This window comes from Actinosynnema sp. NPDC059797 (genome assembly GCF_042732085.1).
Lineage (GTDB): Bacteria > Actinomycetota > Actinomycetes > Mycobacteriales > Pseudonocardiaceae > Actinosynnema.
In genome coordinates this window covers 1-57671 of record NZ_JBHWIE010000020.1, presented here as the reverse complement: position 1 = coordinate 57671, position 57671 = coordinate 1, and the positions used below count along the sequence as shown (strand labels likewise).

Annotated in this window: 46 protein-coding genes and 2 pseudogenes; 22 read left to right on the top strand and 26 right to left on the bottom strand. The window is 73.5% G+C overall.

Annotated features, from left to right (window positions below):
• Positions 1-72 precede the first annotated feature (72 nt).
• Positions 73-1053: pseudogene (meaB, locus tag ACFV4N_RS09100) on the bottom strand (methylmalonyl Co-A mutase-associated GTPase MeaB); the annotation flags it as partial.
• Here meaB and ACFV4N_RS09095 point away from each other — a divergent pair.
• A complete protein-coding gene (locus ACFV4N_RS09095; RefSeq protein ID WP_499671943.1) occupies positions 977-1285 on the top strand; it encodes a pentapeptide repeat-containing protein in 309 nt (102 codons plus the stop codon). The pseudogene meaB and the gene ACFV4N_RS09095 overlap by 77 nt on opposite strands.
• On the opposite strand, the pseudogene scpA reads toward ACFV4N_RS09095, so the two are convergent.
• Together scpA and ACFV4N_RS09085 are read right to left on the bottom strand one after the other, a co-directional pair.
• A pseudogene (scpA, locus tag ACFV4N_RS09090) lies at positions 1262-3418 on the bottom strand (methylmalonyl-CoA mutase); the annotation flags it as partial. The gene ACFV4N_RS09095 and the pseudogene scpA sit on opposite strands and share 24 nt — an antisense overlap.
• On the bottom strand, positions 3415-5430 hold the full coding sequence (locus tag ACFV4N_RS09085; RefSeq protein WP_499671952.1) for a methylmalonyl-CoA mutase family protein: 2016 nt from the start codon (positions 5428-5430) through the stop codon (positions 3415-3417). The gene ACFV4N_RS09085 and the pseudogene scpA, both read right to left, overlap by 4 nt.
• A gap of 159 nt (positions 5431-5589) precedes the next feature.
• On the opposite strand from ACFV4N_RS09085, the gene ACFV4N_RS09080 reads away from it, so the two are divergent.
• The 3 genes from ACFV4N_RS09080 to ACFV4N_RS09070 all read left to right on the top strand — a co-directional run bounded on the left by ACFV4N_RS09080 (position 5590) and on the right by ACFV4N_RS09070 (position 9829).
• On the top strand, positions 5590-7272 hold the full coding sequence (locus ACFV4N_RS09080; RefSeq protein WP_499671942.1) for a serine/threonine-protein kinase: 1683 nt from the start codon (positions 5590-5592) through the stop codon (positions 7270-7272).
• Positions 7273-7400: 128 nt separating this feature from the next.
• On the top strand, positions 7401-8213 hold the full coding sequence (locus tag ACFV4N_RS09075) for a purine-nucleoside phosphorylase (protein WP_499671941.1): 813 nt from the start codon (positions 7401-7403) through the stop codon (positions 8211-8213).
• Positions 8210-9829: a phospho-sugar mutase gene (locus ACFV4N_RS09070; RefSeq protein WP_499671940.1), complete on the top strand. Its 1620-nt coding sequence runs from the start codon at positions 8210-8212 to the stop codon at positions 9827-9829. The genes ACFV4N_RS09075 and ACFV4N_RS09070 overlap by 4 nt, the downstream gene beginning before the upstream one ends.
• On the opposite strand, the gene ACFV4N_RS09065 is transcribed toward ACFV4N_RS09070, so the two are convergent.
• Positions 9816-10148, bottom strand: a complete 333-nt coding sequence (locus tag ACFV4N_RS09065) for a hypothetical protein (RefSeq protein WP_499671939.1) — start codon at positions 10146-10148, stop codon at positions 9816-9818. The genes ACFV4N_RS09070 and ACFV4N_RS09065 overlap by 14 nt on opposite strands.
• A gap of 266 nt (positions 10149-10414) precedes the next feature.
• Here ACFV4N_RS09065 and ACFV4N_RS09060 point away from each other — a divergent pair, with 266 nt between their 5' ends.
• The gene (locus ACFV4N_RS09060; protein ID WP_499671938.1) at positions 10415-10864 is read left to right on the top strand and encodes a flavodoxin family protein; all 450 of its coding nucleotides are present in this window, start codon (positions 10415-10417) and stop codon (positions 10862-10864) included.
• Between the two features lie 85 nt (positions 10865-10949).
• On the opposite strand, the gene ACFV4N_RS09055 is transcribed toward ACFV4N_RS09060, so the two are convergent.
• From ACFV4N_RS09055 to ACFV4N_RS09035, 5 genes are all read right to left on the bottom strand, one after another.
• A complete protein-coding gene (locus tag ACFV4N_RS09055; protein ID WP_499671951.1) occupies positions 10950-11870 on the bottom strand; it encodes an aldo/keto reductase in 921 nt (306 codons plus the stop codon).
• Between the two features lie 159 nt (positions 11871-12029).
• Complete coding sequence (locus ACFV4N_RS09050; RefSeq protein WP_499671950.1) at positions 12030-12938, bottom strand: aldo/keto reductase; 909 nt, start codon at positions 12936-12938, stop codon at positions 12030-12032.
• A 44-nt stretch (positions 12939-12982) separates the two neighbouring features.
• Positions 12983-13381 (bottom strand): MerR family transcriptional regulator, encoded by a 399-nt coding sequence (locus ACFV4N_RS09045; protein ID WP_499671937.1) that lies wholly within the window; start codon positions 13379-13381, stop codon positions 12983-12985.
• A 960-nt stretch (positions 13382-14341) separates the two neighbouring features.
• The gene (locus ACFV4N_RS09040; RefSeq protein ID WP_499671936.1) at positions 14342-14731 is read right to left on the bottom strand and encodes a type II toxin-antitoxin system death-on-curing family toxin; all 390 of its coding nucleotides are present in this window, start codon (positions 14729-14731) and stop codon (positions 14342-14344) included.
• A 364-nt stretch (positions 14732-15095) separates the two neighbouring features.
• Positions 15096-15302 (bottom strand): type II toxin-antitoxin system VapB family antitoxin, encoded by a 207-nt coding sequence (locus ACFV4N_RS09035; RefSeq protein WP_015105038.1) that lies wholly within the window; start codon positions 15300-15302, stop codon positions 15096-15098.
• A gap of 75 nt (positions 15303-15377) precedes the next feature.
• On the opposite strand from ACFV4N_RS09035, the gene ACFV4N_RS09030 reads away from it, so the two are divergent.
• Complete coding sequence (locus ACFV4N_RS09030) at positions 15378-15986, top strand: TetR/AcrR family transcriptional regulator (RefSeq protein ID WP_499671935.1); 609 nt, start codon at positions 15378-15380, stop codon at positions 15984-15986.
• Between the two features lie 117 nt (positions 15987-16103).
• Here ACFV4N_RS09030 and ACFV4N_RS09025 read toward each other — a convergent pair whose 3' ends face one another.
• The gene (locus ACFV4N_RS09025; RefSeq protein WP_499671934.1) at positions 16104-17411 is read right to left on the bottom strand and encodes a glycoside hydrolase family 18 protein; all 1308 of its coding nucleotides are present in this window, start codon (positions 17409-17411) and stop codon (positions 16104-16106) included.
• 195 nt (positions 17412-17606) lie between these two features.
• Here ACFV4N_RS09025 and ACFV4N_RS09020 point away from each other — a divergent pair, with 195 nt between their 5' ends.
• Positions 17607-18446 (top strand): NAD(P)H-binding protein, encoded by an 840-nt coding sequence (locus tag ACFV4N_RS09020; protein ID WP_499671933.1) that lies wholly within the window; start codon positions 17607-17609, stop codon positions 18444-18446.
• 212 nt (positions 18447-18658) lie between these two features.
• On the opposite strand, the gene upp is transcribed toward ACFV4N_RS09020, so the two are convergent.
• On the bottom strand, positions 18659-19282 hold the full coding sequence (gene upp, locus ACFV4N_RS09015) for a uracil phosphoribosyltransferase (RefSeq protein ID WP_499671932.1): 624 nt from the start codon (positions 19280-19282) through the stop codon (positions 18659-18661).
• 11 nt (positions 19283-19293) lie between these two features.
• Here upp and ACFV4N_RS09010 point away from each other — a divergent pair, with 11 nt between their 5' ends.
• The 6 genes from ACFV4N_RS09010 (at position 19294) to ACFV4N_RS08985 (ending at position 29445) form a co-directional block, all read left to right on the top strand.
• The gene (locus ACFV4N_RS09010) at positions 19294-24429 is read left to right on the top strand and encodes a trypsin-like peptidase domain-containing protein (protein ID WP_499671931.1); all 5136 of its coding nucleotides are present in this window, start codon (positions 19294-19296) and stop codon (positions 24427-24429) included.
• Positions 24430-24431: 2 nt separating this feature from the next.
• Positions 24432-25415, top strand: coding sequence for a Gfo/Idh/MocA family protein (locus ACFV4N_RS09005; RefSeq protein ID WP_499671930.1), 984 nt, complete (start codon positions 24432-24434; stop codon positions 25413-25415).
• A 59-nt stretch (positions 25416-25474) separates the two neighbouring features.
• Positions 25475-26125: a DUF1707 SHOCT-like domain-containing protein gene (locus tag ACFV4N_RS09000; protein WP_499671929.1), complete on the top strand. Its 651-nt coding sequence runs from the start codon at positions 25475-25477 to the stop codon at positions 26123-26125.
• Positions 26126-26193: 68 nt separating this feature from the next.
• Positions 26194-27159: a deoxyribose-phosphate aldolase gene (gene deoC / locus ACFV4N_RS08995; RefSeq protein WP_499671928.1), complete on the top strand. Its 966-nt coding sequence runs from the start codon at positions 26194-26196 to the stop codon at positions 27157-27159.
• Positions 27156-28589, top strand: a complete 1434-nt coding sequence (locus ACFV4N_RS08990; RefSeq protein ID WP_499671949.1) for an aldehyde dehydrogenase family protein — start codon at positions 27156-27158, stop codon at positions 28587-28589. Before deoC ends, ACFV4N_RS08990 begins: the two co-directional genes overlap by 4 nt.
• Positions 28582-29445, top strand: coding sequence for an aldehyde dehydrogenase family protein (locus ACFV4N_RS08985; RefSeq protein ID WP_499671927.1), 864 nt, complete (start codon positions 28582-28584; stop codon positions 29443-29445). The genes ACFV4N_RS08990 and ACFV4N_RS08985 overlap by 8 nt, the downstream gene beginning before the upstream one ends.
• Before the next feature lie 82 nt (positions 29446-29527).
• Here ACFV4N_RS08985 and ACFV4N_RS08980 read toward each other — a convergent pair whose 3' ends face one another.
• From ACFV4N_RS08980 to ACFV4N_RS08945, 8 genes are all read right to left on the bottom strand, one after another.
• On the bottom strand, positions 29528-30094 hold the full coding sequence (locus ACFV4N_RS08980; protein ID WP_499671926.1) for a hypothetical protein: 567 nt from the start codon (positions 30092-30094) through the stop codon (positions 29528-29530).
• Positions 30091-31425: a hypothetical protein gene (locus ACFV4N_RS08975; protein ID WP_499671925.1), complete on the bottom strand. Its 1335-nt coding sequence runs from the start codon at positions 31423-31425 to the stop codon at positions 30091-30093. The genes ACFV4N_RS08980 and ACFV4N_RS08975 overlap by 4 nt, the downstream gene beginning before the upstream one ends.
• The gene (locus ACFV4N_RS08970) at positions 31422-32207 is read right to left on the bottom strand and encodes an ABC transporter ATP-binding protein (RefSeq protein ID WP_499671948.1); all 786 of its coding nucleotides are present in this window, start codon (positions 32205-32207) and stop codon (positions 31422-31424) included. Before ACFV4N_RS08970 ends, ACFV4N_RS08975 begins: the two co-directional genes overlap by 4 nt.
• 14 nt (positions 32208-32221) lie before the next feature.
• Positions 32222-32992 carry an anti-sigma factor family protein gene (locus tag ACFV4N_RS08965; RefSeq protein WP_499671924.1) on the bottom strand — a complete coding sequence of 257 codons (771 nt, stop codon included), beginning with the start codon at positions 32990-32992 and terminating at the stop codon, positions 32222-32224.
• Positions 32989-33510, bottom strand: a complete 522-nt coding sequence (locus ACFV4N_RS08960; RefSeq protein WP_499671923.1) for an RNA polymerase sigma factor — start codon at positions 33508-33510, stop codon at positions 32989-32991. Before ACFV4N_RS08960 ends, ACFV4N_RS08965 begins: the two co-directional genes overlap by 4 nt.
• A 59-nt stretch (positions 33511-33569) precedes the next feature.
• Complete coding sequence (locus ACFV4N_RS08955; RefSeq protein ID WP_499671922.1) at positions 33570-33914, bottom strand: SRPBCC family protein; 345 nt, start codon at positions 33912-33914, stop codon at positions 33570-33572.
• A complete protein-coding gene (locus ACFV4N_RS08950) occupies positions 33911-35299 on the bottom strand; it encodes a collagen-binding domain-containing protein (protein ID WP_499671921.1) in 1389 nt (462 codons plus the stop codon). The genes ACFV4N_RS08955 and ACFV4N_RS08950 overlap by 4 nt, the downstream gene beginning before the upstream one ends.
• An 88-nt stretch (positions 35300-35387) precedes the next feature.
• Positions 35388-35954 carry an SMI1/KNR4 family protein gene (locus ACFV4N_RS08945; RefSeq protein WP_499671920.1) on the bottom strand — a complete coding sequence of 189 codons (567 nt, stop codon included), beginning with the start codon at positions 35952-35954 and terminating at the stop codon, positions 35388-35390.
• A 130-nt stretch (positions 35955-36084) separates the two neighbouring features.
• On the opposite strand from ACFV4N_RS08945, the gene ACFV4N_RS08940 reads away from it, so the two are divergent.
• From ACFV4N_RS08940 to ACFV4N_RS08920, 5 genes are all read left to right on the top strand, one after another.
• A complete protein-coding gene (locus ACFV4N_RS08940; RefSeq protein ID WP_499671919.1) occupies positions 36085-36408 on the top strand; it encodes a type VII secretion target in 324 nt (107 codons plus the stop codon).
• 1 nt (position 36409) lies between these two features.
• Complete coding sequence (locus tag ACFV4N_RS08935) at positions 36410-37576, top strand: bifunctional WXG100 family type VII secretion target/C40 family peptidase (RefSeq protein WP_499671918.1); 1167 nt, start codon at positions 36410-36412, stop codon at positions 37574-37576.
• A gap of 4 nt (positions 37577-37580) precedes the next feature.
• Positions 37581-37955 carry a YbaB/EbfC family nucleoid-associated protein gene (locus ACFV4N_RS08930; protein ID WP_499671917.1) on the top strand — a complete coding sequence of 125 codons (375 nt, stop codon included), beginning with the start codon at positions 37581-37583 and terminating at the stop codon, positions 37953-37955.
• Positions 37952-38443, top strand: a complete 492-nt coding sequence (locus ACFV4N_RS08925) for a hypothetical protein (protein ID WP_499671916.1) — start codon at positions 37952-37954, stop codon at positions 38441-38443. Before ACFV4N_RS08930 ends, ACFV4N_RS08925 begins: the two co-directional genes overlap by 4 nt.
• A gap of 65 nt (positions 38444-38508) precedes the next feature.
• On the top strand, positions 38509-39720 hold the full coding sequence (locus ACFV4N_RS08920; protein ID WP_499671915.1) for a SatS C-terminal domain-containing protein: 1212 nt from the start codon (positions 38509-38511) through the stop codon (positions 39718-39720).
• Positions 39721-39760: 40 nt separating this feature from the next.
• Here the strand turns inward: ACFV4N_RS08920 and ACFV4N_RS08915 are convergent, their stop codons facing one another.
• On the bottom strand, positions 39761-40825 hold the full coding sequence (locus ACFV4N_RS08915; protein ID WP_499671914.1) for an adenosine deaminase: 1065 nt from the start codon (positions 40823-40825) through the stop codon (positions 39761-39763).
• 402 nt (positions 40826-41227) lie between these two features.
• Here ACFV4N_RS08915 and ACFV4N_RS08910 point away from each other — a divergent pair, with 402 nt between their 5' ends.
• Positions 41228-42418, top strand: a complete 1191-nt coding sequence (locus ACFV4N_RS08910) for a hypothetical protein (protein WP_499671947.1) — start codon at positions 41228-41230, stop codon at positions 42416-42418.
• 497 nt (positions 42419-42915) lie between these two features.
• Here the strand turns inward: ACFV4N_RS08910 and ACFV4N_RS08905 are convergent, their stop codons facing one another.
• From ACFV4N_RS08905 to ACFV4N_RS08880, 6 genes are all read right to left on the bottom strand, one after another.
• Positions 42916-44250 carry a thymidine phosphorylase gene (locus ACFV4N_RS08905; protein ID WP_499671913.1) on the bottom strand — a complete coding sequence of 445 codons (1335 nt, stop codon included), beginning with the start codon at positions 44248-44250 and terminating at the stop codon, positions 42916-42918.
• On the bottom strand, positions 44247-44645 hold the full coding sequence (locus ACFV4N_RS08900; protein ID WP_499671912.1) for a cytidine deaminase: 399 nt from the start codon (positions 44643-44645) through the stop codon (positions 44247-44249). Before ACFV4N_RS08900 ends, ACFV4N_RS08905 begins: the two co-directional genes overlap by 4 nt.
• Positions 44638-45888: an ABC transporter permease gene (locus ACFV4N_RS08895; protein ID WP_499671911.1), complete on the bottom strand. Its 1251-nt coding sequence runs from the start codon at positions 45886-45888 to the stop codon at positions 44638-44640. The genes ACFV4N_RS08900 and ACFV4N_RS08895 overlap by 8 nt, the downstream gene beginning before the upstream one ends.
• Positions 45889-45899: 11 nt before the next feature.
• Entirely contained in the window at positions 45900-46970 is a 1071-nt protein-coding gene (locus ACFV4N_RS08890; RefSeq protein ID WP_499671910.1) for an ABC transporter permease, read from the bottom strand.
• Positions 46970-48544, bottom strand: a complete 1575-nt coding sequence (locus tag ACFV4N_RS08885; protein WP_499671909.1) for an ABC transporter ATP-binding protein — start codon at positions 48542-48544, stop codon at positions 46970-46972. The genes ACFV4N_RS08890 and ACFV4N_RS08885 overlap by 1 nt, the downstream gene beginning before the upstream one ends.
• Before the next feature lie 100 nt (positions 48545-48644).
• Complete coding sequence (locus ACFV4N_RS08880) at positions 48645-49778, bottom strand: BMP family lipoprotein (protein WP_499671908.1); 1134 nt, start codon at positions 49776-49778, stop codon at positions 48645-48647.
• Between the two features lie 417 nt (positions 49779-50195).
• On the opposite strand from ACFV4N_RS08880, the gene ACFV4N_RS08875 reads away from it, so the two are divergent.
• The 3 genes from ACFV4N_RS08875 to ACFV4N_RS08865 all read left to right on the top strand — a co-directional run.
• Positions 50196-50699 (top strand): YbaB/EbfC family nucleoid-associated protein, encoded by a 504-nt coding sequence (locus ACFV4N_RS08875; RefSeq protein WP_499671907.1) that lies wholly within the window; start codon positions 50196-50198, stop codon positions 50697-50699.
• 18 nt (positions 50700-50717) lie between these two features.
• Complete coding sequence (locus tag ACFV4N_RS08870; protein ID WP_499671906.1) at positions 50718-52376, top strand: hypothetical protein; 1659 nt, start codon at positions 50718-50720, stop codon at positions 52374-52376.
• 107 nt (positions 52377-52483) lie between these two features.
• The coding region (locus tag ACFV4N_RS08865; protein WP_499671905.1) for a glycosyltransferase at positions 52484-57671 on the top strand (5188 nt) is incomplete at its 3' end.

The following is a 57671-nucleotide window of genomic DNA, read 5'->3' as shown; positions in this document are numbered from 1 at the left end:
AGCGGCGCCGGAAGCCGCCCCAGCGGTCCCTGCCGCCCCAGCACTCCCGAGCACACCGGCGCCCCCGGCAGCACCACCGAACGCGGCCAGGATCCGCTCGGCGGCCAGCGTCGCGGTCAGTTCGCCGTCCCGCACCTGCCGCTCGACCTCGGGCACCACGGCCCGCACCGCGGGCGCCGAGCGCAGCCCGCTCAGCAACTGGTCGTTGACCATCGCCCAGGTCCACTCGACCTGCTGGCGCCGCCGCCGCGCGTCCAGCTCGCCCGCCGCGTCCAGCGCCTCGCGGTGCTTGCGGACCTGCTCCCACACGGCGTCCAGCCCGGCCCCGGTCAACCCGCTGCACGTCAGCACGGGCGGGTGCCACACCGCGTCCGGCGGGCGCAGCAGCCGCAGCGCGCCGGCCAGCTCGCGGGCGGCCTTGCGGGCGTCCAGCTCGTGCGGGCCGTCGGCCTTGTTCACCGCGATGACGTCGGCCAGCTCCAGCACGCCCTTCTTGATGCCCTGGAGCTGGTCGCCGGTGCGCGCCAGGGTCAGGAACAGCGAGCAGTCGGTCATGTTCGCCACCGCGACCTCGGACTGCCCCACGCCGACGGTCTCGACCAGCACCACGTCGTGACCGGCGGCTTCGACCAGCACGATCGTCTCGCGGGTGGCCCTGGCCACGCCGCCGAGCGTGCCGGAGGTCGGCGACGGCCTGATGAACGCCGCCGGGTCCACCGCCAGCCGGCCCATCCGGGTCTTGTCGCCGAGGATCGAGCCGCCGGTGCGGGTGGACGACGGGTCGACGGCCAGCACCGCCACCCGGTGGCCGGCCTCGGTGAGCATCGAGCCGAACGCGTCGATGAACGTCGACTTGCCCACGCCGGGCACCCCGGTGATGCCGACGCGGTGCGCGCCTCCGGACCTGGGGAGCAACTCGACCAACAGCTCCTGGGCGGCGGCCCGGTGGTCCGGTCGGGTGGACTCGACGAGCGTGATGGCCCGCGCCAGGGTGGCGCGGTCGCCGGCGAGCACGCCCTCGGCGTACGCGCCGACGTCGACCGGCCTAGCCATGCCCCGGCTGCCCCTGCTCCCCCGGCTGCCCGCCGTCCGCCTGACCGGCACCCACTTGGCTCGCACCCACTTGGCCCGCACCCGCCTGACCGGCGCCCGCCTGACCGGCGCCCGCCTGGCCCGCACCCGCCTGGTCCGCACCCGCCTGCCCGAGCTGCCCGTCACCCGGCTGCCCGAGCTGCCCGTGCCCGAGCTGCCCGTGCCCGAGCTGTTCGGCGAGCTTCCGCAGTAGGTCGCCCGCCGCGTCCGCGATCACCGTGCCGGGCGGGAAGATCGCCGCCGCGCCCGCCTCGCGCAGCGCGTCGAAGTCCTGGGGCGGGATCACCCCGCCGACCACGATCATGATGTCGTCGCGACCCGCCTCGGCGAGGGCGGCGCGCAGCGCGGGCACCAGCGTCAGGTGCCCGGCGGCCAGCGACGACACCCCGACGATGTGCACGTCGGCCTCCACGGCCTGGCGGGCGACCTCGTCCGGGGTCTGGAACAGCGGGCCGACGTCCACGTCGAAGCCGAGGTCGGCGAACGCGGTGGCGATCACCTTCTGGCCCCGGTCGTGCCCGTCCTGGCCCATCTTGGCGACCAGGATGCGCGGGCGACGGCCCTCCTCCTCCGCGAAGCCCTCGACGAGCTCGCGGGTGGCGTCCACGTTGGACACGGACCCCGCCTCCTGCCGGTAGACACCCGTGATGGTGCGGATCTGCGCGGAGTGCCTGCCCCACACCTTGCCCAGCGCCTCGGAGATCTCGCCGACGGTCGCCTTGGCGCGGGCCGCGTCGACGGCCAGCTCCAGCAGGTTCCCCTCGCCGCCCGCGGCGCCGGTCAGCGCGTCCAGGGCCCGGTCGACGGCGGACTGGTCGCGCTCGGCCCGCAGCCGCTCCAGCTTCGCGAGCTGCTGGGCCCGCACGCCCGCGTTGTCGACCTTGAGCACCTCGATCCGCTCGTCGACCGCGACCTGGTACTTGTTCACGCCGATCACCGGCTGCCGCCCGGAGTCGATGCGCGCCTGCGTGCGCGCGGCGGCCTCCTCGATGCGCAGCTTCGGGATGCCCGCGTCGATGGCCCGCGCCATGCCGCCCGCCGACTCGACCTCGGCGATGTGCGCCCACGCGCGGTGCGCCAGGTCGTGGGTGAGCCGCTCGACGAACGCGCTGCCGCCCCACGGGTCGATCACGCGCGTGGTGCCGGACTCCTGCTGGAGCAGCAGCTGGGTGTTGCGGGCGATGCGCGCGGAGAAGTCCGTGGGCAGCGCCAGCGCCTCGTCCAGCGCGTTGGTGTGCAGCGACTGGGTGTGGCCCTGGGTCGCGGCCATCGCCTCGACGCACGTGCGGGCGACGTTGTTGAACACGTCCTGCGCGGTCAGCGACCAGCCGGAGGTCTGGCAGTGCGTGCGCAGCGACAGCGACTTGGGGTTCTTCGCGCCGAAGTCCTTGACCAGCTTCGCCCACAGCAGCCGGGCGGCGCGCATCTTGGCCACTTCCATGAAGAAGTTCATGCCGATCGCCCAGAAGAACGACAGGCGCGGCGCGAACGCGTCCACGTCCAGGCCCGCGTCCCGGCCGGCGCGCAGGTACTCCACGCCGTCGGCCAGCGTGTACGCCAGCTCCAGGTCGGCGGTCGCGCCCGCCTCCTGCATGTGGTAGCCGGAGATCGAGATCGAGTTGAACTTCGGCATCCGCCGCGAGGTGAACGCGAAGATGTCGGAGATGATCCGCATCGACGGCTGCGGCGGGTAGATGTAGGTGTTGCGGACCATGAACTCCTTGAGGATGTCGTTCTGGATGGTCCCCGCGAGCTGCTCCGGCTTCACCCCCTGCTCCTCGGCCGCGACCACGTAGAGCGCCAGGACCGGCAGCACCGCGCCGTTCATGGTCATCGACACGCTCATCCGGTCCAGCGGGATGCCGTCGAACAGCTGGCGCATGTCGTAGATCGAGTCGATCGCCACGCCCGCCATGCCGACGTCGCCCGCCACGCGCGGGTGGTCGGAGTCGTAGCCGCGGTGCGTGGCCAGGTCGAACGCCACCGACAGGCCCTTCTGGCCCGCCGCCAGGTTGCGCCGGTAGAAGGCGTTGGACTCCTCGGCGGTGGAGAACCCGGCGTACTGCCGGATGGTCCACGGCTGGTTGACGTACATCGTCGGGTACGGGCCGCGCAGGAACGGCGCGATGCCCGGGTAGGTGGCCAGGAAGTCCAGGCCGTCCGTGTCCGCGTCGCCGTAGACGGGCTTGACCCCGATGCCCTCGGGCGTCTCCCGCACCAGCGCGTCCGCGCCCTTGCCGGTCGCCTCCTGGAGCGCGGCGTGCCACCGGTCGGCGCCGGCCGGGACGGGCTCGCCCAGCTCGACGTCGGCGAAGTTCGGGATCATCGCGGCACCCCCAGGAAGTCGAACGTGCGCTCCAGGACGTCCAGCGCGCGGCAGCCGGTGAACACGTACTCGTCGATCCGCGCGTCCGACTTCCGCCCCGCCAGCAGGACGCGTTCGGCGCCGGCCTCGCGCAGGGCCTCCGCGACGGGCACGGCCAGTTCGGCGTAGCTCTGCTCGCTGCCGCACAGGCACGCGATCCGGGCGCCGCTGGCGCGGAACCGCTCGACCACGTCCTCGGCGGTCCGGGCGGGACCCGCGTCGGGCGTCTCGATGCCGCCCGCCTGGAAGAGGTTCGCGGCGAACGAGGCGCGCGCGGTGTGCGCGGAGACCGGGCCGAGCGTGGCCAGGAACACCTTCGGCCGCTCGGGGCTCGCGTCGGCGGCGTCGCGCAGCGCCTCCCAGTCCTGGGCGTACCTGATGCGGGGCAGCGGCCGGGCCGCCGGAATTGTCGTACCCCCCTGGGAGAATGAATTCAGGGGACCCCCTGCGGGGGACTCCTGCGCAGCGTTTTCCGCGGGGGAGTTCTGCGCGGCGTTCTTCTCGGAGGACCCCTGCTGGGCGTGTTCCACCGGGGAGTCCTGCGCACCGCTTTCCGCCGAGGAGCCCTGCGCGGCGTTCTCCGCCGAGGAGCCCTGCGCGGCGTTCTCCGCCGGGGACGTCCGCGCGGCGTGGCCGCCGGCCGGCTCGTCGGGCGCGGGCCGCCGGACCACGGGCTGCTCGGCCAGGTTCGGGAACTCGCTGACGCCGGTGATGGCGTCGGTGCGGTCGGCCAGGTTCGCCCGCCGCTTCTCCCAGGTGGCCGCGATCCTGTCGGCGACCAGGTCGAACGCCTCCGGCAGGCCGCCCGCGGCCTCGATCTCCCGGAACCAGGACCACGCGGCGCGCGCCAGCTCGTCGGTGAGGTTCTCCACGTACCAGGAGCCGCCCGCCGGGTCGATCACGCCCGCCAGCTTCGACTCCTCCAGCAGCAGCGACTGGGTGTTGCGGGCGATGCGGCGGGAGAAGTCGTCGGGCAGGCCGATGGCGGAGTCGAACGGCAGCACGGTCACCGCGTCGGCGCCGCCCAGGCCCGCGCCGAAGCAGGCCACGGTGGTGCGCAGCATGTTCACCCACGGGTCGCGGCGGGTCATCATGGCGGGCGAGGTGACCGCGTGCTGGAGCTGCGGCGCGGGCTCGCCGACGACCTCGGTGACCCGGGCCCACAGGCGCCGGGCGGCGCGGAACTTGGCGATGGTGAGGAACTGGTCGGCGGTGGCCGCGTACCGGAACTCCAGCAGCCGCACGGCCTCGGCGGCGCTCAGGCCCGCCCCGGTCAGCTGCCGCAGGTAGGCCACGCCGGCCGCGAGCGAGGCGCCCAGCTCCTCGGCGTCGCTGCCGCCGGCCTCGTGGAACGGCAGGCCGTCCACCACGACCAGGCGCAGCCCGGGGAACCGGCGCGCCATCGGCAGCAGGTCGACGAGGGCGTCGAAGTCGGCGGGCTGCCCGGTGCGCGCCCGCACGCCCAGGGGGTCCGCGCCGACGTTGCCGCGCACCTCGCTCGCCAGCACCGGCCGCTGGTCCCACAGGCGCAGCACCGCGCGCCCGGCGGCGTGGAAGTCCGCGCCCGCGTCGACGACCACGGGCGCCAGGTCCAGGTAGACGTCGGCGAGCAGGTCGTCGTAGGAGGCCGGGTCGAGGCCCTTCAGCCACAGCGACGTGACGCCGTTCTCCAGGTCGGCCATGACCGCCTCGCGGTCCGCGACCCGGTGCTGCTGGCGCACGTCCCAGCCGTCCACCGCGCCCTGCGGCCGACCGGCCCGGGTGAACGGCGGCAGGCCGGGGAACCCGGCGGCCGGGGCGTGGTCGTCGGCGGTGTAGAGCGGCCGCACGTCGATGCCGTCGTAGGTGGTGGTGATGAGGGACCCGAAGTCCGCGCCCGACTTGTCCAGCACGCTTCGGACCAGGCCCAGCCATTGCTCGCGGTCGGGCGCGGGGAACTCCGCGGCCAGCGCCAACTCGCCTGACGGCTCCATCATGCTCCGCAGTGTTACTCAACAGTAGGGTCACGGCTATGTGAGGTGCACCGCCGTGAACGATGCAGATGGCAGTCTTTCACGCTGATGGACGATGGTGCAGTGGAGACCACGGGCGACGGGGGTAACTCAGGGGTTACCCCAGACGATCTCGACGGGGTGACCCCAGAGACCCCTGGTGGTACCCCAGAAGGTGACTCGGGTGGTGGACGGCTCATCGCCGGCCGCTACCGGCTCGAACGCGTGCTGGGGCGCGGTTCGATGGGCACGGTGTGGGCCGCGCACGACGAGGTGCTGCGCCGGGACGTGGCGGTCAAGGAGATCCTGCTGCCGCCCGGCGCGCCCGACGGCGAGGCGACGCTGCTGCGCGAGCGCACCCTGCGGGAGGCTCGCTCGGCGGCGGCGCTCGCGCACCCGAACCTGGTGACGCTGCACGACGTGGCGCAGGTCGACGGCGACCCGTACGTGGTGATGGAGCTGGTGCCGTCCTCGTCGCTGGCCGAGGTCGTGCGGCAGCGCGGGCCGCTGACCGACCAGCAGGGCGCGGTGGTGGCGGACGCGGTGGCCGCGGCGCTGGAGGCGGCCCACCGGGCGGGGATCACGCACCGGGACGTGAAGCCGGGCAACGTGCTGGTCGCCGACGACGGCCGGGTGAAGCTGACCGACTTCGGCATCGCCCGCAACGTCGCCGAGGCCACCCTGACCAGCCGCGGGATCATGCTGGGCACGCCCGCGTTCATCGCGCCCGAGGTGGCCGCGGGCGAACCGGTGTCCTCGGCGGCCGACCAGTGGTCGCTGGGCGCGACGCTGTTCGCCGCCATGACCGGCAGCCGGCCGTACGAGGGCGCGAACGTGCTCCAGACGATCAACCAGGTCGTGCACGGCGAGGTGCCGTCGGCCTCGGTGTGCGGCGCGCTGGAGCCGGTCGTGGCGGGGCTGATGGTCCGCGACCCGGCGGCCCGGATGCCGCTGTCCGAGGTCCGGCGGCTGGTGCGCCCCCTGCTGCCGGAACCGGGCGTCGACGTCTTCCCCGCGGACGCGCCCGCCAGGCCGGTGGTGAAGGTCGAGCGCCCGCCCGCGGTGGCGCCGGACACCCCGCTCGCGGCCGACCCGGGACCGCTGCCGTTCCTGCTGGGCGCCGCCCCGCCGCCTCCCCCGCCCGCGCCCCGGTGGCGCCGCGCGGCCGTGGCGCTGGTGGCGGCGGTGCTGTTCGCGGCGGCGGGCACGGGCGGGTTCGCCCTGACCAGGGCGGTGGCCGGCGCGTCGCTCCTGCCGCCGCCCGCGGCCCACGACGCCCCGCCGCTGCCGTCGCTGACCGGCACCCCGTCCCTGCAACCCACCACGGCCTCCGCCGCCACGGCCAACGGCGAGCGGGGCGGGGGGTTCACCATCTCCGTGGGGGCCGGGTGGACCAGCTTCCTGGAGCAGCGGGCCAACCGCGGGTTGGTGCCGAGCACGGTCGTGCACCTGGTCGACCCGACCGGGGCGTACGAGGTGGCGGTGCAGCGGTTCCCGGACTACCACCCGCGGCACGTGGTCGAGGACTACGTCGAACTGGTCCGGTCGCGGTGGGACGGTGACCGGTACTTCGGGGAGGTCGTGGAGACCGCCGACGCGGGGGGCGGCTGGGAGGAGGCGGTCCGGTACAGCTACCGGACGGCCGAGAGGGCGACCGACGTGGACGGCGAGGGAGGCCCCGACCTGCGGCGGACGCGGTACTCGCTGGTGCTGCCGCGGGAGGCGGACCTGTGGGTGGTGGAGGTCGTGGTGCCGACGGAGCAGGAGGAGACGGGGCGGCAGCTGTTCGACGCGATCGCGCCGACGTTCACGGTGGTGGGTTAGCGGTCCCCTCGGCCGGCCCGGTGGGATCCGGCGGTCGATCCCGAGCGGGCCGTCGCGGCGCGGGGACGCACCCGGCAGCGGCCACGGCACCACGGCAGGCGTTCCGGACGGCCATTAGGCTGCCGGCCGTGACCGCCATCAGTGAGAACACCACCCCCGAGGCCCTGGCCACCGACGCCGCGCGGGCCCTGGCCGAGCGCACCGGCGTGGACAGGCACGACATCGCCGTGGTCCTCGGGTCGGGTTGGCGCCCGGCCGCGGACCTGATCGGGGAGCCCGCCGCCGAGGTGCCCATGGCCGAGCTGCCCGGCTTCGAGGCGCCCACCGCGGTCGGGCACGGCGGCACGATCCGCTCGGTGCCCATCGGCGGCAAGAACGTGCTGGTCATGCTGGGTCGCACGCACGGCTACGAGGGCAAGGGCGTGGCCAAGGTGGTGCACGGCGTGCGCACCGCCGCCGCGGCCGGCGTCGGGACCGTGGTGCTCACCAACGCCGCCGGCGGCCTGCGGCAGGGCATGTCGGTCGGCCAGCCCGTGCTGATCAGCGACCACCTCAACCTGACCGCGTCGTCGCCGCTGGTCGGCGCCCGCTTCGTGGACCTCACCGACCTGTACTCGCCGCGGCTGCGCGACCTGGCCCGGCAGATCGACCCGTCGCTGGAGGACGGCGTCTACGCGGGCCTGCCCGGACCCCACTTCGAGACCCCCGCCGAGATCCGGATGCTGCGCACGATGGGCGCCGACCTGGTCGGCATGTCGACCGTGCTGGAGGCCATCGCGGCCCGCGCCGAGGGCGTCGAGGTGTTCGGGCTGTCGCTGGTCACGAACCTGGCGGCGGGCATCACCGGCGAACCGCTCAACCACCAGGAGGTGCTGGAGGCGGGCCAGGCCGCGGCGAGCCGGATGGGCGAGCTGCTGCGGGAGCTGGTGACCCGCGCATGAGCCTGTCCCCGGCGCTGCGCGACGCGGCGTTCCGCTGGATCGCCGACGACCCCGACCCCGACACCCGCGCCGAGCTCCAGGGCGTGCTGGCCAGGGCCATGGCCGGCGACGCGGCGGCCGCCGACGACCTGGCCGACCGGATGTCCGGGCCGCTGGCGTTCGGCACCGCCGGGCTGCGCGGCCCCGTGCGGGCCGGGCCCAACGGCATGAACCGGGCCGTGGTCATCCGCACCACCGCCGGCCTCGCCGCGTGGCTCAAGGCGAACGGCCGGACCGGCACGGTGTTCGTCGGCCGGGACGCGCGGCACGGGTCGGAGGCGTTCGCGTCGGCCGCGGCCGGGGTGCTGGCCGCCGAGGGGTTCACCACGCGGGTGCTGCCCGGACCGCTGCCGACGCCGGTGCTGGCGTTCCTGGTGCGCACGCGCGGCGCGGTCGCCGGCGTGCAGGTCACCGCGTCGCACAACCCGCCCGCCGACAACGGCTACAAGCTGTACCTGGAGGGCGGCGGGCAGATCGTGCCGCCCGCCGACCGGGAGATCGAGGCGGCGATCCGCGCGGTGCCCGCGGCCGTGTCGGTGCCGCTGTCCGACGACCACGAGACCGTGCCCGACGCCGAGGTGGACGCCTACCTGGAACGGGTCGCGTCGCTGCCGCGCGGCACGGCGCGGGACCTGCGCGTCGCGCTGACCCCCATGCACGGCGTGGGCGGCGCGACGGCCGTGGAGGCGTTGCGGCGGGCCGGGTTCACCGACGTGCGGGTGGTGCGGGAGCAGGCCGTGCCCGACCCCGGCTTCCCGACCGTCGCGTTCCCGAACCCGGAGGAGCCGGGCGCGGCGGACCGGCTGCTGGAGCTGGCCGCGTCGGTGGACGCGGACCTGGCCGTCGCGCTGGACCCGGACGCCGACCGGTGCGCGCTGGGCGTGCGCGAGCGCGACGGGTCGTGGCGGATGCTGCGCGGCGACGAGACGGGCGTGCTGCTCGGGTCCCTGGTGCTGTCCACTTCGGACGCCCCGGACCCGCTGGTGGCCACCACGATCGTGTCGTCGTCGCTGCTCAGGTCGATCGCGGCGGCGCACGGCGCCCGGTACGCGGAGACGCTGACCGGGTTCAAGTGGCTGGTGCGCGCCGGCGAGGGCCTGGTGTTCGCCTACGAGGAGGCGCTGGGCAACTGCGTCGACCCCGAGTACGTCAACGACAAGGACGGCATCTCGGCGGCCGTGCTGGCGTGCGACCTGGCGGCCGGGCTGAAGGCGTCCGGCCGGGACCTGCTCGACGCGCTGGACCAGCTGGCCGTCGACCACGGCGTGCACCTGACCGACCAGGTGTCGCTGCGGTTCACCGACCTGAGCCGGATCGGGGCGCTGATGGCGCGGCTGCGGGCCGAGCCGCCCGCCGGTTTCACGTTCGAGGACCTGCTGCCCGACGCCGACGTCGTGCGGTTGACGCGGGAGGGCACGCGGGTGGTCGTGCGGCCGTCCGGCACCGAACCGAAGCTGAAGGCCTACCTGGAGGTCGTCGAACCGGTGCCCGGCGACCTGCCCGCGGCCCGCTCGCGCGCCGCGGACAGGCTGGCCGAACTCCGCGATCAGGTCTCCGGGCTGCTCACACCGCGATAGCGAGCAGCAGGCACAGCACGGCGACGAGCAGCGCCCCGCCCGCCACCATGTACGGCCGCTTGGTCGGCGGGCTGACCGGGTTGCGCCGGTGCTCGGTGAACGCGGCCACGGAGATCCGGCCCGCGATGTAGCTGATCGAGCACAGCGCCACCCCCGTGGCCAGGATCATCGTGTTGACGTCCCACGGGCTGTGGTCGACCCCCGGCCACAACGAGATGAAGACCAGCGGCAGGCCGATGAGGCCGACGCTGACGCCCACCCCCGCGCCCCAGGTGATCCGCCGGTTCCGGTTCATCGTGGCGATGCTGCGAGTGTCCATGACTCCCTCCTGGTCACCATTAAAGACGCGCGGGGGCACGCTCGGTTGCCGGGGCCGGTTCATCGATCCGGGTGACGTTCCGGCCGGTGTTCCGGTGGGCGTTCCGATCGGTGTTGCGGTCGGTGTCCCGGTCCGTGTCCCGATCCGTGTGCCGGTCGCGTTCCGCCGAGGTCGCCGGCGGGCTCCGGGCGGGGCGGTGACCAGCGGTGACCACCCGGAGGCGCGACGCGGTTGCGCCACCCGGGTGCTTTCGGCAGCCTGACCGGGTGCCCCGCCTGCTGATCGTGCACCACACGCCGTCGCCCGCCACGCACGAGCTGTTCGAGGCGGTGGTGGAGGGGGCCACGGACCCCGACGTCGAGGGCGTGGAGGTGGTGCGCCGCCCGGCGCTGGGCGCGACCGCGTCGGACGTGCTGGGAGCCGACGGCTACCTGCTCGGCACGCCCGCCAACATCGGGTACATCAGCGGCGCGCTCAAGCACTTCTTCGACACGGTGTACTACCCGTGCCTGGACGCCACGCGCGGACGGCCGTTCGGCGCGTACGTGCACGGCAACCAGGGGGCCGAGGGCGCGGTGAAGGCGATCCGCGACATCACCACGGGCCTGCGATGGCGGCCGGTCGCCGAGACCCTCGTGCTCACCGGCGCTCCCGACGCCGCCGCGTTGCGGCAGTGCCGGGAACTGGGCGGCACGGTCGCCGCGACGCTGCTGTGAGGCGACCCGCGCCTTCACCGGCCCGCCACTTCCCCGGCCTGGGGCTCCCCGACCTGCCGCTATCCGCGCCTTCACCGGCCCGCCGCTAGCGGCCGATCAACCGCATCGTGTCGGCGTTGTAGCGGTTGCCGGCGACCGCGTCGGCGGGCACGGCCTCGGCGATGCGCGCCAACTGCTCCCCGGTCAGCCGGATGTCCGCCGCGGCGGCGTTCTCCTCCAGGTACTTCACCCGCTTGGTGCCCGGGATCGGCACCGCGCCCTGGTGGTGCACCCAGGCGAGGGCGATCTGACCCGCCGTGACGTCGTGCTCCCGGGCCACCTCCCGCAGGGACTCCACCAGCGCCACGTTGCGCGCCAGGTTCTCGTCGCTGAAGCGGGGCATGTGGGTGCGGCGGACGTCGCCGGCCGCGAAGTCGTCCGGCGAGGTGTAGCGGCCGGTCAGGAAGCCGCGACCCAGCGGTGAGTAGGCGACGACGCCGATGCCCAGCTCGCGGCAGGTCGGCGCGACCTCGGCCTCGATGTCCCGCGACCACAGCGACCACTCGGTCTGCACGGCCGCGACCGGGTGCACGGCGTGGGCGCGCCGGATCGTGGCCGCGCCCGCCTCGGACAGCCCGATGTGCCGGACCTTGCCCTGGTGGACCAGCTCGGCCATCGCCCCGACGGTCTCCTCGATGGGCACGTTCGGGTCGACGCGGTGCTGGTAGTACAGGTCGATGTGGTCGGTGCCCAACCGGCGCAACGACGCCTCGGCCGCCTGCTTGACGTACTCCGGGTCGCCCCGCAGGCCCCACTCGGCCCCGGGCTCGCGGACCACGGCGAACTTCGTGGCCAGCACGACCTCGTCCCGGCGGCCCTTGACCGCCCGGCCGATCAGCTCCTCGTTGGTGAACGGGCCGTACATGTCGGCGGTGTCGAGGAAGGTGACGCCCAGGTCCAGGGCGCGGTGGATGGTGGCGGTCGACTCGGCCTCGTCGCCGGGGCCGTAGAACTCGCTCATCCCCATGCAGCCCAGGCCCTGGGCGCTCACCTCCAGCGCGCCCAAACGACGTTTCTCCACGGTGTTGCTCCTCCCCTTCGCGGCACCCTGCGCAACCCCCACTGTGCAGGGACGGCGGAGGGCGGCCAACGTCATCGGCGCTACTCGGTCAACTGGTGGTTCCCGCTACCGGTTCGAGAGCTCCAGCATCTCCGGCGTGTAGCGCTCGCCGGAGACGGTCGGGGCGGCGTCCCCGATCGCGCGGAGGTCGTCGGCCGACAGCACCAGGTCGGCGGCGGCGACGTTCTCCTCCAGGTACTTCACCCGCTTCGTGCCCGGGATCGGGACCACGTCGTCGCCCTGGTGGTGCACCCACGCCAGCGCCAACTGGCCCGCCGTGACGCCGCGCTGGTCCGCGAGCGCCCGGAGCGCGTCGACGATGGCGGTGTTGCGGGCGAAGTTCTCCCCCGAGAAGCGGGGCAGGCCGCGGCGCATGTCGTCGTCGGCGAGGTCGTCCACCGAGATCACGCGGCCGGTCAGGAAACCGCGGCCCAGGGGCGAGAACGGGACGATGCCGATGCCCAGCTCGCGGCAGGTCGGCAGCACCTCGGCCTCGATGTCGCGCGTCCACAGCGACCACTCGCTCTGCAGCGCGGTGATCGGGTGGACGGCGTGGGCGCGCCGGATCGTGGCCGCGCCCGCCTCGGACAGGCCCAGGTGGCGGACCTTGCCCTGGTGGACCAGCTCGGCCATCGCGCCGACGGTCTCCTCGATCGGGACCTCCGGGTCGACGCGGTGCTGGTAGTACAGGTCGATGTGGTCGGTGCCCAACCGGCGCAACGACGCCTCGACGGCCCGCGCGACGTACGGGGCGTCACCGCGCGGGCGGCGGTCGGGGTCGCCGAGGGCGAACTTCGTGGCGAGCACGACCCGGTCCCGGCGGTCCCTGATCGCCCGGCCGACCAGCTCCTCGTTGGCGCCCGCGCCGTAGACGTCGGCGGTGTCGAGGAGGGTGACGCCCAGGTCCAGGGCGCGGTGGACGGTGGCGATGGACTCGGCCTCGTCACCGGCGCCGTAGGACTGGCTCATGCCCATGCAGCCCAGCCCCTGCTTGCCGACGCGGAGTTCTCCCAGCCGGATCACGCGGTGATCCCTTCCACGGTGATCCCTTTCACGAAGGTGCTCTCGATCTGCTCGTAGTGCGTGATCTTGTACTCCAGCACGTCGAGGCACGACTGGAGTTCGGCGATGCGCTCGCGCACCGAGGTGCGGTGCTCGTACAGCATCTGCTTGCGACGACCGGCGGTGGCGTCACCGCGATGCCTGAGCTGCGCGTACTCGCGCATCATGCGAATGGGCATGCCGGTGGTGCGCAGGCGGGTGAGGAAGATCAACCAGCCGAGGTCTTCCTCGCTGTAGGTGCGTCGCCCGCCCGAGTCCCTGGCCGGCGGGTCGACCAGACCGATGCGTTCGTAGTAGCGCAGCGTGTCGATCGACAACCCGCTGCGCTCGGCCGCCTGGGCGATCGAGTAAGTCACGGTGTTGACCGTAGGAGCTGGAGTGCACTCCAGGTCAACCCGGTTCGGCCACCCGATCCGTTCCGACCGGCCCCCGGTGGCACCGGACGACGACCTGACCACCGGCACGCCGAGGACCGAGCCGACCCGGGGACGGCTCGTCGCGCCCGTCGGCACCCCGCCGCCATCGCCGCGCGGGTCGGTCCGATACCGGAGCAGGCAGACGGGCACCAAAGCAGGCAGGCCAGCTCCCGCGGTCAAGCATGGCCCGACCCCGCACAGCCCGACCCCGCACGGCACGGCCCGACCCCGCACGGCACGGCCCGACCCCGCACGGCACGGCCCGACCTGGCCTGGCACGGCACGGCACGGCACGGCACGGCACGGCACGGCACGGTCAAGCATGGCCCGACGCGGTCGGGTACGGCTCGGCGCGTCACGTACGACCCAGCGCACGGTGAGGCCACAGGTGAGGGCGAGCGGGCGCGGGCGGGCTTGGCCGGGCGCGGTTGGGCGCAGTTGGGCGCGGCCGGATGGTGGAATCGCTCTCACAGAGGAGCCGGGTGACGGCACCGGCGGGCAGAGCAACCGCCGGGTCGGTCAACCGCAGGTCGCGGGCCGCCGGACCGGTGGGTCGGGCCTTCTACGACGAGGCGACGTGGTGGTCAGTCGCCGACTGCGGGGCGCTGTGGATCCGGATGCCGTGCGTTCCGGGGCGCTGTGCAGGTGGAGCGCTGTGCGGTGTGGAGCGCTGTGCGACGCGAAGCGCTGTGCGGTGTGGAGCGCTGTGCAGCTGGAGCGCTGCGTGGTGCGAAGCGCTGCATGGCGGGTGCGCCGGGCAGAGTGGTGCGCCGGGGCACGTGGTGCGTTGGGCGGTGTGGTGCGCTGGGTGTGCGCGGTCCTGGGCGGCACAGGACGCTGTTCGGTGCCCACGCACGGTTCATCCGCACATGGCTGTCCACACGCGGTCTGTTCGCGCGGTCAGTCCTCCTTCGGTTTGGGCATGCCCCACGCCTCCAGGTGTGCCGCCATCCCGGGCACGTCGATCTGCTCCCGGCCCAGCGCTCGCACCAGGTCCAGGGCCTCGTCCTCGTCGGCGTCGATCCACCAACCGTTGATGTCGCACAAGGTCACAGCCGCCACCCAGCCCAGGCGCCAGTTGCCCTCGGAAAGCGGGCGCGTGCGCACGATCGAATCGAGCAGGGCGGAAGCTTTCAACCAGAGCGTGTCGTACGCCTCGACCCCCAGCACTGTCGCCCGGGGGCGGTGGGCTGCGGAGTCGAGGAGACCTAAGTCGCGCACGACCAGGTCCCCACCGGTGACGGCAGTAGCCAGCACGAGCAAGTCGCCGGCGTCGAGGTAGTTGACCACTGCTTGACGCGCTCCCTGTCCCGAGGGGCGAGGGGCGTGGTGCGACCTCACCGAATCCGGGCAGCATCTACCGCCACTACCCACCCCCTCAGGTCCGTGTCGCCTCCCCGCCCGAACGGCGGCGAGGATGGTGTCGGCCGCGTTGTGCACCGAAGCGCAACCAGAACGCGACCCGATCTTCAACGGCGCACCATACCGGTGCGCTCTCGATCGGCGGGGGAGTTCGCACCGGTAACGGGGCGGCAAACGGGAGTCGGGGTCGTTGAGCTGCATGGATTGATCGTATCGAACATGTGTTCGAACGAGGAGGGCGTAGCCGGGGCTACCACCCGAACGTGTGGACGGGTGCGGGAAACCGCAACGATCAGGCTGAGCCGAGCCGGTCCAGCAGACCCCTGTACTTGGGGAGCACGCGCCCGAGCACCTCGGACAGCTGCTCCTCCTTCTGCAACCGGGCCCAGCGCTCGGCCAGCGCCAGGCGCACGACCTCCTGCTTGGAACGCCCCTCGGCCGCGGCGAGCTCGTCGAGCCGCCGGTTCTCCTCGTCGCTCAGACGCAGGGTCATAGCCATGGGAAATGACGGTACCAACTTGATACCACGTTGACCAGACCAAGTTTTATAACGTTGTTTTGATACGATCGGGCCGTGCCACGACCGAAAACCCACGACGACGCGCTCCGCGTGCGCCTGCTCCACCGCGCGGGCGAGCTGCTGTCCACCGAGGGACCGGGCGCTTTGAGCTTGCGCAGGCTCGCGGGGGATGTCAACACCTCGACCACGGCCGTGTACTCGCTGTTCGGCGGCAAGTCCGCCCTGTTGAACGCCCTGTACGACGAGGCGTTCCGCCGTTTCGGTGAACGCGTCGCGGCGGTGCCCGAGACCGACGATCCGGTGGAGGACATCGTCCGGATGGGCCTGGCCTACCGGGACAGCGCGCTCGCCGACCCGCAGTTCTACCTGGTGATGTTCAGCAAGGTCGTGCCGAACTTCGAACCCGCCCCGGAGAGCAGGGAGGCCGCCAACCGGACGTTCCTGCCGCTCGTGCGCAACGTCGGGCGCGCGGTGCGGGCGGGGCTGTTCGCCGAGGTGCCGCACGAGGACGTCGCCCTGGCCCTGTGGGGACTGGCGCACGGCCTGGTGAGCCTGGAGATCAACGGCAACCTGCCGCCCACCATGGAGGTCGCCCCGGTGTACGAACGGGCGATCCGCTCCCAGGTGGACGGCTGGCGCAGGCGAGAAGGCCCGCGCGGGTAAGACCGGCGGCGCGGGCGAGACGACCGGTGCGGGCCAGTCGCCCGGTGCGGGCAAAAGGGTGGGGCCCGGGGAGGCGGCCGCCGCGAAACCTCCCCGGGCCCCGGTGAACTGTCCTGATCAGGACAGTCCGCTGGTGAGCGCCTTGATCAGCTCGCCGTCGGCGGTGTCGCCGTCGAGAGACCAGATCATCGCGCCGCCGAGGCGCCGTTCCGCCACGTAGCGGCCCTTGCGCTTCATCTCGGTGGGGTCGTCCCAGGTCCAGAAGGTGGTGCCGTCGAACAGCCACGCGTGACCGGCCTTGGGGTCGCGGTGCACGGTGAAGTTCCCCAGCTGCGCCTTCAGGATCCGGTAGTCCTCGTAGCCGGCCTCGTAGGTCGCCGGGGCGGGCCCGGTGGCGTCCTGGAACAGGCCGTTGTTCGCGTTGGTCACGCCGGTCCAGCCGCGGCTGTAGAAGGGCACGCCCAGCACGACCTTGTTCTTCGGCGCGCCGTTCTTCAGGTAGTGGTCAACGGTCACCTGGGAGCTGAACGGCAGCGGCGCCGGGTCACCCGCGGGGGTGCGGAGCGCGGACTGCTGGTTGGTCTGCGGGTCCCACGCGCCGTGGAAGTCGTAGCCCTGGACGGTGCCGAAGGTCAGCAGCCCGAACACGCGCGCGACCTCGAAGCCGCGGTCGATCTGGCGCGGGTCGGCGGGCAGGAACGCGGTCAGGTCGTAGGCCTTGCCGGTGCGCCAGGTCAGCCTGCCGAGCTGCTTGCGGTACTCCACCAGCAGCGCGGTGAAGTTCTGCTTGTCCTCGGGCCGCACGACGTTGCCGGGCGCGGCCTCGGAGGAGGGCCACTCCCAGTCGAGGTCGATGCCGTCGAAGATGCCGGCCGCCGCGCCGGGTGCGGCGCCGGGCAGGTTGCCCTTGAGCCACGTGTCCAGGCAGGACGCCACGTGCGCGGCGCGCGACTCGGGCGTGAGGGCCGCGTTGGAGAAGTACTTCGAGCCGGTCCAGCCGCCGAGGGAGATGTTGACGCGCAGCTTGGGGTACTTGGCCTTGAGCTGCTTGAGCTGGTTGAGGTTGCCCGCCAGCGGCTGGCCCTCCGCGTCGGCCTTGCCGTTGACGCTCTGCTCGGCGGAGAACGGGCGCTGGTAGTCGGCCCACGGGTCGGAGCTGACGCACTTGCCGGACTCGTCGAGGAACCCGAACGCGTAGTTCAGGTGCGTGAGCCTGGGGGCGGTGCCGTTGGTGACGAGGTTCTTGACCAGGAAGTTGCGGTCGTAGCCGCTCCACTGGGTGTAGTACCCGACGGTGCGCGTCTTGGCGTGACCGTGCCCTTGGCCGTGCCCGCGGTCGTTGTCGTGCGCGACGGCCTGCGGGGCCGACGACGCGGCGATCGCGGTGGCCAGGAGGGCGGGGAGCACCCATCTCCTGCTCGACATGCTTCTCCTCGCGGGGTGCGGCGACATCACTTCGTTGTGGTCTGGACCACGGTAGTGATGAGGTCTAGACCATTGCTACGCCCGAACGGCGCAATCCGAACCGTCGGGGCGTTGCAAAAGTTTGCATGTGCGCATGGGGCCTCGACCGCGCTAGCTTCGGTGCTCAAGTTTGAACACCGACTTCCCGGGGGAAACATGACGATCCTGGTCACCGGAGCGACCGGCACCATCGGCGGCGCGGTGGTGCGGCAACTGGCGACGCGAGGCGTGCCGGTCAGGGCGCTGACCCGCGACCCCGACCGGGCCGACATGGCGGCCGGCGTGGAGGTGGTGGCGGGCGACCTGACGCGGCCAGGCGAGCTGCCGCTGACCGGCGTGACCGCGGTCTTCCTGGTCGCCGTGCCGGGGGCGGAGGACCCGGCCGCGCACGTGGCGGCGTTCCTCGACCGCGCGCACGACCTGCGGAAAGTCGTGTACCTGTCCAGCAGCGCGGTCACGTTCCAGCGGCCGGGCAGCTACGAGGAGCACCAGGACGCGGAACGCGTGATCGAGCAGTCGGGCGTGGCGTGGACGCACGTCCGGCCCGGCGAGTTCATGAGCAACAAGCTGATCTGGGCGCGGGGCGTCAGGACCGGCGACGTGGTGCGCGCGCCGTTCCCGGACGCGGTCGGCGCGCCCGTGCACGAGGACGACGTGGCGGAGGTCGTCGTGCACGCCCTGCTGGACGAGGGTCACGAGGGCAGGGCCTACACGCTCAGCGGGCCGGAGGCGCTGACGCACCGGCAGCAGGCCGAGGCGTTCGCGCGGGGGCTCGGGCGGCCGATCGGCTTCGAGCGGTTGACCTACGGGCAGGCGCGGGCGGCGCTGATCCGCGACGAGGGGCTGCCGTGGGACGTCGCCGAGTACCTGATGGGGTACATGGCGCAGCACGACGAGGAACCCGCCGTGGTCACGCCCGACTTCGAGCGGGTCACCGGCAGGCGCGGCCGGACGCTGGCGCAGTGGGCCGCCGACCACGCCGCCGCCCTCACCTGACCCGGGCGGGTCCGGCGCTCAGGACCCCTGAGGGTGGAACTCGGGGGTCCTGAGCGCATGACACGCGAGAACCGAACGCATGACACGCCAGAGCTGAGCGCATGACACGCGGGGGCTGAACGCATGACACGCGCGTGCTGAGCGCATGACACGCGGGGTCTGGGGGTACGACACGGTGGGTCTGGGCGTACGACTCGCGATGGTTTCGTGAGTTAGACGGCGCCGTACTGGCGGTCGCCGGCGTCGCCCAGGCCGGGGACGATGAAGCCGGAGTCGTTCAGGCGCTCGTCGACGCTGGCGGTCACCAGGCGGACCGGCAGGCCCGAGTCCTCCAGGTGCTTGATGCCCTCCGGGGCGGCCAGGCAGCAGATCGCGGTCACGTCCGTGGCGCCCCGGTCGGTCAGCAGGCGGATCGTGTAGGCCATGGAGCCGCCGGTGGCGAGCATCGGGTCCAGCACGAACACCGGCCGGCCCGCCAGGGACTCCGGCAGGGACTCCATGTACGGGGTGGGCTGGAGCGTCTCCTCGTCACGCGCCAGGCCGACGAAGCCCATCTGCGCGTCCGGAATCAGCTTGTGCGCCTGGTCGGCCATGCCCAGGCCGGCCCGGAGGACCGGCACCAGGAGGGGCGGGGTGGCCAGGCGGTAGCCGGTGGTGCGGGCGACGGGCGTGTGCACGCGCTCCTCGGCCACCGCCGCGTCGCGGGTGGCCTCGTACACGAGCATCACGGTCAGCTCTTGCAGCGCGGCGCGGAACGCCGCGTTGTCGGTGCGGGCGTCGCGCATGGTGGTCAGTCGCGCCCGTGCCAGCGGGTGGTCGACAACGAGGACGTCCATGGTCGAACAGTATGTGGTACCCCTGGCCGGTGCCCGACGGCTCCTTACCCACTTCGGTGGTCCGCGTGCTCGACCCCGCCGGCGAACCGGTCGGCGCGGGGGTGGTGCTGGACCGGCACGTCGTGACCTGCGCGCACGTGGTGAACCTCGCCCTGGGGCTCGACGAGAGGTCGGCCGACCGGCCCGCCGGACCGGTCACCGTCGACTTCCCCGCGCTCGGCGGCGCCCCGGTGACCGCCGAGGTGGGCTCGTGGTCTCCCCCGCCGCCGCGCGAGGGCGCACCGGGTGACGACGTCGCCGTGCTGGCGCCGGCGCTCCCCGCTGGGGTCACGCCCGCCCGGTTGACCGACGCGCCGCCGCGCGCCGGGCGGCAGGTCGACGTGTTCGGCTACCCGGGCAACCGCCCGGACGGCGCGTGGGTGCGCGCGGTGACGCGGGGCCTGGTCGGCAACGGGCTGTTGCAGCTGGACAGCGAGTCGGCGCTGGCCGTGGGGCGCGGGTACAGCGGCAGCCCGGTGTGGGACCCGGGGACCGGTCGCGTGGTGGGGATCGTCGCCGCGGCGGCGTCCCGGGACTGCTACGCGATCACCGCCGACCGGTTGCGCCGCGAGCTGCCGGACCAAGCGCCCGGCCTGAGCGTGCTGCACCTGTTCGGCACCCGGTTCGGGTCCGGCCGCCCGCTGCCCGAGGGCTTCGCCGAGACCCGCCCCGACCTGGTGGTCTTCACCGGGGACCTGACCGAGCACGGTCGGCCGGACGAGTTCGAGCAGGGCTTCCGGTTCCTCGCGGACGTGGCGGACGCGGTCCGGCTGCCGCGCCACCGGGTGGTCGTCGTGCCGGGCGTGCGGGACGTGAACCTCCTGGCGTGCCGGGCATACTTCACGCAGGAGGAGGCGTGGGGGCGCGTGCCGACCCACCCCCACTGGCCGAAGTGGGGTCCGTTCGCGGCGGCGTTCGAGGAGTTCTACGGCGGTCGGTTCGGCTTCACCCCCGACGAGCCGTGGACGCTGTTCGACCACCCCGACCTCCGGCTCGCGGTGGCCGGGGTGAACTCCACGATCGAGGTGACGCACGAGCGCGACGACGCCGAACCCGGCGACCGGCAGGTGGAGCGGTTCCAGGAGCTGTTCCGGGAGCGCCGGCGCCGGGGCTGGTGGCGGGTGAGCGCGGTCCAGGGTCCCCTCGGGTCGAGCGTCTCGCTGGACGTCGACCTCACGTTCACCAGCCTCCGGCACGAGCCGGCCGTCTGGTCGCTCGTCCCCCTGCCCGAGCTGCCCGAACCCGCGCACCCGTGGCGCGACCGGGCCGAGCGGTCCGGCGGGAAACCCGCGGCGTTCTTCGAGCGGGTGCTGGAGGCGACCAGGGTGGCCCACCCGACCGCGACCGTCACCCCGCGCCCGGACCATGACTACCTCCGGGTGTGCAAGCCCCGCGACGGCGTCGGTGTCGAGCAGTGGCCGGTCGGGGTGGCCGACGAACCGCGCGCGGCCGACGTGGACCGGTTCGTCGAGCGGGTGCACGCCTCGTTCGCCGCCGCCGACCCCTCGGTGCCGTCGGAGCTGGTCTACAGCGGACCGCCCGCCGGGCCCGAGCTGGTCCGGCGGGCGCAGCGGGCCGGCGTGCGGCTGCGGAGCTTCGTGGAGTACCAGGGGCTGCTGGACCTGCGGCCACTGGCGGAGCGGCAGGCGCGGCGCCTGGCCGGCGACGCCGTGTACCCGGCGGAGCTGTACGTGCCGCAGCGGTACGCCGTCGCGCGGTCCGACGTGCGCGGCGACGACCTGCTGGACCGCGTGCTCGACTGGCTGCGCGAGGACGTCGCGCGGTTCCTGGTGGTGCTCGGCGACTTCGGCCGCGGCAAGTCGTTCCTGCTGCGGCAGCTCACCCGCGCGCTGCCCCGCGAGCACCCCGCGCTGCTGCCGGTGCTGGTCGAGCTGCGCAACCTGGAGAAGGCCCCGTCCCTGGACGAGCTGCTGGCCCAGCACCTGGTGCGCGAGGGCGTCGAGGCGGTCGACGTGAACAAGCTCCGGTACATGATCGGCAGCGGTCGGCTGGCGCTGCTGTTCGACGGGTTCGACGAGCTGGAGCTGCGGGTCGGCTACGACAACGCGGCGGAGTACCTGAAGACGCTGCTCGAAGCGGTCACCGACCGGGCGAAGGTCGTGCTGACCAGCCGCACCCAGCACTTCCAGTCCACCGACCAGGTGCTCAACGCGCTGGGGCAGCAGGTGTCGGCGCTGGCGGCCAGCCGGGTCGTGGTGCTGGAGGACTTCACCGACGACCAGATCCGCGACTTCCTGACCAGGCACTACCACGGTGACGAGGAGCGGGCGGCGGCGCGGTTCGAGCTGCTGGGCGCCGTCAGCGACCTGCTGGGCCTGTCGCGCAACCCCCGGATGCTGTCGTTCATCGCCGACCTCGACGAGGCGCGGCTGCTGGAGGTGCAGCAGCAGCACGGCCGGATCAGCGCGGCCGAGCTGTACCGGGAGCTGGTCGACTTCTGGCTGCTCCAGGAGGCGGGCCGGCAGCGGCACCGGTACGGCACGCCCTCGTTCGACGAGGCCGAGCGGCTCTCGGCGTGCACGGCGCTGGCGCTGCGCCTGTGGAAGACCACCGCGACGACCATCCGGACCTCCGACCTGGAGGACACCGTGGTGCGCACCTTGACGGGCCTGGTCCAGCGCGGTTACTCGATCGACCAGGCCACGCACGCCGTCGGTTCCGGCTCGCTGCTGGTGCGGACCGAGGAGGGCGGTTTCGCGTTCGTGCACCAGTCGGTGATGGAGTGGCTGGTCGCGAAGGTCGCCGCCGACGAGCTGCCGGCCACCGCGATCGTGACCCGCCGGATGTCCCGGCTCATGGTGGACTTCCTGTGCGACCTCGCGGGGCACGAGGTGGCGTTGAGCTGGGCGAGGGGCGCGCTGGCCGACCCGGAGGCGACGGAGGCGGCCAAGCAGAACGCGACCGACGTCGTGCGGCGGCTGGAGGTCGCGACCCGGCTGGTGCTGGCGGGCAAGGACCTGCGCGGTTTCGACTTCGGCGAGCTGGACCTGCGCGGCGCGGACCTGTCCGGCGCGGACCTGTCCGGGCAGCAGCTGCACGGCAAGAGCTTCGCGGGTGCCGACCTGACCGGCGCGAACCTGAGCGACGTGCGGCTGGTCGGCGGCGACCTCACCGGGGCGGTGCTGACCGGGAGCCGGTGGACCCGCGCCGCCCTGCTCGGGGTGTCCGGACCAGCGCCGGCCGACGCGGCGGTGACCGGGCGTGACGAGGCTACGCCCACACTGGCACCGCTGGGCCAGGACGTCGCCGCCGCCGCCTTCTCCCCGGACGGCGAGCTGGTGGCGCTGGCCCGCGAGCACGTGGTGGAGCTGGTGAGCCTCCGAACCCTGCGGCCCGTCCGGGTGTGGCGCAGGCGGGCGCGCCCGATCACGGACGTCGCCTACGCGCCGAACGGCCGCCTGATCGCCACGGTCGAGGACGACGGGGCGGCCCACGTGTGGCACGCGGCGACCGGTGAGCCGGTCTGTGACCTGCCGGGCCGCCTGCTGGACCGGGTCCGGTTCACCGAGGGGTCGGACCGCCTCGTCGGCCAGGACGCCGACCGCGTCGTCCGGTTCTGGGACGCCCGGACCGGCGAGGCCGTCGCCGCGCTGCCCGACGCCCAGGACGACCTGGCGGTCTCGCCCGACGGGAGCCTCCTCGCGACGAGGTTGGGCGCCCGCCTCGCGATCCGCCGGACCGAGGACCTGGAGGTGATCGCGACGGCCGAGGCGTCCAGGGGCTCCCGCCTGGCCTTCACGCCCGACGGCTCGACGCTCGCGGTGGTGGAGGGCGACCGCGTCACGCTGCTGGAGGCGCACTCCGGTTGGCCCGCGGAGGAGTTCCCGGCCCCTTTCCACCCCAAGAACGTGGCCTTCCTCGGCGACCACAGGCTGGGCGTCACCAACGACTTCGCGGTCGTCGTGTTCGACATCGCCGCCGAGAAGGAGTGGCGGTTCGACGCAGGCCCCGACCTCCTGGCGTTCACGCCGTCTCCCGACGGCACGCGCTTCCTGATCACCTCGGCCGACGGTGAAGCGCGCCTCTACACCGGGAGGGCGGACCCGATGGGCCAGCCGCTGACCTCCGGGTGGCGCTCCGTCGGCTCGGCCTCGTACTCGCCGGACCGCCGCCTGCTGCTGACCACCTGCGACGACGGTCGTGGCCGGATCTGGGACCTGGTGACCGGTGTGGTTCGCGATGAGTTCGAGGCGCGGGAAGCGTTCGGGCGGCTGGCCTGCTTCGCCCCGACGGGCTCGCGCGTCGCCTACGCCTCGGCCCGCAACTGGGTCCACGTCACGGGGGACGGGGGCTGTCGCATCCAGACCAGCGACCAAGCGGAGTCGCTGGCCTTCTCCCGCGACGGGCGCCGCCTGCTCATCAGCGTCGGCACCGACTGCCACGAGTACGACGACGCCGGGCGTCCCCTGCGCAAGCTCAGGTCCGGGGCGGTCGTCAACGCGGCGGCGTACTCCCCGGTCTTCGGCCTGGTCGCCACCGCCCACGACGACGGTTCCGCCCGGGTGTGGCACGGCATCGAGCCCGAGCTCATGCTGACCGGCCACACCCAGGAGTTGTGGGCCGTGGCCTTCTCGCCGGACGATCGCCTCATCGCCACCGCGTCCTCCGACGGCACGGCCCGGGTGTGGAGTGCCCGCGGCAGGCAATTGGCCGTGCTGGCGGGGCACGGGCGCACCGTCTGGGACGTGGCGTTCTCTCCCAATGGCAGGCGGCTGGCCACCGCGTCCTCCGACGGCACCGCGCGCGTCTGGGACATCGGGGGCCGGCACCTGCTCACGTTGACCGGTCACACGTCCAGGGTCCGCAGCGTCGCCTACTCCCCCGACGGGCAGCGGATCGCGACCACTTCGGAGGACGGCACGGCCCGGATCTGGAACGCGATGACGGGCGACGAGCTGGCGGTCCTCGTGCACAGCGGCGACGGCGCCGTGCTGCTGCCCGACGGCTCCTACAAGGGCGACGCCGGTGACCGGCTGTTCTGGGCGGTCAAGCAGTGCCGGTTCGAGGCCGGGGAACTGGACCCCTACTACCCGGAGATCCGCCGCTTGGCCCCCGAGGAACCGCTGCCCGGCGTAGTAGCGTCCTGAGCGTGGCTGATCACGTGCGGATCGGGGTCCTGGGTGCGGCGCGGATCGTGCCGGCCGCGCTGGTGAGACCGGCGCGCTCCACGGGCGCCGCGGTGGTGTCGGCGGTGGCCGCGCGGGACGCGGGGCGGGCCCGGGAGTTCGCGGACCGGCACGGGATCGCGCGGGTGCACGACAGCTACGAGGCGTTGCTGGCCGATCCCGACCTCGACGCGGTGTACGTGCCGCTGCCCAACGGGCTGCACGGGCGGTGGACGCTGGCGGCGTTGGCGGCGGGGAAGCACGTGCTGTGCGAGAAGCCCTTCGCGGCCAACGCGGAGGAGGCCGCGCGGGTCGCGGAGGCCGCCCGGGGCAGCGGGCTGGTGGTGATGGAGGCGTTCCACTACCGGTACCACCCGCTGGCGGCGCGGATGGCCGAGGTGGTGGGCGAGCTGGGCGAGCTGCGGCACGTGGACGCGCGGCTGGCCTTCCCGCTGCCCCGGTTCTCCGACATCCGGTACTCGCTGGACCTGGCGGGCGGCGCGCTGATGGACGCCGGGTGCTACCCGGTGAACCTGGTCCGGCTGCTGGGCGGCGGTGAGCCGGAGGTGAAGTCGGCGCGGGCGCTGCTCAGGGGCGACGGCGTCGACCGGGCGATGCGGGCCGAGCTGAAGTTCCCCGGCGGGCACACGGGGACGGTCGTCGCGTCGATGTGGTCGCGCACGGTGCTGAAGGTGACCGCCAAGGTGCTGGGTGCCAACGGGGAGATGCGGGTGATCAACCCGTTCTCGCCGCAGGCCGGCCACCGGTTGACCGTGAAGCTGAAGGGGCAGCGGAGGGTCGAGCGCTTCGACCGGCGACCGTCCTACGAGTACCAGCTGGAGGCGTTCGCGAACGCCGTGCTGCGCGGCGAGCCGTTCCCGACCACGGCCGACGACGCGGTGGCCACCCTGCGCGTGATCGACGACATCTACCGGGCAGCCGGGTTGCCGGTGCGCCGGCCGAGCTGATCGGACCGCCTGGGCCCGACCTGTCGTCACCTGCGGCCCCGGCTCCTAGACTCACCCGTGTGAGCGACGAGCTGGTGCCGGACCCCCGTCAGATGCGCGCCTCGGACGCCGACCGAGAGAAGGTCGCGCAGGTGCTCCAGCAGGCCCACGGGGAGGGGCGCCTCGACCTCCACGAGCTGGACGAGCGCCTGGCCGCCACCTACGCCGCGAAGACCTACGGCGAGCTGGTGCCGCTGACCGCCGACCTCGGCCTGCCCTCGCCCTCGTTGACGCCGATGGCGCTGCCCGCGGACGGCCGGCAGCACCTGCCCGCGTCCCGCGTCGGCGGCACGCCCGGCTCGGCGATGTCGTTCGCGTTCTGGTCGGGGGTCGAGCGGCGGGGCGACTGGGTCGTGCCGGCCACCCACAACGCGGCCGCGATCATGGGCGGCGTGGTGATCGACCTGACCCGGGCGCGGTTCGCGCAGCAGGAGACCACGATCAACGCCTACGCGATCATGGGCGGCGTCGAGGTGATCGTGCCGCCGGAGGTGACCGTGCGGGTCGACGGGATCGGGTTCATGGGCGCGTTCGAGGACCTCACCCACAAGGGCGAACCGACCATCCCCGGCGGGCCGTCCGTGCGGATCACCGGGCTCGCGCTGATGGGCGCGGTCGAGGTGAAGCGGCCGAAGAAGAAAAAGCAGAAGAACCGCGAGATCGAGGACTGACCTAGGGTCTGACCTGGGGAAACGTCGTCGCTTAGGACGGCCGTCCCACTCCGCCTAGACTCGGCGGCATGGCTGCTCCATCCACTTCGCCGTCGCTGCCGCCGGCGCTCGCGGACGCCGTCCGCGACGACGCGTCGCTGCGCCGGTTCCTCCACGGGCTGCCCGGCGTGGACCAGGTCGGCGTGGAACAGCGCGCGGCCGGGTTGGGCACGCGCAGCATCAAGAAGGCCTCGAAGCTGTGGGCCATCGACGCCGCGATCGGCATGGTCGACCTGACCACGCTGGAGGGCGCCGACACCCCCGGCAAGGTGCGGTCGCTGGCCGCGAAGGCGCGCCGGCCCGACCCGGACAACCCGGACGTGCCCCGGGTCGCCGCGGTCTGCGTGTACCCCGACATGGTCGCCACGGCGGTCGGGGAGCTGCGGGGCACCGGGATCGGCGTCGCCAGCGTGGCCACCGCCTTCCCGTCCGGCCGCTCCAGCCTCAAGGTGAAGCTGGAGGACACCGCCTTCGCCGTGGACGCGGGCGCGACCGAGATCGACATGGTGATCGACCGGGGCGCGTTCCTCTCCGGCCGCTACGGGCAGGTGTTCGACGAGATCGTGCAGGTCAAGCACGCCTGCGGCGACGCGCACCTCAAGGTCATCCTGGAGACCGGCGAGCTGGCCACCTACGACAACGTGCGCCGCGCGTCGTGGCTCGCGCTGCTCGCGGGCGGCGACTTCATCAAGACCTCCACCGGCAAGGTGTCGCCCGCGGCGACGCTGCCGGTGACCCACGTGATGCTCCAGGCCGTGCGCGACTGGCGCGACCGGACCGGGCAGCTCCGCGGCGTGAAGCCCGCCGGCGGCATCCGCACCACGAAGGACGCGATCAAGTACCTGGTGGCCGTGCACGAGGTGGCGGGTCCGGAGTGGCTGACCGCGGACCTGTTCCGGTTCGGCGCCTCCACGCTGCTCAACGACCTGCTGATGCAGCGGCGCACCCAGTTGGCGGGCCACTACAGCGGCCCCGATTACGTGACGGTGGACTGACCATGTGGGAATACGCGCCCGCGCCCGAGTCGCGGGACATCGCGAACCTCAAGCCGACGTACCGGATGTTCGTGGACGGGCAGTTCGTCGAGGGCGGCGGCGAGCCGCTGAAGACGATCAACCCGGCCACCGAGGAGGTGCTGGCCGAGGTCTCCACGGCCACCGCCGACGACGTGGACAAGGCCGTGAAGGCCGCGCGCCGCGCCTACGACCGCGTGTGGGGCCGGATGCCGGGCTCCGAGCGGGCCAAGTACATCTTCCGCATCGCCCGGCTGGTGCAGGAACGCGCGCGCGAGCTGGCCGTGCTGGAGTCGCTGGACAACGGCAAGCCGATCAGGGAGTCGCGGGACGTGGACGTGCCCACGGCCGCCGCGCACTTCTTCTACCACGCGGGCTGGGCGGACAAGCTCGCCTACGCGGGCCACGGCCCCGACCCGCGCCCGCTGGGCGTGGCCGGCCAGGTGATCCCGTGGAACTTCCCGCTGCTGATGGCGGCGTGGAAGATCGCGCCCGCGCTGGCCTGCGGCAACACCGTGGTGCTCAAGCCCGCCGAGACCACGCCGCTGACCGCGCTGGTGCTCGCGGAGATCATCCAGCAGGCCGACCTGCCACCCGGCGTGGTGAACATCCTCCCCGGTGCGGGTGACGTCGGCGCCGCGGTGGTCTCCCACGCGGACGTGGACAAGGTCGCGTTCACCGGTTCGACGGACGTCGGCAAGCTCATCCAGGGGCAGCTGGCGGGCACCGGCCGCAAGCTCACCCTGGAGCTGGGCGGCAAGGCGGCGAACATCGTGTTCGACGACGCGCCGCTGGACCAGGCCGTCGAGGGCATCGTCAACGGCATCTTCTTCAACCAGGGCCACGTGTGCTGCGCGGGCTCGCGGCTGCTGGTGCAGGAGTCGGTGGCCGACGAGCTGCTGGAGAAGCTGCGCGCCCGGGTGTCCACGCTGCGCGTCGGCGACCCGCTGGACAAGAACACCGACGTCGGCGCGATCAACTCGCGCGAGCAGCTGACCAGGATCCAGGAGCTGGCGTCGTCGGGCGAGGCCGAGGGCGCCGAGCGCTGGACGTCGTCGTGCCCGTTGCCGGACAAGGGTTTCTTCTTCGCGCCGACCGTGTTCTCCAACGTGTCGCAGGCGATGCGGATCGCGCGCGAGGAGATCTTCGGGCCGGTGCTGTCGGTGCTGACGTTCCGCACGCCCGACGAGGCGGTGGCCAAGGCGAACAACACGCCGTACGGGCTGTCCGCGGGCGTCTGGACGGAGAAGGGCTCGCGCATCCTGTGGGCCGCGCAGAAGATGCGCGCCGGCGTGGTGTGGGCCAACACGTTCAACCGCTTCGACCCGACCGCCCCGTTCGGCGGCTACCAGGAGTCGGGCTTCGGCCGCGAGGGCGGTCGCACCGGGCTGGAGGCGTACCTCGATGTCTGAGCGCATTTCCGTGGCGAAGACCTACAAGCTCTACATCGGCGGCGCGTTCCCGCGTTCCGAGTCGGGCCGGTCCTACCCGGTGGCCGACGCCAAGGGCGCGTTCCTCGCCAACGCCGCGCAGGGCTCGCGCAAGGACGCCCGGGACGCGGTGGCGGCGGCGCGCAAGGCGTTCCCCGGCTGGTCCGGCGCGACCGCGTACAACCGCGGGCAGGTGCTGTACCGGGTGGCCGAGGTGCTGGAGGGCCGCCGCGAGCAGTTCACGGCCGAGGTGGCCGCCGCCGAGGGCGTGGCGGCGAAGAAGGCGCAGGCGCTGGTCGACGCGGCGATCGACCGCTGGGTCTGGTACGCGGGGTGGACCGACAAGGTGACCGGCGTGCTGGGGGCGGCGAACCCGGTGGCCGGGCCGTACTTCTCGTTCTCGGTGCCGGAGCCGACGGGCGTGGTGGCGGTGCTCGCGCCGCAGGAGTCGTCGCTGCTGGGGCTGGTCAGCGTGGTGGCGCCGGTGATCGCGACCGGCAACGCGGCGGTGGTGGTGTCCTCGCAGGACCGGCCGCTGCCCGCGATCACGCTGTCGGAGGTGCTGGCGACCTCCGACCTGCCGGGCGGGGTGGTGAACGTGCTGACCGGGCGGACGGCGGAGATCGCGCCGTGGCTGGCGTCGCACGCGGACGTGAACGCGCTGGACCTGACGGGCGCGCCGGAGTCGAGCCGGGCGGAGCTGGAGCGGGCGGCGGCGGGCACGGTGAAGCGGGTGCCGCGGGTCCGGGCGGACGAGGACTTCACCCGCGAGCCGGACCTGTCGCGGCTGCGGGCGTTCCTGGAGACGAAGACGGTCTGGCACCCGATCGGGGTGTAGGACGGCGTCGCCGAAGGCCCCGCGCCACCCGGTTCGGCCGGTGGCTCGGGGCCTTCGTCGTCCACGACCGCGCCCCGGCGGCCTACCGGCGGCAGCCGAACGCGCTGTAGGCCACCAGCCCCGCGCACCCGAGCACGACCGCGATCACCGTGGCCGAGGGCGTGCCGGCGGGCTGCACCGGCCAGGCGAGCAGGCGTTCCCGCCACTCGTCGCCGGGTGGCACGACGAGCGTGAGGCCCGCCCAGCCGACCGGCAGCGACCAGGCCGCGAGCGAGCCGAACAGGCACGCGCCGAGCGCCGCCAGCCCGCCCAGCCCGACCACGGCGCGGAGCACCACCCCGTCCGGCGCCACGGGGTCGGCCACCCGACCCACGGCCAGCAGCAGGAGGGCGACCACCGCCGCGCCGAGCAGCAGGTGCCCGGCCCGGCGCGGCGGCCAGGCGAACGCCGCCGTGCGGTCGAGGTCCCGGTCGTGCCCGCCGAACCCGACCGCGACGGCGGACACCCCGATGGCGGCGGCGAACGCGGCGAGCCTCGGGTCGCCGCCCGGCTGGGCCAGGAAGCCGATCAGCCCCACCCCGGCGACCGCGGTGGCCAGCGAGGCCGGCACCTGGCGCGAACGGGCGTGGAGGACGAGCGGCCGGGTCACGCCGGCGTTCCCGTCAGCACGGTCAGCGCGTCGCCGGAGCACGCCGCCTGCACCTCGCGGGCCGCCTGCACGCGCGCCGCCTGCTCGGCCTCCGGCAGGGCCCGCAGGACCTCCCACGCCGAAGCCGCCACGGCCTCCGTCTCCCGCCCGACCCACATCCGGTACGCCGGCAGCGGCTTCAGCTCGCCGGTCACCCAGGCCGCCGCGACGGTGCGGAACGCGACCTCCCGCGTAAGATCCCCCGTCACGTACTCGCCGACGCAGGACCGCGTCCCGGCGCCCGCGACCAGCCACTCGACCACCCGCTCGGGCGCCACCTCGCCGGAGGTCCGGAAGTACGCGAACTCGTCCAGGCGCACCCACACCGCCTCCGGCGCGTCGGGACCGCGCTCGACCGCCAGCACCGGCCCCGCCGCCTCGCGCACCTCCACCGGCGGCGACGGCAGTTTCGCCAGCCGCCGCAGCGCCTCGCGCGCCGGGCCCGCCAGCGCCGCCCGCTCGGCCTCGTGCGCCCGCGTCAGGCACAGCCCGTCCGCGCACACCAGTTCGGCGGCCACCGGGTCGGGCGACAGCGCCCCCGCCGGCGTCGCGGGCATCAGCGGCACCGCCACCGCGCCCGCCACCAGCGCCGGCAGCACCGCGGGCCACCGCCGCCGCAGCGCGACCAGCAGGAACCCGGTCAGCGCCAGCCCGGCGAACCACACCGCCTGCCCGGCGGTCACCACACCGGCGACGTGCTCGAACACGCTGTCCGGCGCCGGCACGCTCGGCGTCAGCAGCGTGAACCGGAACCAGCCGCCCTCGACCGACGGCGTGAACGCCATCAGCGCGAACGCGGCCACCGCCGCCGCCGGCGGGGTGAGCGGCCACGGCGCCAGCCGCCCCAGGCCGATGCCCACCCACGACGCCGCCACCAGGGCGAGCGCCCCGACCAGCGCGACCGGGAGCCAGCCCCAGTGGAAGTAGTCGGACCGCATCCGCACCGCACCGGCGACGACCACCGCGGCGTACGCGACGACCAGCGCCAGGGCCGACGCGCCCAGCGTCCACAGCACCCGCTGCGCGCGCGGCCTCGGCGTGGAGGCGAACAGCTCCTCCACCCCGGACCGCCGGTCGCGCAGCCCCAGCAGCGCGCCGCCGCCGATCACCAGCGGGCACGCCAGCAGCAGCATGAACCGGCTCCACTCGGCCAGCGACGACCACTGGCCGGTCCACGCGGTGCTGTTCTTGGTCGGCGGCCCCCACTCGAGCATGAACAGCAGGACCGCGACCGTCACCAGCCCCACGACCGGCGCCGAGGTCCGGCGCAGCTCGATGCCCAGGACCCTCACCAGGCACCGCCCAGCAGCGCCGAGTAGCCGCGCTCGATCGGGCTGTCGCCGACGTGGTCCGGTCCGCCCGCGGCGGCCAGCTCGGCGGGCGTGCCCTGGAACACGAGCTTGCCCCCGGAGACCAGCACGACGTCCGAGCAGGCCGCCGCCACGTCCTCCACCAGGTGCGTCGACACCACCACGCACGCGTCCGCGCCCAGTTCCTGCACCAGTTCCCGGAACCGCACCCGCTGGCCGGGGTCCAGCCCCGCCGTCGGCTCGTCGAGCAGCAGCAGCTCCGGGTCGTTGACGATCGCCTGCGCGATGCCCGCCCGCCGGACCATGCCGCCGGACAGCGACTTGAGCCGGTCGTCGGCCCGGTCGGCCAGGCCGACGCGCTCGACGGCGCGCTGCACCGCGCCGGGGACGTCCCGCGCGGGCACCTCCTTGAGCCACGCCACGTACTCGACGAACTCGCGGACGGTGAACCGCTTGTAGTAGCCGAAGTCCTGCGGCAGGTAGCCCAGGGAGCGCCGCAGCGCCCGCAGGTCCACCTGCCCGGACACCGGCCGCCCGAACACCTCCAGCGTCCCCGACGCGGGCCGCAGCACCGTCGCCAGCGACCGGATCAGCGTGGTCTTGCCCGCGCCGTTCGGCCCGAGCAACCCGTGCACGCCGCGACCCAACCTCAGGTCGAGCCCGTCCACGGCCATCCGTCGGCCCGCGCGCACGCGCAAGCCCTCCGCCCGGACCTGCCAGGCGTACCCCGTTGGCGCGACCTCCGTCGCGCCCACCGCACGCACCATCTTCCCCTCCGTCACAGCCGCGCGTAGGACGCGGACCTGAAGAACACGGCGGCGGCGCCCCCGACCAGCGCCGCCGCCCAGAGCGGCGCCGCGCCGGGCGTGAGCGCCCCGGGCACGTCGCCGAGCCACACCGCCGGGCCGACCACCAGCACCGCCCACGCGGTGGTGGTGGCGACCGCGGCCCGGCGCACCCCGACCACGCTGCCGAGCGCGAGCGTCACCGAGGTGACGGCCAGGCACGGCAGCAGCCAGTACGCGGGTGACGCGCCGGTCAGCCACCCGCCGACGAGCAGCGGGGGCAGCACCGCGAGGAGCACGGCCAGCGTCCGCCGCAGCACCAGTTCCAGCCCGGCCCGCGCGGTCGACGCCACCAGCTCGTAGGCCGGGTCGACCGCCCGCGTCCACGCGCCCGCGACGCCCAGCACCGGCAGCACCGGCGCGACGAGCAGCAGCACGGACGGCACCTCGTCGGGGGGCGCGAGGAAGTCGACGAACAGGACCGCGAACACCACGAGCGCGGTCATCGCGAGCCAGGGCAGCAGCGACGGCGCCGCCCACGGCGCCCAGTTCCGGCGCACGGGCGCGGGCGTCCCGGTGGGCTCCAGCCCCGCCCACACCGCCGCGGTCAGCGCCGTGACCGGCGGCGGGGCCAGGTCGGCCAGCCGCAGCCGGCACAGCTCGCACCCCTCCAGGTGCGACTCGACCGCCCACACCTGGTCGACGGGCAGGTCCTCGCCCGCCGCGTAGCGGGTGATCAGCTCGACGGACGCGTGCTCGTTCACGACAGCGCCTCCCGCATGGCGATCCGGGCCCGCCTGGCGCGGGTCTTGACGGTGCCCTCGGGGACCCCGAGCAGCACGGCGGTCTCGCGGACGGTCAGCCCGTCGAGCACCATCGCCTGGAGGACCTGCCGCAGCTCGGGCGCGAGGTCGCGCAGCGCGCCGCCGACGTGGTCGCTCAACGCGCCCGCCAGCGCCTCTTCCTCGGCGGCGGGCGCGGGGGCCGGCTCGGGCAGCGCCCGGGCGTGGTGGGCGCGGCGGCGGAAGGCGTCGACCAGCCGGCGGGCGGCGATCGTCCACAGCCAGCCGACCGCGGTGCCGTCGACCGCGGCGCCCGCGAACGACCCGGCCGCGCGCCACACCGCCAGGTAGGTCTCCTGCATGACCTCGGCGACGACCTGCTCGTCGGCGCACCGGCGGCGCAGGCGCACGGCGAGCCACGGCGACGTGCGGCGGTAGAGCTCCTCGAAGGCCGCGCGGTCACCGCGGGCGACCGCGCGGACCAACTGCTCCTCGTTCACACCCGGCAAGACGCCCGCTCACGCGGAACGGTTCTCAACGGGAAGTGATGTGCGTCACATCAGTACCAGTTGTTCTCGTCGGCCGTGGAGCTGGACTCGGCCTCGCCGGTGGCCCGGTGGGCCAGCGCGGCCACCGCCTCCTCCAGCTCGCGCCGGACGTCGCCCTCCCGGTCGGTCTTCACCGCGACCGCGACCTGGCTGCGCCCGGGGCCGTCGTCGACCACGACCAACTCACCCCGGTAGCCGTTCTCCTCCCAGGAGATCCGACGGCCCCCGCTGTCCACGCCCGGGGTCGTGGCCTCCAGGCCGGGCAGGTGCTGGGGCAGGCTCTCCGGGCGCGCCATGAACGCGAACAGCTCGTCGGCGCCCATGTCCACCGTCGCCCGGTACTCGTAGCTGGTCATGGCCGCCGGGTACCCCCGATCCGCCGGAACGCACGGCCGCGACCCAACCGGGCGCCCGCCACCAGGGCCGCGCCGGACAGCACCAGCGCGCCCGACAGCAGCAGGGGACCGGCGACCGGGGCGCCGGTGCCGGCGAGGGGGCGCCCGGCGCCCGGGTCGATCGCGGGCACGTCCCCGTGAGTGGTGGTGGTCGTCGTCGGCGCGGCGGTCGTCGTGCTCCCGGTCGGCGCGGTGGTGGTGGTCGGCGCGACCGTGGTCGTGGTGGTCGTGGTCGTCGGCGCGGCCGTGGTCGTCGGCGTGGTCGTGGTCGTCGGCGTGGTGTCGCCGCACGTCACCAGGTCCTCGAACGGCGCGTGGTGGATCTCGCCGCCGCTGCCGCCCGCCGCACCGCCGTGCACCAGCGAGCGGACCACGACCGCGCCCTCCACGTTGGCCGGGCTGTCGTCCACCAGGGTGGCGTTCGGCGCGTAGACCGTCCCCCACACCGTGCCCGTCCCCGCCGGCAGCGTGACGGTCCCCGAGGTGGTGAAGTTCCACAGCACGTGGCGCGACGGGCCGTTGCCCTGCCAGCTGACGTTCGGCACCGGCCACTCGTAGTCGCCCGCCACGTCGACGTTGACCACCAGCCAGGCCCGGTCGCCGGGCTGGAGCGCCCCGTTGAGCGGGTTGACGTTCTTGAGCGCCGCGAGCTGCGCGGCGGTCAGGGTGAGGACGTTCTGCCCGGGTTGGAGCCCGAGGGTGGCGTTGGGGTCGGTCCCGTTCCACGGCCGCTGCCCGTTCTGGTCGCGCAGCACCACCGTGGACGGGCACGTGGCGAGGTCCGCGGCGATGCCCCGGTAGGTCGCGAACAGGGACGGGAAGTCGAACCCGCTCGGCCCGCCCACCGACGCGGCGGGCTGCGGGGCCTGCACGGCCACCGCGGGCCGGGTGCCCTGGTCGCCGCCCGCCGGCACGACGAACGTGACCCCGCCGGAGGGCAGCACGCCCGCCCCCGACAGGTCGCCGATCTTGGCGTAGGACCGGTCGAGCACGTTGAGCTGCGCGCCCGCCGGGCTGCCCGCGAAGTCGACGCGCCCGCCGACGACGAAGCTGGTCGGCCGGTCGTCACCGGCCAGGACGTACGTGCCGGGGTTGTTGGGCCCGACGTTGTAGGTGCGGAAGCGCACGTCGCCGCCGACCGCCACCGGCCCCTCGGTCTCGTTCTCGTTCAGCTCGGCGTCGGTCTCGACCAGCACCAGGAACCCGTGGCTCGGGTCGAGCGCCACGTCGCCCGGCGCGACCGGCCGCACCGGGTTCACCCCGGCGTCCACCCGCCCCGGCGCCCAGCCGAGCGCCACCGAGGCCAGCACCGCCAGGCCGGCGGCCCCGACGCGGTTGATCCGCATGTCCCAGCTCCCGAGGAGGTCGGCACCCTCCCCGCAGCCAACGGCACCACCGCGTTCCCGGCACGTCGAGGTCACCCCGCCGGGTGACCTAGTCGGTGCGCCACCCCAGCCGGCCGTCCGAGCCGACCAGCGGCTCGCAGTGGCCGAGCCGGCCGCGGTGCTCCAGGGCCGTGGCGATCCGGTCCAGCATCTCCTCCAGCCCGGTCCACTCGGGCTTGGCCATGCCGCCCGCCTCGCGGTCCCACTCCACCACGCACCCCGACAGCACGCCCGGCCGCAGGTCGAGCGCGAGCGCGTCACCGCACCCGTCGAACGCGATGGGCAGCCACCGCGGGTGGAAGCCGACCGTCGGCGCACCCGCCTCGCTGTCCGGGTCGGCGGGCCAGAAGCGCTCCTTCAACCGCCACGAGCGCAGCGCGTTGGACGGGCCCAGCGGCGTGTAGAAGGGCGGCAGCACCTCGGCGAACGCCAGGTCGGCCGTGCCGCCGCAGACCGACCACCAGGCGCGCAGCTCGTCGGGCGGCGCCAGCCCGGTCGCGGCCTCCAGCGCCTCGACGGCGGACTCGTCCTCCGGTGGCACGAAGGCTCGCGCGGTCGAGGGGGCGTGCTCGTCGAGCCACGCCACTATCCGTTCCCAATGGCGCAGGACACCCACGTCCCCATGATCACCTGGTACGGGCGTGCCAGGTACCGCTCATCGGGGCACTGTCCACCGGAACGCCGCACGCCGGCCCGCCTGATGAGGCAGGATCCCGGCGCGAGGAGAGCGCACCGAGGGGGCAGGGTTGGAACGGGGTTTCGACGTCGACACCGCCGCGCTGTCGGCGTACGGCAGCACGGCCGCCGGGTTGTCGGACGAGGTGGCCGCGGTCGGCACGTCGACCTTGGCGGGCACGACGTCACTGGCGGCGGGCAGCTTCGGCAGGATCGGCGACGAGGTCGGGCTGGGCGCGGCGTTCCAGCGCGCGGCCCAGGCCCAGGTGGACGGGGTGGCCGCCGCGGCGGCGGCGCTGTCCGGGCTCGCCGGCGCGGCCCGGGACGCGAGCCTCGCCTACGCCGAGCAGGAGTCGCGGAACGCCGCCGACCTCGACCGCGCGTACCGGGTCTGACGTGGACGTCGGCGGTTTCCTGGCGGCCCTGGTCCAGCCGATGGAGGACCACCTGGCCCAGCTGGAGGGCGACACCGGTGGCGCCACGCGCGCCGCGGAGGCGTTCGGGCGGGCCTCGACGGCCCTGACCGAGCTCGACGGCAGGCACACCGGCGCGGCGAACTCGGCCCTGGCGACCTGGTACGGCGACCGGGCCACCGCGTTCCAGCAGCGGGTGAGCGCGTTCTCCGGCGGCGTGGGCACGTTGGCGCGCAACGCCACGACCGCCCAGCAGGCGGCCACCGACGCGGTGAGCGCGGTGGACTCCGGCAAGGCCGCGATCCAGGGCCTCATCGACGAGTTCACCGGCTGGGCGTGGCCCCGGCTGGCGGCGGCCGTGGCCGCGTCGCTGTTCGGCGGCGCGGGCGCGGTCCTCGCGGTGGCGGCGGAGGTGACCGCGAAGGCCCGCGAGTACGAGGGCAGGACCGCGCGGGAGCTGGACCGGGTCCGCACCGAGCTGACCGACGCGGTCACCCGGCTCCAGGGCCTCGCGCAGCCCTCGTTCGCCGGGCTGGGCGACCCGCTGGGCGCGGAACCGGGCGGCGGCACGACGTCGGCCTCGTCCGCGAACGGCAGCCCCGCCGGCTCGAACAACGCCCCCGGCGGGAGCTCGGGTGGCTCGGGCGGGGGCGGCTCAGGCGGGGGCGGCGGCAGCAGCGGTGGCGGTGGAGGCGGCGGAGGCGGCGATCCGGTCGGCCCGCGCCTCCCGGTGGCCATCCCGCCGCAGCCGGGCACCGGCGTGGGCGTGAACCTGCCGGACGGCAGCAGCGCCGAGGCGCCCAACGAGACCGCCGCGCGGGCCGTGCGCAACGCGCTGTCCGCACTCGGCACCCCGTACGTGTGGGGCGGCGCGAACCCGCCACAGGGCACGGACTGCAGCGGCCTGACCCAGTGGGCGTACGCGGGCGCGGGGTTCGACATCCCCAGGCCCGCCTCGTCGCAGGCCATGGGAGCCTCCGTGCCGCCGGGCCAGCTGCTGCCCGGCGACCTGGTGGTGTGGGACGGGCACGTGGCGATGGTGATCGGCAACGGGCAGATGGTGGAGGCGGGCGACCCGGTCCAGGTGAACCCTATCCGCACCGACAACATCGGCATGGCCTTCATGGGCTTCTACCGACCGACGGGCTGAGGACGTGGACGAGGCGGACAGGGCGGCCCGGCGGGTCGCGGACACCGGGCGGAGGGTCGGCGAGCACCTGGCGCGCACCGGACCGGTGCTCGGGCGGGCGTCGTCACCGGACGGCGCGGTGACGGTCGTGGCGGCGCCCGGCGGTGCGCCGCGGGAGGTCAGGGTGTCGCCGGCGGCGCTCGCCCTGGGCCCGCGGGCGCTGGCGGACGAGATCGTGCGCGTGGCCGCGGCGGCGTCCCGCGACGCGGCCACCCGGGTGCACCGCTCGCTGGAGCGCGTGGTCGACCCGGAGACGCTGCGGGCGCTCACCGAGATCGGGTTCGAGCGCGGACCGGACGACGACGACTTCGGCAGCACGTACCTGAAGGGCCCGCGATGAGCCGGGAGGAGCGGCTCGCCGCCGCCGAGGCGCTGACCGACGTGCTGGCCCGCGTGGTCGGCGCGGCCGAGCACCCCACCGGCCTGGCCCGCGCCACCGCGACCGCCACCGGCGAGTTGAAGTCGCTCGACCTGCACCCCGGCGCGCTGTCGCGGGGGCCCGAGGCGATCGGCCGGCTGGCCGTGGAGACGGCCGGGCTCGCGGCCGAGGCGGCGGTGCAGCGCGCCTACAACGAGCTGGCCAAGGCGCTGGGCGACGGCCTGGCCACGGCGATCGAGGCGTTCGCCGGCCCGCCGCCGCTGCGCGCCTCGCGCGACGCCCCACCGCCCGGCGGCCCACCACCCCCTCCGGTCGCCCCACCACCGGTCGCCGCCCCTCCGTGGGCCTCCCGGCAGCCCGCGCGACGCCCCTCACCGCGCCCCGCGCCCACCGATCCCGACGATGACGACGACTACTTCGCCGACCCGTTCCGTGGTCAACGGCGGTAGCCCGTGATCGACCCCGTACTCTTGCCCCCGCATGGCAAAGGGGCATGGCGTGACCGGGAGGTCGGATGGCACAGGACATCGTCCCGATCGAGCTGGGGCTCACGCAGGGGGATGTCGTCACCCTGTGGGCACCGCGCTGGCGGGAAGAGGGCGAGGAGTGGGAGGCATTCCTCGGCCACGAGGAGGACCTGTACGCCTTCCCCGACGCCGCGCACCTCGCGGCGTTCGTGCGCAAGGCCGAGGAGCACGACCTGACCGACCACCCGGCGTGGCACGTGGTGCCCGCGCTGACGGTCGGTGAGCTGTCGCCCGACGACAACCACCAGTTCGACCTGGTCGGGGTGCCGGAGCTGGTCGCCGAGGAGCCCGACACCTGGGTGATCGGCGAGCTGGCCGACGTGGTCTCGATCGTGCGGTCGCTGGCGGACGTGTGCGACCTGGAGAAGGTGCACGAGGTCCTGGACTCGGCGGAGGGCTTCGCGCTGCTGCCGCAGGGCACGCTGCCGTTCACCGGTCGCGAGGGCCAGGCGCTGTGGACCGAGCTGGCGCGGGTCGTCGCGGAGAAGTGGGACGAGGTGCTGGACGCGATCGACGAGGTCGTGACCACGCCCGACGTCGACGAGGCCGCGCTGGCGGCGGCGCAGGAGGAGCTGGCCGCGTTCGAGGAGGCCAACGCCTCCGCGGTGAGCGCCGCCGACGACGACGAGGAGGCCGACGGCGAGGAGCCGGTCGGGTTCTGGGGCGAGGTCGGCATCGACCCGATCAAGATCATCACCGGTGCGGGCGAGTACTACACGCTCCGCTGCTACCTGGACGACCAGCCGGTGTTCCTCGGCCGCAAGGGCAAGATCGACGTGTTCGGCTCGCCGCGCGCGCTGGCCCGGTTCATCGTCGAGGCCGACGACAACGACCTCGTCGAGGTGTCGACGTGGGGCGAGCTGGTCACCAAGGCGACCGGCGGCGACCTGGAGGTCGAGGTCGACCCGGACAACGTCTACGTGTTCGCGGGCCTGGACGAGGACATCTCCGAGGGGCCGGACGCCGTGGACCCGACGCAGCTCGACCTCGCGGTGGAGCTGCTGGAGGACGCGGGCGAGTGGGCCGGTGACGACGAGGTGAAGGTGCGGCTCAACGGCTCCGAGCGGCTCGGGTGGCTGGTGAACTACGTGCTCAAGCCGGAACCGACGCGGCTGGCGCCGAGCGCGCCGTTCGACGACGAGGTCGTCGCCTGGCGCACCCTCGTGGCGCAGTTCGAGGACCGGCTCAAGGTCCACTGAGCCGGAGGGGGGCGGTCCGGGCCGGACCGCCCCCTCCCCCTCACTTCTCCAGTGCCGCGTACGCGGGCTCGACCACGTCCTGGATCAGGGCGCGGCGCTCGTCGTGCGTCAGGAACGCGGCCTTCGCGGCGTTGGCGGTGAACTTGCGCAGGTCGGCCCAGCCGAAGCCGAAGTGCTCGACCGCCGTGGCGAACTCGCTGGTCATGGAGACGCCGCTCATCAGCCGGTTGTCGGTGTTGAGGGTGACCCGGAAGCCCAGCTCGTGCATCCGCTTGATCGGGTGCTCGGCCAGCGAGGCGACCGCGCCGGTCTGCACGTTCGACGTGGGGCACATCTCCAGCGCGATCCGGCGGTCCCGCACGTACGCGGCCAGCCGGCCCACCCGGTCGCCGTCGATGTCCTCGGCCAGCCGCACGCCGTGCCCGAGGCGTTCCGCGCCCGCCAGCTGCACGGCCTCCCACGCCGACTCGACGCCCGCGGCCTCGGCGGCGTGGATGGTGAAGTGGGCGTTCTGCCGCCGCAGGTACTCGAACGCGGACAGCTCGCGGCTCGGCGGGAAACCGGCCTCGGGACCGGCGATGTCGAAGCCGACCACGCCCGCGTCCCGGTAGCGCACGACCAGGTCGGCGATGCGCTGCCAACCGTCGTTCTGGCGCATCGCGCACAGCAGCGCGCCGACCCGGATCCGGTCGCCCGAGGCGGCCACGCCCTGCCGGAACCCCTCCTGCACCGCCTCCACGGCCTGCTCCAAGCTCAGGCCGCGCTCGGTGAACAGCTCGGGGGCGTAGCGGATCTCGGCGTAGACGACGCCGTCGGCCGCCAGGTCCTGGACGGCCTCGGAGGCCACCCGCACCAGCGCCGCCTCGTCCTGCATGACGCCGCAGGTGTGGGCGAAGCCCTCCAGGTAGCGGACCAGCGAGCCGGAGTCGGCGTTGTCGCGGAACCAGTTGCCCAGGGCGACGGGGTCGGTCGTGGGCAACCCCTGGTGGCCGCAGGCCTCGGCGAGTTCGATCACCGTCTGGGGACGGAGGCCACCGTCGAGGTGGTCGTGCAGCAGCACCTTGGGCGCGCCGCGCAGGGCCTCCTGGGAAAGCGGGGTCGGCATGGCCGCCACCGTATACCGCCGACACGCCGGGCCGGTCCCCCCGAGAACGATCATGTTCCGCTAGGGTGGGCAGAACGTGTGCCGCCTGTGTGCAGAACCACTCGTTCGGGTCTTCCACTCGCCGTTGTGCAGTCGTGATGCAGAACTTTCCGCTACCACAACGCCAACTCGGGTCACTCACACGGTGGATGATCACCACCGACCATCGGCGACCCCTTCACAGTTACCCTTAGGTAGGGTCACCCAACGTAACTCGAACGGAGTACACCCGAGGCGGTTCCCCGCGGGGGCTGGTACAGACCGCCGGCCCAAACTGGTTAGGCTCCCGGAGGTCTCCCCTCCCCTGGACGAAGGCACCGAGCCGTGAACGAGAACAACAACTCCACGATGTCCTTCGATCGGATGCGCAACATGCTCACGCGCGCCGCGGAGATCCGTGAGAGCGAACAGCAGCAGATCTTCGACGCACTGGACGAGATCCACGCACGGATGTCCCCGCTCGAGTCGCTGGGTTCCGTTCGCAAGCGCTTGTCCGAGCTGCCCGACCGGACCGAGGTCAGCGTGCTGGCCGAGCGGCTGGACGAGGCGCTGGCCAGGCTGGAGGCCCAGGACAACGCGGTGCAGGGCATCGGCCGGGCGGTCGACGGCCTGGTCGACAAGCTCGCCAAGCCGTTCGCCCAGCTCGACGGCCGGCTGGACGGGGTGACCGGCCGCTTCGAGGGCGTGGCGGGCCGCATGGACGGCCTGGAGGACAAGCTCTCCCACATCCACAAGCGCATCGACGACCTGGAACTGCACCTCGACAAGCAGGACAGCAAGGTCGACCAGGTCCCCGGCGCGGTCACCGCGCCCCTGCGCGAGCGCCTGGAGGTCCTGGAGGCCGCCCTCCGCGGCCGCCTCGACGAGGTGGACGAGGGCGTGCACGAGCACCTCGACGGCACGCGCGAAGCGCTCCAGCGCTCCCTCACCGACTCGACCAACGCCCTCCACGGCCGCCTCGATGAGACCAGGGACAACCTCAACACCACGCGCGACGGCCTGCACGCCCAGCTCACCGAAACCCGCGACAGCCTCCACGGCGCCCTCGCCGACACGCGCAGCACCATCACCGGCAAGGTCGACGAGGCCCGCGAGTCGCTGCACGCGGCCCTCGACGAGACCCGCGACCAGGTCGACGCCACCGACCGCCTCGAAGCCCTGGCCCAGCGCCTGGAGCAGGTCACCTCGCGCCTCGACACCATGACCACGCGCCTGGACTCGGTGGAGGACGACTTCGCGGCCCGCCTCGCCGAACTGTCCGGCGTGGTCGAGCAGGGCATCAACAAGGTCGACAACACCCTGTCGTCCCGCCCGGACGCCGACACCCTGGCCTCCCTGGTCCGCAAGAGCAACCAGGAATCCGAACTCCGCATCGGCGGCCAGTTGGACGAGGCCATGGCAACCTTCGCCGAACTCATCCTCGGCGGCGGCAGCCCCACCCCGCCCCCGCCGCCCACGGCCCTCCCGCGCCCCCAGCGCCGCACCCGCAAGAACGGCCCGAAGACGGACAACCGCAACGTGGACGACGACGACCTGACCGCCGAAGGCGCCTGAGCACCAACAACAAGGCCCGACCGCACCAGCGGTCGGGCCTTTTCGCGCACCACCAACCAACCTGAACGCATGACACGCCGGGTCTGAACGCATGACACGCGCGACCTGAACGCATGACTCGCCGGTCCTGAACGTACGACACGCCCGACCGGAACGTACGACTCACACGTCCCGAACGTACGACTCGCGCGTCCTGAACGTACGACTCGCGATGTCCGACTGGAGGACACGCGGTGTCCGAGTGGAGGACACGCCGACGAGAACGGGGCCCACTACGGGAGTTGCGCAGCTCGTAAAGCTTAGGGGCTCGTGGTCTCCCGTATGGCCTGGGCGCAGCCCTACCGCGCTTGTCAAGGGGTGTCGCACGCTCTTCGCGACACCCCTTGACAAGGGTGGTTGCCTCAGGCAGGCCATGCGGGAGGCCACGAGCGGCAAGGCTTGTCCCCCGGAGGCCTGCCCAGCGGCGAGCGTCCGCGCTTAAAGCCCGTGAACCCCGGTCAGCCCCGCACGGTCTCGATCACGAGAGGGCCGCGCTCCACCGGAGCCGGACCCACCGACCAACCCCCTTCAAGGGCCTCCAGAGCACCGCCGACAGCATCCGGCGTGTCCGTGTACAGCTCCAGCAGGGGCTGACCGGCCTCAACCGCCTCCCCAGGCTTGGCCAGGCAGATCACCCCGGCCCCACCCTGCACCGGGTCCTCCTTGCGAGCCCTCCCGGCCCCCAACCGCCAAGCGGCCACCCCCACCGCGTAAGCGTCCAGCGACACCAGGTACCCGGACTCCGGAGCACTCACCACGTGCTTGTGGGCGCCACGCCGCAGAGGGGCCTCCGGATCTCCGCCCTGAGCCCGGATCATCCGTGCCCACACCTCGTAAGCCTCACCCGAGGCCAACACCCGCGCCGGATCGACACCAGAGGCACCAGAAGCACCGGACACACCAGAGGCACCAGAGCCACCAGGAGAAGCAGGAGAGAGACCCGCCGCCGACAGCATCTCCCGCGCCAGCGCCACGGTCAGCTCCACCACGTCGGCAGGACCACCGCCGCGCAGGACCTCGATCGACTCCTCGACCTCCACCGCGTTGCCGACCGCGCGCCCCAACGGCACGGACATGTCCGTCAGCAGCGCCGACACCCGCACCCCGTGGTCCACGCCGATCGACACCAGCGCCGACGCCAGCTCCCGCGCCCGCTCCAACGTCTTCATGAAGGCGCCGGACCCGACCTTCACGTCCAGCACCAGCGCCGAAGCGCCCTCGGCGATCTTCTTCGACATGATCGACGACGCGATCAGCGGGATGGACTCGACCGTCCCCGTCACGTCCCGCAGCGCGTAGAGCTTCCGGTCGGCCGGGGCCAGCCCCTCGGTGGCCGCACACACCACCGCGCCCACCGACCTGAGCTGCTCCACCACCTCGTCCACGGTCAGCTGCGCCCGCCACCCCGGGATGGACTCCAACTTGTCCAGCGTCCCGCCGGTGTGCCCGAGCCCGCGCCCCGACAGCTGCGGCACGGCCGCGCCGCACGCCGCCACCAGGGGCGCCAGCGGCAGGGTGATCTTGTCGCCCACCCCGCCCGTCGAGTGCTTGTCCACGGTCGGCCGCCCGACGTCGAGCGTCAGCCGCTCGCCGGAGCGCACCATGGCCCGCGTCCAGCGCGCCGTCTCCCGGGCGTCCATCCCGTTGAGGAACACCGCCATGGCCAGCGCCGACATCTGCTCGTCCGCGACGGTCCCGCGCGTGTAGGCGTCGATCACCCAGTCGATCTGGGCGTCCGACAGCGCCTCCCCGTCCCGCTTCGCACGGATGACGTCCACCGCGCTGTAGCTCATGGCAGGTCCCCCGGCCCGAACGCGTCGGGCAGCACGGCGCTCATCGGCAGCACGCCCGAGGGCGTGTCCACCAGGCACTCGGCCCCGCCCAGCTCGTAGATCACCTGACGGCACCGGCCGCACGGCATCAGCAGCTCACCCGCCCCGCTCCGGCAGGCCAGCGCCACCAGCCTCCCGCCACCGGTCAGGAAGAACTGCCCGGCCAGCGTGCACTCGGCGCACAACCCCACGCCGTAAGCGGCGTTCTCGACGTTGCACCCGACCACGACGCGCCCGTCCGAGCACACCGCCGCCGCACCGACCTGCAACCCGGAGTACGGGCAGTACGCGCTCCGGGCGGCCTCGACGGCACGCGCCCGCAGCACGTCCCAGTCAATTTCGGCGACATCACCCACGGCGGTACACCACGCCATCGGCCGCCGGCATCCGCAGCCTCTGCGACGCCGCCGCCAGCACCACCAGCGTCACCAGGTGCGGCGCGTAGGTCGTCAGCTCGGAAGGCACCTCGTCCACCGTGTAGTACACGGCGTACAACGCGGCAGCGGCCACCACGCCGCCCGCCGCCGCGAACCACCGCCGCCGCACGAGCTGCCACACCACGATCACGGCCAGCAGCAGCACCGCGCCGTACACCAGCGCCAGGAACGTCGCCCCGCCGGACCGCAGCTGCAACCCGTCCGCGTACCCGAACAGCGCCGAGCCGCCCAGCAGCCCGCCGGGCCGCCAGTTGCCGAAGATCAGCGCCGCCAGGCCGATGTACCCGCGGCCGTTGGTCTGGCCCTCCAGGTACCCGGGCTGACCGGGGTTGAGCACCAGCGCCGCGCCGCCGATGCCGGCCAGCGCGCCGGACCCGATCACCGCGATGTACTTGTAGAGGTACACGTTCACGCCCAGCGACTCGGCCGCCACCGGGTTCTCGCCGCACGACCGCAGCCGCAGCCCGAACCGCGTCCGCCACAGCACGAGGTAGCTGCCGACGACCAGCAGCACGGCCAGCATCGTCAACGGGGAGACGCCGGTCACGAGCCCGCGCAGGATGCCCGCGACGTCGGACAGCCCGACCCGCTGCTCGGCTTCCAGCCGCCCCAGCCAGTCCGACAGGCCGGCCGCCGAGTAGGTGTCGAACTTCGGCACCGCCGGCGACTCGCGCGGGTTGTTCGACAGCGGGAAGAAGATCAGGGTCGACAGGTACTTGGTCAAACCCGCCCCGACCAGGTTGATCGCCACACCGGACACGATGTGGTTCACCCCGAAGGTCACGGTCGCGACGGCGTGCAGCAGCCCGCCCAGCGCGCCGAACACGGCGGCCGACACCAGCGCGGCCCACGGCCCCCACTGGTAGCCGCCCCACGCCGCGCCCCACGTGCCCATGATCATCATGCCTTCGAGGCCGATGTTCACCACGCCCGCGCGCTCGGCCCACAGGCCGCCCAGCGCGGCCAGCAGGATGGGCAGCGCCAGCCGGACGGCGGTCTGGATGGTCCCGGTGGAGGTCAGCTGCGGCACGCCCGTCAGGTACGACGTCGTCGACAGCAGCACCACCGCGCCGGCGACGCCGAGCGCGCCGACGGCCCACCCGGGGATCTTCCGGGCCTTCCGCGGCGGCGGCAGCGTCGCGGGCGCCTCGGACGGATTCATCAACGAAGTACTCACGCCGCACCCACCGTCCCGAGCTCCCGACCGACCCGCCGCTGTTCCGCGGCCAGCTCGACGCGCCGCACCACCTCGTACGCGACCACGACCGACAGCACGATCGCGCCCTGCATGATCGTCACGATCTCCCGCGGCACGCCCACGTTGTCCAGCGCGAGGCCGGACTTGTCGAGGAACGCCCACAGCAGCGCGCCGAGCGCGATGCCGCCGGGGTGGTTGCGCCCCAGCAGCGCGATCGCGATGCCGGAGAAGCCGATGCCCGCCGGGAAGTTCAGGTTGTACGTGTGGTCGCGCCCGAGGATCTCGGGCATCGACACCAGGCCCGCGATGGCGCCCGACAGCAGCATCGCGATCATGATCATCTTCTTGGCGCTGACCCCGCCGGCGGCCGCCGCCGTGCTGGACTCGCCGGACGCGCGCAGCTCGAAGCCGAACCGGGTCCGGTTCATCATCACCCAGTACCCGATGCCCAGCGCCGCGGCCAGGAAGACCAGGCCGAACACCGTGCCGGACGAGCCGAACGAGATGCCGGGCACCCACCCGCTCTCCGGGATCTCCGGGGTGCGGATGTTGTTGCCGCGCAGCTCGCCGAACACGTCGTCGCCGATCAGGTAGGCCGCGAGCCCCAGCGCCAGCCCGTTCATCATGATCGTCGAGATGACCTCGTTGACGCCCCGCGTGACCTTCAGGACCGCCGGGATCGCGGCCCACAGGGCGCCGACCACCGCGGCCGTCAGGATGATCACCAGGGCGTGGATCCCGGGCGGCAGCGCGATCGCGCCGCCGACCACGGCCGCGACGACCGCCGCGACCCGGTACTGGCCCTCGACGCCGATGTTGAACAGGTTCATCTGGAACCCGATCGCCACCGCCAGCGCCGCGATGTAGTAGGTCCCGGTGCTGTTGACGATGTCCACGGCGGTGGTGCCCTGGCCGACCTGCGAGACCATCGCGCCGAACGCCCGCAGCGGGTTCGCACCCGACACGAGCAGCGCGACGCCGCACAGCAGGGCGGAGAACAGGATCGCCAGCACGGGCGGCAGGAGTTTGCCGCGCAAGATTCCCATCAGTCGCCTTCCACTTCCGCCGCCGACCGCGACGCGTCGGCCGCGGTGGCCCCGCCGACCACGCCGGCGCCCGCGCCGGTCATCGCGCTGCCCAGGTCCTCGGGCGTCACCGTCGCCGGGTCCGCGTCGGCCACCAGCCGACCGCGCAGCATCACCTTGATGGTGTCCGACAGGCCGATCAGCTCGTCCAGGTCCGCCGAGATCAGCAGCACCGCCAGGCCGCGCGCCCGCGCCTTCTTGATCTCGTCCCAGATCAGCGCCTGCGCGCCCACGTCCACGCCGCGCGTCGGGTGCGAGGCGATGAGCAGCACCGGGTCGCCGGACAGCTCGCGCCCCACGACCAGCTTCTGCTGGTTGCCGCCGGACAGCGCGGCCGCGGCCACGTCGATGCCCGGCGTGCGGACGTCGAACTCCTCGACGATCCGCTCGGTGTCCTTCTTCGCGCCCGGCAGGTCCAGCCACGCGCCCCTGGCCGTCGGCTTGCGCGTCTGGTAGCCCAGGATCCGGTTCGCCCAGAGCGGCTGGGTCAGCAGCAGCCCCTGGCGGTGGCGGTCCTCCGGCACGTAGCCGATGCCCGCCTCGCGCCGGGCCAGCGTGCCCGCGCGGGTCAGGTCGCGGTCGTCGAGCAGCACCCGGCCGTGGTGGGCCCGGCGCATGCCCATGATCGTCTCGACCAGCTCGGTCTGCCCGTTGCCCTCGACGCCCGCGATGCCGACGACCTCGCCCGCGCGCACCACCAGGTCGATGCAGTCGAGCACGGGCCTGGTGCCCTCCTCGGCCACGAGCCCCAGGTCCTCCACCCGCAGCACCACCCGGTCGGTCACGGTGGACTCGCGGGTCTCCGGGCTGGGCAGCTCGCTGCCGACCATCATCTCGGCCAGCTCCCGCGAGCTGACCGCCTTCGGGTCCGCCGTGCCCACGGTCGTGCCGCGGCGGATCACCGTGACCGAGTCGGCGATGGAGCGGACCTCGTCGAGCTTGTGCGAGATGAACAGGAACGTGAAGCCCTGCGCCTGCATGCCGCGCAGGGTGGTGAACAGCTCGTCCACCTCCTGCGGCACGAGCACCGCGGTCGGCTCGTCCAGGATGATCACGCGCGCGCCGCGGTAGAGGACCTTGAGGATCTCCACCCGCTGCCGGTCCGCCACGCCGAGCCGCTCGACCAGCACGTCCGGGTCGACCGTCAGGCCGGTCGACTTCGCCAGCTCCTGGATGCGCCTGCGCGCCTTGCCGCCGATGCCGTGCAGCGACTCCGCGCCCAGCACGACGTTCTCCTGGACGGTGAGGTTGTCGGCCAGCATGAAGTGCTGGTGGACCATGCCGATGCCCGCCTTGATGGCGTCGGCGGGGGTGCGGAACCGGACCTGCCTGCCGCCCACCTCGATGGTGCCCTCGTCGGGCTGCTGCATCCCGTACAGGATCTTCATCAGGGTGGACTTGCCCGCGCCGTTCTCTCCGCACAGCGCGTGGACCTCGCCGACCTGGACGCTCAGGTGGACGTCGCTGTTGGCGACGACCCCCGGGAAGCGCTTGGTGATGCCCGACAGGACGACGGCGGGGGTGGTAGTGCTCATGGAAGCTCCGTCTTGTCTCCGGCCTCAGGGCCGGGGCTGACCACGCACTGGGCCCCGCGAGTGTGCTCGCAGGGCCCAGTGCGCCGGAGGCCGGGTGTGGTTACAGGCTGTCCTTGACGTCGATCTCGCCCTTGATGATCTGGGCCTTGTAGCCCTCCAGGACCGCCTGGAGGTCGGCGTCGATCTTGCCGCCGGAGGTGGAGTAGCCCACGCCGTCGACGGACAGGTCGAAGACCTTCGGCAGGCTCGCCAGGTCGTTCTTGGCGACCGCGCCGACGAAGTCGTACACCGCGACGTCCACGCGCTTGAGCATGGACGAGACGATGATGTCCTTGGACTCGGCGACCGTGGTCTGGTTGTACTGGTCGGAGTCGACGCCGATGGCCAGGGCGTTGCCCGACTTGGCCGCGGAGAACACGCCCTTGCCGGACGCGCCGGCCGCGTGGTACAGCACGTCGGCGCCCGACTCGATCTGGCCGGTCGCGGCCTCCTGACCCTTGGCCGGGTCCTGGAAACCGGTGAAGTCGCCGGCCGGGGTCAGGTACTTGCGCTCGATCTTGATGTCCGGCGCGGCGGTCTTGGCGCCCTGCTCGAAGCCCGCGTCGAACTTCTTGATCAGCGGGATCTCGACGCCGCCGACGAAGCCGACGTGGCACGCCTTCGACTGGTAGGCGGCGATGACGCCGGCCAGGAAGGAGCCCTGCTCCTCGGCGAACAGCAGCGGGGTGACGTTGGACGCGCCATCGACCGCGCCGTCCACGATGGCGAACTTGACGTCCGGGAACTCCGGCGCGACGACCTTCAGCGACTCGGCGTAGGCGAAGCCGACGCCGATGATCGGGTTGTAGCCCTCGCTCGCCAGCTGGCGCAGGCGGGTCTGCTTGGCGTCCTCCGCCTCGTTCGGGGCGGCGGTCAGCTCCTTGAGGTTCTCCGGCTTGATGCCGAAGTCGGCCTTGGCCTTGTCGAGGCCGGCGGCGGCGGAGTCGTTGAACGACGCGTCACCCCGACCGCCGATGTCGTAGGCGAGGCCGACCTTGAGGGCGCTGCCGTCGATCTTCTCACCGGAGGACGCGGCGCTGGAGGTCGCCGCGGCGGCGGGCGGTTTTGCCGCCAGCTTGCACCCCTCGGCGTTGTCGGTCCCGGAACCGGTGTTGTTGCCACCGGTGTCCTTGGCGCACGCGGCCATCGACAGAACGCTGGTCAGCGCGATCGCGGCCACCGCGAGGCCACGCATTCGACGACGCACAGCTCGTCTCCCTCCCTGCTCATCGAGCAGACTTCCCCGACGGCGTAGTCGGGTTCCGAGTGGCGAACCGTACCCCTTGGTAATGACACCCGCGCACGTACCGGTCCGCACGTGACCTAATCGTTGGTGCCCTCGTGCCGGACCGCCACTCGGGGTGATCCCCCGACTTCCAAGTGTCGTAACCGGTAACTCTGAGTGAACAGGTGAACTGCCTCGCGTGCCCGCGCGTACCCCTGATCGGAGGTCGGGACCAACGGCGGGGTCCCGATCTCCGCCTCACCCCCTCCTGTGCCCGATGTGACTGCGGTCATCCGCAGGTTTAGCCCGTTGGTGTCACGTTGGGCCCGCGTTGGCGGCTCCGGGTGGACTCCAGGCTGCACCGGTATCCACCCCAGGAGGTTGACCTTGGACCCCCAGCAGTGGCTCGACAACTTCGAGGCCAAGCTGGCCGACCTCCAGCGCAAGTCGGCGGACCTCCAGGACAACCTGGCGAACTCCCAGGCCACGGTCTCCAGCCCGGACGGCGCGGTCACCGTCACGGTCGGCCCCAACGGCGGCCTGCTGAACATCCAGCTCGGCCACCGCGCCACGGAGCTGGGCTCGGCCCGCCTCACCGCGCTGATCATGCAGACCGCCCGCGCCGCCCAGAAGCAGGCCTCGCAGAAGGTGCTGGCCGCGTTCGAGCCGCTCGGCGAGGGCACGCAGGCGCTGGAGATGGTGAGCGACGCCATCCCGGACGACGCCCCCGTCGACGAGGAGCGCGAGTACGAGGCGGCCGAACCCGAGCCGGAGCCGGAGCCGGTGCGCGCCACCCCGGCGTTCCACGCCCAGCAGGCGCGCCCGGCGGCGCGACCGGCGCGCGGTCCGCGGCCTGCGGACGACGAGGACGACGACAACCAGCCCTGGTGATCAGGAAGGCCGAGGACCATGACCGCCCCCGAGACCCCCATCGACTCGCCCCCCGGGATGGAGATCACCGAGGAGAACAAGTTCAAGGGCTCGCTGTTCATCTCGGCGTGGGACGAGATGATCACGACCATCGGCAAGGACGCCGAGACCGAGACCGAGAAGGCGCTCGACATCACCTTCGCCGCGATCGGCACGGCGTCGTCGATGGCCATGCTGGCCGTGGACCCGTTCGGCACGATCCTCGGCGCGGGCATCGGCTGGCTGATCGAGCACGTGACCTTCCTCAAAGAGCCGCTCGACATGCTGATGGGTGACCCCGACGACATCAACGCCAACGTCGAGGCCACCAAGGCGCGGGCGGCCGAGCTGCGCGTGCTCGCCGAGGACCACCGCAGCGGCCTGGCCACCTTCGACGGCTGGAGCGGCGCCTCGTCGGAGGCGTTCAAGGCCAACATGGACACCATGGGCCAGGAGCTGGACTCGCTGGCCAACGCGGTCGAGCAGAAGGCCAAGATCGTCGCCATCTGCGGCGTGCTGGTGCAGGTGCTGCGCGACATCGTCCGCGACCTGATCGCCCAGCTGCTCGGGTCGCTGCTGGCGGGCGCGATCGCGGCGGCCGCGGCGGCGTTCTTCACCTTCGGCGCCTCGATCGTGGCGTTCATCGGCTTCGCGGTCGGCAAGGCGGTGGCGCTCGGCGTGAACATCGCCTCCCGCATCGCGCGCCTGACCGCCGCGCTGGCCAGGCAGATGGGCCGGATCAAGAACCTCGACGACATCACCGAGAAGATCGGCAAGGGCTGGAACCGGTTCGAGAACGTCGCCGACGTCGCCGAGGTCAGCTACGAGTCCTGGAAGGCGCAGAAGGGCGTCGACCGCAAGATCGAGGACGCGCTGGCCGAGGACGCGCAGAACGACAAGGTCTCCGAGGCCAACGACAAGGCCAACGCGGCGAACGAGAAGTACAACCAGGCCAAGGAGGCCGAGAACAAGGCCGCCGAGGAGGCGTCGAAGGCCAACGAGGCGCTGAACACCGCCTCGCAGAAGGCCGGTGACGCCAACAACCGGGCCAGTGCCGCCGTCGAGGAGGCCAACGCCGCCGCCGCGCGCGGCGACCAGGCCGCCTACGACGCCGCGATGGCCAAGTACGAGACGGCCAAGGCCGAGGCGGACGCGGCGCGCGGCGAGGCCGCCAAGGCCGCGGAGGCCGCCGCGAAGGAGAGCCGTGAGCTGGCCGACGCGGCCAGGTCCAGCCAGGACGCGCTGAACGCGGCCAAGCCCGCCGACGAGGCGGCCAAGGCCGCGTACGAGGAGTACAAGCGCAACAACCCCGGCCAGGACGACCCGGGCCGCACCGCCGCCGAGGACGAGATGTCGAGCAAGAACGACGCGGCCAAGGAGGCGAACGCCCGCTACGAGCAGGCGAACGTCGAGGCGGCGGCCGCCAACGCGGCGGCGGCCGAGGCCAACGCCAAGGCGTTCGCGTCCGGCAGCGAGGCCGACATCAAGGCCGCCGAGGAGGCGTCGCGCAAGGCGGAGGAGGCCGGGCGCAAGGCCGAGCAGGCGGTGAACGACGCCAAGGCCGCCGGCGAGGCGGCGAAGTCGAGCTACGAGGCTTACGAGTCGAAGTACTCGCAGCCGTCGTCGTCCGGCTCGCAGAACCCCTCGGTCAACGTCTAGTACGGAAGTTTCGGAGTACACGCATGGCACGCGGTGGCGCAGATGTGAACCCCGGGAGCAACCCTCCCAGCACCACGTCGACGCCACCGCCGTCACCGCCGCCCTCGGTGGGCGGGCCGACCGGCAACTCCGGGTTCGGCATGAGCGAGTCGTCCATGCAGGGCCTCCAGAACAAGGCGGGCGACCTCCAGTCGCGGCTGGCGGCGATCTCGAGCGGGTTGCAGGGGCTGAAGCTGGGGCCGAACGCGCTGGGCCCGATCGGCATCGTCGCGGTGCCCGCGCTGAACAGCTCCAACGACGCGTCGGTGCAGCAGGCGAACAACGCCGCCAACGCCATGGGGAACGTGCAGCAGGGCATCAAGGCCACCGCCCAGACGCACGTCAACAACGACCAGTTCAGCCGGGACCAGTTCAAGAAGATCGACCCCAACTGGGACGCCCAGAAGGTGCCCGGCGCGCCGGGCACCGGTCCCGGCGCCACGCCGTCGGGTGGGCCGAAGGTCACGCAGGGCCCGAACCTGCCCGGCGCGACCGGCCCGGGCACCACGGGCGGGACGGGCGGACCCGGCGGGCCGAAGACCGCGCAGGGGCCGAACATCCCGGGGGCCACCGGCCCGAACACCACCGGCGGGTCCCGCGGACCCGGCGGACCGCAGGTCAAGCAGGGCCCCAACCTGTCCGGCGCGACCGGCCCCACCACCACCGGCGGGACCGTCGGACCCGGCGGGTCGAAGGTCGCGCAAGGCCCCAACCTGCCCGGGGTGACCGGCCCGAACACCACCGGCGGATCACGCGGACCCGGCGGGCCCACCGTCGGCCCGATCACCAACGTCCCGGGGGCGACCGGCGCCACCGGGACCGGCGGGCCCAAGGTGTCCGGCGGGCCGGGCGTGGGTCCGATCACCAACGTGCCCGGCGCGACCGGGGCCACGGGGACCGGCGGGTCGCGCGGACCGGGCGGACCCGCCGTCGCGCCGATCACGGGCTTGCCCGGCGGTGGCGTGAACACCCCTGCCGGCGGAGCCAAGGGCACCGGCGGCCCCTCGGTCAACCCCATCACCGGCTTGCCCGGCGGTGGCGTGAACACCCCCTCCGGCGGGGCCAAGGGCACCGGCGGCCCCTCGGTCAACCCCATCACCGGCCTGCCCGGCGGAGCCACCAACACCCCCTCCGGGGGAGCCAAGGGCACCGGCGGTCCGTCGATCAACCCCATCACCGGCCTGCCCGGCGGTGGCGTGAACACCCCGCCCGGCGGGGCCAAGGGCACCGGCGGCCCCTCGATCGGCGGTGTCCCGAACGTCCCGGGCGCGGCGACGGGCGGCCCGGAGGCCAAGGGCGGTCCCACGCCGGGCACGGCCCCGGTGTCGGCGGTGTCCACGCCGCCGGGCGCGAGCACCGCGGCGGCCAAGACGTCCCCCTCCCCGACCGGTCTGCCCGGCACCACCGCCCCGCCGCCGATGGCCGGCGGCCCGATGGGCGCGGGCGCGCCCGGTGGCGCGGGGTCGACGGACCGGTCGAGCAGGTTCACCACCGGGCCGGGCAAGGGCACGTTCGACGCGCCCAAGTCCCCGACCGGCGACGGCACGATCACCAAGGCCCCGCCGACGTCGTCCTCCACCCCGCCGCCGGCCCCGAAGCCGACCGCCGGCGTGCCCATCACCACGCCCCCAGCCGGCGCTCCCCCGGTCACGACGCCCCCGGTCACGACGCCCCCGGTCACGACGCCCCCGGCAGGTGGTCCGTCCGCCGGCAAGTCCCCGACCTCAGTGCCGCCGGTCAGCACGCCCCCTGTCAGCACGCCCCCGACCAGCACTCCCCCACCCAGCACCCCTCCGTCGACCGCCACGACGGCTCCACCGGCGACCGCCAAGCCGACCCCCGGCGCGACCCCGACCGCGCCCCCGGTGGCGGCGGGCATGCCCCCGGTCGCCGCTCCTCCGCCCGCCGCGGGCCCGGTGGGGGCGAACACCGGCACGGACCGGTCGAGCAAGTACACGGGCGGCCCCGGCAAGGGCGTCTTCGACGCACCCAAGCCGCCCGTGGCGGACGCCACCATCACCAAGGCACCGCCGACGTCGCCCTCCACCCCGCCGCCGGCCCCCAAGCCGACCATCAGCGCGCCGCCGGTCGCCGCACCGCCGGTCGCCCCACCGGTCACCACGCCACCGATCACCACGCCACCGGCCGGCGCACCTCCCCTCGACGCCAAGCCTCCCGCACCGGCCGTCACCGCACCTCCGGCACCGGCCACCCGACCGGCACCCCCTGTCACCGCCCCGCCGCCGGTCACCACCCCACCGGTCACCACCCCACCGGTCACCACCCCACCGCCGGTGACCAGCGCACCGGCCACCACCCCGCCACCGGCTGCCCCTCCCACGACCCGACCGGCGCCGCCGGTGTCCAGCGCGCCGCCCGTCACCCCCGCGCCGGTCCCCCCGGCCAACCCCACGCCGCCGGTCAACGTCCCGCCGACCGCACCGCCGATCACCACGCCGCCGGCCGCACCGCCGGTCAGCGCGCCGCCGGCCACCCCACCGGCCACCACCCCACCGGCCACCACCCCACCGGCGAACAACCCCTCGACCGCCGGCCCGAAGGTCACCGCGCCGTCGGCACCTCCGGTCGCACCGGCCGACCCCACGGCACCGCCGGCCTCACCCCCACCCGCGCCACCGGCCAACACCACCCCACCGGCGGCTCCCCCGGCGGCACCTCCCGCAGCACCCCCTCCCGCGGCGCCCCCGGCCACAGCACCCCCGGCACCCCCCATCGCCGCCGCCGTGGTCGTGCCCGTGACCAACCCCGCCGCGCGCTCCTTCCAGTTCGGGACCCGGGCACCCGGCACGCGTCCCGCCCCGGGCTTCAAGATCCCCAAGTGGCTCGGCGGCAAGCTGTTCCAGTCGAGCCCGCCCGCCTCGGCGACCCCGACGCCCCCGCCGATGCCCACGGTCACCACCCCGAGCCCCATGGCCCCGGTGCTGCGCCCCACCGCGAACCCGGCGACGGTGGACGTGGACACCCTCAAGCAGCACATCACCCAGGCCGTGGCGGACGGGAAGCCCTACCGCGCCCGCGTCCTGCTCAACCGGCTGACCGGCTCGGACCACCACGCCGAGCTGTCCGCCCACTTCGACCACGAGGTGGCCAACAACCCCGGTCCGCCGCCGGTCGACGTGCCGAAGCAGGTCAACTTCGTCTGGTTCGGCGCGACGCCGAAGGACGGCGCGGTCCAGAACCTGGTCGAGTGGGCCGGCAAGGCCCGCGAGACCGACGGCGACTGGCAGGTCACCCTCTGGACCGACCAGGGCGCCGCGAAGTGGGACCCGGCGGTGGTCAAGCAGTTGCAGGACGCCGGGGTTCAGATCAACACCGACACCAAGGGGATGGTGAAGCAGCTCTCCCAGGACGTCGAGAGCCGCTCCGCCACCCCGAGCCCGACCCTCTACGACATCTACAAGAAGGCGCAGTCGAACAAGGTCGGCGCCTACAACCTGGCCTCCGACATCGCCCGCTACGCCGTCCTCGTGCAGCAGGGCGGCGTGTACGCGGACGTGGACATCCGCCCCGGCACGGTCTCCCTCGCCGACATGGGCGACATGCGGATGCACCAGGGCGACGTCCCGCTGTTCGCGCCGCGCCTGCGCGACGAGAAGAGCATCCGCGACGAGCTGGGCCTCGACCCCGACACCGAGATCACCCCGGAGCACGTGACGGCCGCGGCCGACGGCCGCTACGGCAAGGGCTCGCTCAACAACAACTTCCTGGTCGCCCCGCCGAACTCGGACTTCCTCCGGGCGTTCGCGGACACCATCCCGCAGAAGTACGCGTCGCTGAAGAACACCCTGCCGCCGGGCACCTTCAACGCGGAGCTGAAGAACTACGCGGCCGACATCTCCGGCCCCACCGTGCTGAACGACTCGCCGGTGGCGTTCATGAACCCCACCGACGGGCTCATGGGCCGGTACTCGATGCACGCGTTCGACATGGGCTTCCAGCCCACCGGCACGGGCCCGCTCCGGCCGCTGGTGCGGCCGACGGACTTCTCCGCCCTGTTCGACCCGGCGATCAAGAACCAGTGGTCCGGCCTGGAGTGGGTCACCGAGCTGAGCAGCGACCAGCTCGACACGCCGGGCCAACCCTCCACGTCCGCCCGCCCCGGCCCGCCCCCGCCCGACGGCGCACCGCCCGCCCCCGGCGCCGACCCGGGGTCGCGCGGCGCACCCGACGCCCCGGGCGCCCCGCCCGCGCCGGGCCCCGACGCCCCGGCCGGCAAGGACGACCAGAACGGCAAGGGCGACCAGGACAGCCAGGGCGACAAGGACAAGGGCAAGGACGTCGCCGCCGACGAGTCCTGGCGGCACAGCACGGAGACCACCGCGACGTGGTTCGCCCCGGACGACCCGCAGCCCTTGTCGAAGTGGGACTCGGTCCGCGACAAGGCGTTCGTGCGCACGGTGGACACCGAGGTCGCCGACGTCCAGCGGTCGAGCACGACGCGCAACATCGACTACCTGACCGGCATCATCAAGCACGACGTGCGCCGGATGGAGGTCGCGCCCGGGAAGTGGGTCAAGGAGTACACCCTCAAGGTGCACCTCCAGCCCGGCGAAGGCATCACGCGGGCCGACCTGGTCACGGTGCGGGAGAACACCACCAAGGGCGTCACGGACCTGCTGAACCAGGGCTACCGGCTGCCCTCGGGCGACCAGTTCCACGCCAGGGTCGAGTTCGTCACCGACCCCGCCCTGGCGCACACCTCGATCGACGTCACCAAGTCCACCGACGCCGACCAGCTCACCTGGGGCAAGGACAGCTCGTCGAACGTGCTCGCCCACGAGGTGGCGCACTACTTCGGCCTGCCCGACGAGTACAAGGACGCGGCCGGCCCGAACGCCCGCATCTTCAACAGCGACGGCAAGCCGCTGCCGCCCGGCCACACCCCGTACAACTCGGTGGTGGACGACGACGGCCTGATGGGCGTCGAGGTGCACGGCGACCCGACGATCAAGCCGCGGCACCTGTGGCTGATCGAGCGCGCCACCGACAGCCAGGTGATGGTGCCCGACACCGACCACGCCACGCTGAACGACCAGGCATCGCCCATCCAGACCCCACCGCCGCGACCGCCCGAGTTCGGCACCCGCCCCGACGTCCGACCGGTCGGCGACCCCGGGGCGCCGCCCCCGCCCCCACCACCGCCGCTCCCGACGGCGTCCACCGCGCAGCAGTCCACCCCGCCGCCGCCCCCGCCACCACCCGGGCTGCCGGGCTTCGGCACGACCCCGCAGACCA

What these genes read in the sequence shown, in the direction of transcription:
- ACFV4N_RS09035 (WP_015105038.1), bottom strand. Translation starts at nt 15,302, where the DNA reads ATGGCTATGACCCTGCGTCTGAGCGACGAGGAGAACCGGCGGCTCGAC.
- ACFV4N_RS09055 (WP_499671951.1), bottom strand. Translation starts at nt 11,870, where the DNA reads ATGGGGATGAGCGAGTTCTACGGCCCCGGCGACGAGGCCGAGTCGACC.
- ACFV4N_RS09085 (WP_499671952.1), bottom strand. Translation starts at nt 5,430, where the DNA reads ATGGAGCCGTCAGGCGAGTTGGCGCTGGCCGCGGAGTTCCCCGCGCCC.
- deoC (WP_499671928.1), top strand. Translation starts at nt 26,194, where the DNA reads ATGGCTGCTCCATCCACTTCGCCGTCGCTGCCGCCGGCGCTCGCGGAC.
- ACFV4N_RS08890 (WP_499671910.1), bottom strand. Translation starts at nt 46,970, where the DNA reads ATGGGAATCTTGCGCGGCAAACTCCTGCCGCCCGTGCTGGCGATCCTG.
- ACFV4N_RS08985 (WP_499671927.1), top strand. Translation starts at nt 28,582, where the DNA reads ATGTCTGAGCGCATTTCCGTGGCGAAGACCTACAAGCTCTACATCGGC.
- ACFV4N_RS09020 (WP_499671933.1), top strand. Translation starts at nt 17,607, where the DNA reads ATGACGATCCTGGTCACCGGAGCGACCGGCACCATCGGCGGCGCGGTG.
- ACFV4N_RS08870 (WP_499671906.1), top strand. Translation starts at nt 50,718, where the DNA reads ATGACCGCCCCCGAGACCCCCATCGACTCGCCCCCCGGGATGGAGATC.
- ACFV4N_RS09050 (WP_499671950.1), bottom strand. Translation starts at nt 12,938, where the DNA reads ATGGGCATGAGCCAGTCCTACGGCGCCGGTGACGAGGCCGAGTCCATC.
- ACFV4N_RS08910 (WP_499671947.1), top strand. Translation starts at nt 41,228, where the DNA reads ATGCGCAACATGCTCACGCGCGCCGCGGAGATCCGTGAGAGCGAACAG.
- ACFV4N_RS08915 (WP_499671914.1), bottom strand. Translation starts at nt 40,825, where the DNA reads ATGCCGACCCCGCTTTCCCAGGAGGCCCTGCGCGGCGCGCCCAAGGTG.
- ACFV4N_RS08925 (WP_499671916.1), top strand. Translation starts at nt 37,952, where the DNA reads ATGAGCCGGGAGGAGCGGCTCGCCGCCGCCGAGGCGCTGACCGACGTG.
- ACFV4N_RS08880 (WP_499671908.1), bottom strand. Translation starts at nt 49,778, where the DNA reads ATGCGTGGCCTCGCGGTGGCCGCGATCGCGCTGACCAGCGTTCTGTCG.
- ACFV4N_RS08955 (WP_499671922.1), bottom strand. Translation starts at nt 33,914, where the DNA reads ATGACCAGCTACGAGTACCGGGCGACGGTGGACATGGGCGCCGACGAG.
- ACFV4N_RS08885 (WP_499671909.1), bottom strand. Translation starts at nt 48,544, where the DNA reads ATGAGCACTACCACCCCCGCCGTCGTCCTGTCGGGCATCACCAAGCGC.
- ACFV4N_RS09010 (WP_499671931.1), top strand. Translation starts at nt 19,294, where the DNA reads ATGTGGTACCCCTGGCCGGTGCCCGACGGCTCCTTACCCACTTCGGTG.
- ACFV4N_RS08905 (WP_499671913.1), bottom strand. Translation starts at nt 44,250, where the DNA reads ATGAGCTACAGCGCGGTGGACGTCATCCGTGCGAAGCGGGACGGGGAG.
- ACFV4N_RS09065 (WP_499671939.1), bottom strand. Translation starts at nt 10,148, where the DNA reads ATGGACACTCGCAGCATCGCCACGATGAACCGGAACCGGCGGATCACC.
- ACFV4N_RS09070 (WP_499671940.1), top strand. Translation starts at nt 8,210, where the DNA reads ATGAGCCTGTCCCCGGCGCTGCGCGACGCGGCGTTCCGCTGGATCGCC.
- ACFV4N_RS08950 (WP_499671921.1), bottom strand. Translation starts at nt 35,299, where the DNA reads ATGCGGATCAACCGCGTCGGGGCCGCCGGCCTGGCGGTGCTGGCCTCG.
- ACFV4N_RS08895 (WP_499671911.1), bottom strand. Translation starts at nt 45,888, where the DNA reads ATGAATCCGTCCGAGGCGCCCGCGACGCTGCCGCCGCCGCGGAAGGCC.
- ACFV4N_RS09025 (WP_499671934.1), bottom strand. Translation starts at nt 17,411, where the DNA reads ATGTCGAGCAGGAGATGGGTGCTCCCCGCCCTCCTGGCCACCGCGATC.
- upp (WP_499671932.1), bottom strand. Translation starts at nt 19,282, where the DNA reads ATGGACGTCCTCGTTGTCGACCACCCGCTGGCACGGGCGCGACTGACC.
- ACFV4N_RS09095 (WP_499671943.1), top strand. Translation starts at nt 977, where the DNA reads ATGGCCCGCGCCAGGGTGGCGCGGTCGCCGGCGAGCACGCCCTCGGCG.
- ACFV4N_RS08920 (WP_499671915.1), top strand. Translation starts at nt 38,509, where the DNA reads ATGGCACAGGACATCGTCCCGATCGAGCTGGGGCTCACGCAGGGGGAT.